This is a genomic window from Bacillus sp. SRB_331, assembly GCF_003264175.1.
GTDB classification, from domain to species: domain Bacteria; phylum Bacillota; class Bacilli; order Bacillales; family Bacillaceae_G; genus Bacillus_A; species Bacillus_A mycoides.
The window spans coordinates 1-44,441 of record NZ_NADV01000017.1 but is presented as its reverse complement, the minus strand read 5'-3'; the positions used below and the strand labels follow the sequence as shown (position 1 = coordinate 44,441).

At 32.9% G+C, this 44,441-nt stretch carries 36 protein-coding genes and 8 pseudogenes; 28 read left to right on the top strand and 16 right to left on the bottom strand.

What is annotated here, in order from left to right:
• Nucleotides 1–164: pseudogene (locus B5P42_RS12830) on the top strand (saccharopine dehydrogenase); the annotation flags it as partial.
• 165 nt (nucleotides 165–329) lie between these two features.
• Here B5P42_RS12830 and B5P42_RS12825 read toward each other — a convergent pair.
• Both B5P42_RS12825 and B5P42_RS12820 read right to left on the bottom strand, forming a co-directional pair.
• Nucleotides 330–1,766, bottom strand: a pseudogene (locus tag B5P42_RS12825) (IS4 family transposase).
• A 56-nt stretch (nucleotides 1,767–1,822) separates the two neighbouring features.
• Nucleotides 1,823–2,041: pseudogene (locus tag B5P42_RS12820) on the bottom strand (DUF4158 domain-containing protein); the annotation flags it as partial.
• A 286-nt stretch (nucleotides 2,042–2,327) separates the two neighbouring features.
• Here B5P42_RS12820 and B5P42_RS32620 point away from each other — a divergent pair.
• Entirely contained in the window at nucleotides 2,328–2,459 is a 132-nt protein-coding gene (locus B5P42_RS32620; RefSeq protein ID WP_258397491.1) for a hypothetical protein, read from the top strand.
• A 408-nt stretch (nucleotides 2,460–2,867) separates the two neighbouring features.
• Here the strand turns inward: B5P42_RS32620 and B5P42_RS12815 are convergent, their stop codons facing one another.
• Both B5P42_RS12815 and fosB read right to left on the bottom strand, forming a co-directional pair.
• Complete coding sequence (locus B5P42_RS12815; protein ID WP_113734337.1) at nucleotides 2,868–3,704, bottom strand: HAD-IIB family hydrolase; 837 nt, start codon at nucleotides 3,702–3,704, stop codon at nucleotides 2,868–2,870.
• A 181-nt stretch (nucleotides 3,705–3,885) separates the two neighbouring features.
• The gene (gene fosB / locus B5P42_RS12810) at nucleotides 3,886–4,302 is read right to left on the bottom strand and encodes a FosB family fosfomycin resistance bacillithiol transferase (RefSeq protein ID WP_078204197.1); all 417 of its coding nucleotides are present in this window, start codon (nucleotides 4,300–4,302) and stop codon (nucleotides 3,886–3,888) included.
• A 1,022-nt stretch (nucleotides 4,303–5,324) separates the two neighbouring features.
• Here fosB and B5P42_RS12805 point away from each other — a divergent pair.
• On the top strand, nucleotides 5,325–7,139 hold the full coding sequence (locus tag B5P42_RS12805; RefSeq protein WP_113734336.1) for a M3 family oligoendopeptidase: 1,815 nt from the start codon (nucleotides 5,325–5,327) through the stop codon (nucleotides 7,137–7,139).
• A 164-nt stretch (nucleotides 7,140–7,303) separates the two neighbouring features.
• Here the strand turns inward: B5P42_RS12805 and B5P42_RS12800 are convergent, their stop codons facing one another.
• Nucleotides 7,304–7,924: a flavin reductase family protein gene (locus B5P42_RS12800; RefSeq protein WP_113734335.1), complete on the bottom strand. Its 621-nt coding sequence runs from the start codon at nucleotides 7,922–7,924 to the stop codon at nucleotides 7,304–7,306.
• A gap of 100 nt (nucleotides 7,925–8,024) precedes the next feature.
• Here B5P42_RS12800 and B5P42_RS12795 point away from each other — a divergent pair, with 100 nt between their 5' ends.
• The 3 genes and pseudogenes from B5P42_RS12795 to B5P42_RS12785 form a co-directional block, all read left to right on the top strand.
• Complete coding sequence (locus B5P42_RS12795; protein ID WP_113734334.1) at nucleotides 8,025–8,720, top strand: ArsR/SmtB family transcription factor; 696 nt, start codon at nucleotides 8,025–8,027, stop codon at nucleotides 8,718–8,720.
• Between the two features lie 158 nt (nucleotides 8,721–8,878).
• The gene (locus B5P42_RS12790) at nucleotides 8,879–9,355 is read left to right on the top strand and encodes a DUF5680 domain-containing protein (protein ID WP_113734333.1); all 477 of its coding nucleotides are present in this window, start codon (nucleotides 8,879–8,881) and stop codon (nucleotides 9,353–9,355) included.
• Nucleotides 9,356–9,665: 310 nt separating this feature from the next.
• A pseudogene (locus tag B5P42_RS12785) lies at nucleotides 9,666–9,959 on the top strand (MFS transporter); the annotation flags it as partial.
• Between the two features lie 181 nt (nucleotides 9,960–10,140).
• Here B5P42_RS12785 and B5P42_RS12780 read toward each other — a convergent pair.
• Nucleotides 10,141–11,049: an Rpn family recombination-promoting nuclease/putative transposase gene (locus B5P42_RS12780; protein ID WP_002192079.1), complete on the bottom strand. Its 909-nt coding sequence runs from the start codon at nucleotides 11,047–11,049 to the stop codon at nucleotides 10,141–10,143.
• Between the two features lie 147 nt (nucleotides 11,050–11,196).
• Nucleotides 11,197–11,883: an IS6 family transposase gene (locus B5P42_RS12770; protein ID WP_113734332.1), complete on the bottom strand. Its 687-nt coding sequence runs from the start codon at nucleotides 11,881–11,883 to the stop codon at nucleotides 11,197–11,199.
• A 64-nt stretch (nucleotides 11,884–11,947) separates the two neighbouring features.
• Here B5P42_RS12770 and B5P42_RS12765 point away from each other — a divergent pair, with 64 nt between their 5' ends.
• Nucleotides 11,948–12,607, top strand: coding sequence for an IS6 family transposase (locus B5P42_RS12765; protein ID WP_113734331.1), 660 nt, complete (start codon nucleotides 11,948–11,950; stop codon nucleotides 12,605–12,607).
• Between the two features lie 37 nt (nucleotides 12,608–12,644).
• On the opposite strand, the gene B5P42_RS12760 is transcribed toward B5P42_RS12765, so the two are convergent.
• The 3 genes and pseudogenes from B5P42_RS12760 to B5P42_RS12750 form a co-directional block, all read right to left on the bottom strand.
• Nucleotides 12,645–14,045 (bottom strand): alpha/beta hydrolase, encoded by a 1,401-nt coding sequence (locus tag B5P42_RS12760; RefSeq protein ID WP_113734330.1) that lies wholly within the window; start codon nucleotides 14,043–14,045, stop codon nucleotides 12,645–12,647.
• A gap of 635 nt (nucleotides 14,046–14,680) precedes the next feature.
• The gene (locus B5P42_RS12755) at nucleotides 14,681–15,055 is read right to left on the bottom strand and encodes a hypothetical protein (RefSeq protein WP_000088967.1); all 375 of its coding nucleotides are present in this window, start codon (nucleotides 15,053–15,055) and stop codon (nucleotides 14,681–14,683) included.
• 908 nt (nucleotides 15,056–15,963) lie between these two features.
• Nucleotides 15,964–16,179, bottom strand: a pseudogene (locus B5P42_RS12750) (tetratricopeptide repeat protein); the annotation flags it as partial.
• On the opposite strand from B5P42_RS12750, the pseudogene B5P42_RS12745 reads away from it, so the two are divergent.
• The 17 genes and pseudogenes from B5P42_RS12745 to B5P42_RS32270 all read left to right on the top strand — a co-directional run.
• Nucleotides 16,168–16,437, top strand: a pseudogene (locus B5P42_RS12745) (sensor histidine kinase); the annotation flags it as partial. The pseudogenes B5P42_RS12750 and B5P42_RS12745 sit on opposite strands and share 12 nt — an antisense overlap.
• A gap of 107 nt (nucleotides 16,438–16,544) precedes the next feature.
• On the top strand, nucleotides 16,545–17,294 hold the full coding sequence (locus B5P42_RS12740; protein ID WP_113734329.1) for a M15 family metallopeptidase: 750 nt from the start codon (nucleotides 16,545–16,547) through the stop codon (nucleotides 17,292–17,294).
• 160 nt (nucleotides 17,295–17,454) lie between these two features.
• Nucleotides 17,455–18,136, top strand: a pseudogene (locus B5P42_RS12735) (IS6 family transposase).
• A 622-nt stretch (nucleotides 18,137–18,758) separates the two neighbouring features.
• Nucleotides 18,759–19,793 carry a bis-aminopropyl spermidine synthase family protein gene (locus B5P42_RS12730; RefSeq protein ID WP_113734328.1) on the top strand — a complete coding sequence of 345 codons (1,035 nt, stop codon included), beginning with the start codon at nucleotides 18,759–18,761 and terminating at the stop codon, nucleotides 19,791–19,793.
• A 20-nt stretch (nucleotides 19,794–19,813) separates the two neighbouring features.
• Nucleotides 19,814–21,481, top strand: coding sequence for a carbamoyltransferase family protein (locus tag B5P42_RS12725; protein ID WP_113734327.1), 1,668 nt, complete (start codon nucleotides 19,814–19,816; stop codon nucleotides 21,479–21,481).
• A 13-nt stretch (nucleotides 21,482–21,494) separates the two neighbouring features.
• Entirely contained in the window at nucleotides 21,495–22,253 is a 759-nt protein-coding gene (locus B5P42_RS12720) for a DUF5591 domain-containing protein (RefSeq protein WP_113734326.1), read from the top strand.
• The gene (locus B5P42_RS12715; RefSeq protein ID WP_113734325.1) at nucleotides 22,219–22,998 is read left to right on the top strand and encodes a glycosyltransferase family 2 protein; all 780 of its coding nucleotides are present in this window, start codon (nucleotides 22,219–22,221) and stop codon (nucleotides 22,996–22,998) included. The genes B5P42_RS12720 and B5P42_RS12715 overlap by 35 nt, the downstream gene beginning before the upstream one ends.
• Before the next feature lie 11 nt (nucleotides 22,999–23,009).
• Entirely contained in the window at nucleotides 23,010–23,810 is an 801-nt protein-coding gene (locus B5P42_RS12710; RefSeq protein ID WP_113734324.1) for a class I SAM-dependent methyltransferase, read from the top strand.
• Between the two features lie 469 nt (nucleotides 23,811–24,279).
• Complete coding sequence (locus B5P42_RS12700; RefSeq protein ID WP_113734323.1) at nucleotides 24,280–24,936, top strand: PIG-L deacetylase family protein; 657 nt, start codon at nucleotides 24,280–24,282, stop codon at nucleotides 24,934–24,936.
• A gap of 21 nt (nucleotides 24,937–24,957) precedes the next feature.
• Complete coding sequence (locus tag B5P42_RS12695) at nucleotides 24,958–25,956, top strand: ABC transporter ATP-binding protein (RefSeq protein ID WP_113734322.1); 999 nt, start codon at nucleotides 24,958–24,960, stop codon at nucleotides 25,954–25,956.
• Nucleotides 25,953–26,744, top strand: a complete 792-nt coding sequence (locus tag B5P42_RS12690; protein ID WP_113734321.1) for an ABC transporter permease — start codon at nucleotides 25,953–25,955, stop codon at nucleotides 26,742–26,744. The genes B5P42_RS12695 and B5P42_RS12690 overlap by 4 nt, the downstream gene beginning before the upstream one ends.
• Nucleotides 26,745–26,746: 2 nt before the next feature.
• Nucleotides 26,747–27,535 carry an ABC transporter permease gene (locus tag B5P42_RS12685; RefSeq protein ID WP_002191888.1) on the top strand — a complete coding sequence of 263 codons (789 nt, stop codon included), beginning with the start codon at nucleotides 26,747–26,749 and terminating at the stop codon, nucleotides 27,533–27,535.
• A gap of 12 nt (nucleotides 27,536–27,547) precedes the next feature.
• Nucleotides 27,548–28,213 carry a 7-cyano-7-deazaguanine synthase QueC gene (gene queC, locus B5P42_RS12680; RefSeq protein ID WP_088004559.1) on the top strand — a complete coding sequence of 222 codons (666 nt, stop codon included), beginning with the start codon at nucleotides 27,548–27,550 and terminating at the stop codon, nucleotides 28,211–28,213.
• Nucleotides 28,213–28,704 (top strand): 6-carboxytetrahydropterin synthase QueD, encoded by a 492-nt coding sequence (gene queD / locus B5P42_RS12675; RefSeq protein ID WP_113734320.1) that lies wholly within the window; start codon nucleotides 28,213–28,215, stop codon nucleotides 28,702–28,704. Before queC ends, queD begins: the two co-directional genes overlap by 1 nt.
• Nucleotides 28,697–29,413, top strand: coding sequence for a 7-carboxy-7-deazaguanine synthase QueE (queE, locus tag B5P42_RS12670; protein ID WP_113734319.1), 717 nt, complete (start codon nucleotides 28,697–28,699; stop codon nucleotides 29,411–29,413). The genes queD and queE overlap by 8 nt, the downstream gene beginning before the upstream one ends.
• A gap of 43 nt (nucleotides 29,414–29,456) precedes the next feature.
• On the top strand, nucleotides 29,457–30,044 hold the full coding sequence (gene folE, locus B5P42_RS12665; protein WP_000054143.1) for a GTP cyclohydrolase I FolE: 588 nt from the start codon (nucleotides 29,457–29,459) through the stop codon (nucleotides 30,042–30,044).
• A 277-nt stretch (nucleotides 30,045–30,321) separates the two neighbouring features.
• Nucleotides 30,322–30,489: a hypothetical protein gene (locus tag B5P42_RS32270; RefSeq protein ID WP_000625960.1), complete on the top strand. Its 168-nt coding sequence runs from the start codon at nucleotides 30,322–30,324 to the stop codon at nucleotides 30,487–30,489.
• An 88-nt stretch (nucleotides 30,490–30,577) separates the two neighbouring features.
• Here the strand turns inward: B5P42_RS32270 and B5P42_RS12660 are convergent, their stop codons facing one another.
• Nucleotides 30,578–31,738 carry a tyrosine-type recombinase/integrase gene (locus tag B5P42_RS12660; RefSeq protein ID WP_113734318.1) on the bottom strand — a complete coding sequence of 387 codons (1,161 nt, stop codon included), beginning with the start codon at nucleotides 31,736–31,738 and terminating at the stop codon, nucleotides 30,578–30,580.
• Between the two features lie 358 nt (nucleotides 31,739–32,096).
• Between B5P42_RS12660 and B5P42_RS12655 the strand changes: the two genes are divergently transcribed.
• Nucleotides 32,097–33,080: a DNA-binding protein gene (locus tag B5P42_RS12655; protein WP_113734317.1), complete on the top strand. Its 984-nt coding sequence runs from the start codon at nucleotides 32,097–32,099 to the stop codon at nucleotides 33,078–33,080.
• A gap of 1,060 nt (nucleotides 33,081–34,140) precedes the next feature.
• Here B5P42_RS12655 and B5P42_RS12650 read toward each other — a convergent pair.
• The 5 genes from B5P42_RS12650 to ald all read right to left on the bottom strand — a co-directional run bounded on the left by B5P42_RS12650 (nucleotide 34,141) and on the right by ald (nucleotide 40,715).
• Complete coding sequence (locus tag B5P42_RS12650; RefSeq protein WP_113734316.1) at nucleotides 34,141–34,848, bottom strand: IS6 family transposase; 708 nt, start codon at nucleotides 34,846–34,848, stop codon at nucleotides 34,141–34,143.
• 132 nt (nucleotides 34,849–34,980) lie between these two features.
• Nucleotides 34,981–36,369 carry an MFS transporter gene (locus tag B5P42_RS12645; RefSeq protein ID WP_113734315.1) on the bottom strand — a complete coding sequence of 463 codons (1,389 nt, stop codon included), beginning with the start codon at nucleotides 36,367–36,369 and terminating at the stop codon, nucleotides 34,981–34,983.
• Between the two features lie 751 nt (nucleotides 36,370–37,120).
• Nucleotides 37,121–38,512, bottom strand: a complete 1,392-nt coding sequence (locus tag B5P42_RS12640) for an amino acid permease (protein ID WP_113734314.1) — start codon at nucleotides 38,510–38,512, stop codon at nucleotides 37,121–37,123.
• Between the two features lie 92 nt (nucleotides 38,513–38,604).
• Nucleotides 38,605–39,606, bottom strand: coding sequence for a bifunctional threonine ammonia-lyase/L-serine ammonia-lyase TdcB (gene tdcB / locus B5P42_RS12635; RefSeq protein ID WP_113734313.1), 1,002 nt, complete (start codon nucleotides 39,604–39,606; stop codon nucleotides 38,605–38,607).
• On the bottom strand, nucleotides 39,603–40,715 hold the full coding sequence (gene ald / locus B5P42_RS12630; protein WP_113734312.1) for an alanine dehydrogenase: 1,113 nt from the start codon (nucleotides 40,713–40,715) through the stop codon (nucleotides 39,603–39,605). The genes tdcB and ald overlap by 4 nt, the downstream gene beginning before the upstream one ends.
• A gap of 569 nt (nucleotides 40,716–41,284) precedes the next feature.
• Between ald and B5P42_RS12625 the strand changes: the two genes are divergently transcribed.
• From B5P42_RS12625 to B5P42_RS12610, 3 genes and pseudogenes are all read left to right on the top strand, one after another.
• A complete protein-coding gene (locus tag B5P42_RS12625) occupies nucleotides 41,285–42,631 on the top strand; it encodes an APC family permease (protein WP_113734311.1) in 1,347 nt (448 codons plus the stop codon).
• 564 nt (nucleotides 42,632–43,195) lie between these two features.
• The gene (locus tag B5P42_RS12620) at nucleotides 43,196–43,501 is read left to right on the top strand and encodes a hypothetical protein (protein WP_098786163.1); all 306 of its coding nucleotides are present in this window, start codon (nucleotides 43,196–43,198) and stop codon (nucleotides 43,499–43,501) included.
• Nucleotides 43,502–43,908: 407 nt separating this feature from the next.
• Nucleotides 43,909–44,352 (top strand): annotated as a pseudogene (locus B5P42_RS12610) (IS6 family transposase); the annotation flags it as partial.
• Nucleotides 44,353–44,441 lie beyond the last annotated feature (89 nt).

Sequence of the window (44,441 nt, the reverse complement as noted above, 5' to 3'; positions counted from 1 at the left end):
GAGCAGCTGTCCAAGCAGAGAACATTTTACAAACATCTGATATTATGGTTCCAGATTCTGGAATTTACTTTCCGGAAAATCTATTAGATTTGGGTGTGAATGCATCTGCAATTTTAGATTTTTATAGGGAATATGGGGTTACTATTACGAAAGAAAATATATAAAAGGTACCGTTCTATTCGTGGTAGGGGTCACCATACATGCCCATCAACTTAAGAGCGGAAACAAAATGAACTTTTGTTCATATGAACTCAAAAACTCTTAAAATATTTGATGTCCTTAAAAGTAAGCACACCGAATAAACCCTAACGGGTTTCATTTTTAAAAAATTATGCAACTTTCTTTTGTTTTCTCAATCCACTATACTCATAGACAACACCCATAATATCAAAGACAGTTTTCTTCTCATATCTGTGGGATTTCCGTCCATTCCTCTGTAAAAGGTTGAACAGGCGGGTTAGGATCTTTGTTATCTCTTGGGTGTTTTGCTGTATTGCTCGATACAACAGAAATAGATGATCTTGGATCATCCCAATCGCTTTATATTCGCTTAATTCTCTTTTCTTCTTTTGTAAAAGCAATTGACGCATTTTAAACATAGTAGAGGAACATAGGAAAATAGCGATTAGCTTTCCATATAATTGGCACTCTAATCGTTCCTGTTTTACATTACGATAATGGTCTATCTTGAAGAGTGATTTCCACGTTTTAAAGACAATCTCTATTTGCCAACGTAAAGTATATAATTCATGTACCTGTTCCATCGGAACCCATTCCCAAGGTGTATTCGTCACGTACACGTTTAATCCAGCTACCAATTTACTTTTCTCTGAGTACGCTCTATTTTTAGACTTTTCTTTTTCCGCGATCTTTGCTCGCCGTTTTTGAAGTTGCTTTTCTTTTAATCGATTAAAAATAACACGTGCAAATAGTTGTTGTTTATCACCGATATAAGCATGTTTTAATTCAAATGTTTCTCCAGGCTGTAGTTGGTTTAGAAGCCGTTTCACATCGATCTGTATGTATTCTGATTGCTTCTTAATAGCACCATTTTTAAAGTATTCTGGATCTGGATTTTTCATATATACATTCGTATTTAATTTTAAACGAGACACATAGTATGTACCTCGTTGATCCATTTGGTCTAAGTCTTCCAATGAAAAATAACCTAGATCACGAATACATAAATCTCCTGGTCGTAAGGTATCTAAGCACTCCGTGCCAAATGTTTTGTCATTATTTTTTCCTGGTCCAACTTGAAAGTTAAGAAATTCCCCACTGTGCAGATCATATTCTAATTGAATTTTGATTCCGGCTGTTTGAGCACAGCCTCCAGAGCCTCGATATACATTCTCTAAAGCATTTGGCACCTGAAATACGGTGGCATCTAGGATACGGATTCGTCCAAAATAAGTGAAGAGATGGTTAGGAATTTGCGTTTGTTCACATATTTTTTGTTGTAACAGCAAAGAAAAAATATGTTGTAAAAACAAAACTGCTTTAGCGTTTAAACGTTTATTTAAGCCCTCAGGGCTGAGTAAAGTACCAGTGGCTGCATGAAGCCTACTACATAATCGTACTAGGGGATCACTTGCCACCTGTTGACTGATTCAAATACACATAGTAGCTAAGTCTGAGCCAGAAAACTTACGTTTTCGCTTTATAAGTCCGATTTCCCTTGCAAGTTCTTCTAAAAATACAGGTGTAACATATCGTTGTAATTCTTCCGAAAATGGTTTTAGTTCATCTTGAATCGAGAGATTCATAAAAAGCACGTCACCCTTTCTCATTAACATAAGAGAATAGTAACGTGCTTTTAACTTCAAAAATAGTCTAAATGCTTAAATTGATGGATGTGTATAGTGCCCTCAATATGATGAATAATTGTTTGAGGGATATCCAAAAATTGAGGGAAAAACCCTAATCTTTGTACGAATTTTATTAACACTAACAGCCTTAATTGCTGAACATTTCCCCTTGATTTACGTTCAGCCCATTGTATTTCTGTATGTAGCGGTGTGTAGGATTCATCTAAATCCTGTTCTGATAGGTTCCTCCTTTAAATGGAAAACAATTCAGATGTGGTGGGTTATTCTTTGGATCGTTTCCGTACCCCTTTGGGGGGACATCAAAATGTTAGCTTGATGGGAATGTATGGTAACCCTTATTAGTTCAGCAATGACAAACATTATCCGTCACAAATAACCAGAAATAGACTGTAAATTTACAGAAAAAATTTGATGAAATATATTCTTCTGTTTTTTCGACACGATTAGACAAACCATTCCATCTTAATATGATATTTTATGATATGCGAGGTGGAAAATATGCAAAGTAAAGAAGAAATGATAGAGCTTTCGTTAACGGAAGGATTAATTATACCGGCTGTGATATTATGTGGTGAAGGTCATGAAGAGGAGAAAGGACAGGTTTTTTCTGAACTACCATTTGAATATTAATAGGGAGACTATCCCTATTGCTATCAAACTAACGAAAATATGAAAGTTTTTAACTACATTAAAAAGAGAGTATTTCGGTTCTAAAGCAAGGTTTTTAAACTTAAAGAACTGCATTGACAATGGTCGAATAATATGAAACTATTAATAATTTCTGTAATTCATTGTGCGTTGAAAAAACGAAGTCTTTCCCAAGACTTCGTTTTTCTTTGTATATTCATTCCTTGTATTGCTGTTAATTTAAAATAAAGAACGATAATTTATAAAATAGTGTGAGAACAACGATTTACTAAGTAAGGGTAAATGAAAATCTTCTTTTTCTACAGGTAGTTACTTTGAGAAGTCAGCTCATTTTTTCGTTATGGGGATATTTATTTCCCATAAGTTGATGGGCATGTAAGGTGACCCCTACTACAAAACTAGCTCTTTAATGGTGTTAAGTATCCCTTCTGAATAAGAACCTATGGTTAAACGTCCATGTCCATTTTTTGCCTCACTTGTAGCATTCTCAAGTAAATAACCGAATTTTACAGCCTGTAACATTTTTAAGTCATTACCACTATCACCGAAGGCAATTGCATTTTGTCGGTCTATCTTAAATTTTGCTAATATATATCTCACAATCTCGTCTTTTCCAGTCCCTAAAGGGATAAAATCAATATCATATGCATTCTCTGGGTCTCCAGCCAAAGGATTACATTGATTGATGTTTATACTAATTTTAAAATCACTAGCAACTCGTCTAATATGGTTAAGGTTTAATTGATCGTCCTCTTCATTCTTGCAGAAATAGTAGTAATTACTTTTGTATTTTGATGCACCCATCTGTGATTGGCTATCTAAAGCAATATTTTTAGAAGCTAGCAAATCAACTATCTCTTTTATTTTATCGGGATGGTAATTGCTATTATCAAACCTGCTAAGCCATTCTTCATCAATTTCACCTTGTTTTAACTTGTTGAAATAATGAATTTCTGTTCCCAAATCACTTGCAATAAAATGAGGAAGATACTGAAATCCACCCCTCTTCATTTTTTCAAGAACAGCCTCAATGTCACTACCCGTTACCAAGCCAAAAAGTAAACCAGAAACCCTACTTTTTTCTACGATAGTCTGTTCTAATGCTTGTATTTGACTTTTTCGTTCGGCGGTTAATTGGTGAGGAAAGTACGTTTCATCAAAATCACTAAATACAATGTATTTAGGATTTGGTATTTCTGGTAAAGTTCTAAAAAGATTGTAGTCCATAGAGTAACCTCCATAAATTCTTCTCTCATTCACCTCCATCTTACCATAAATATCCAATTACTTGTATAACTAAACTGCCAGTTAATTGAACAAGAAACAATGAATATCCTATACATGCTCGGTTAACATAACGTCTCATTATCAGAAGTGCGAAAAGCTAGTATTTTACTAGATTTTTTAATCAGTAAAAAGTCATATGCTTTTTATCTTCTTTATAATATTGTAAACGATCTTGTAAAGTACCAGTATGAAACTCAAACTTGTGACCATCTGGATCTGTAAAATAAATAGACCGTTTATCTCGGTCATCTCTTTCTCGTCCAGGTAAGATATTAACATGATTTTGAATTAATATTTCTTTTAAAGAATCAAACTCATTATTTGTTACAGTGAAAGCTATATGTGTGTAAGAGCACTGAATTTCGTTTCTTGGTATACTTTCTTCCACATTTAGAGCAATCCATAAACCATTTAAATCAAAATAAGCTAACTTTCTACCTTTTACTAATAATTTCGCTTGAAGTATAGTTTGATAAAAATCAATAGCTTTCTCTAGATTTGCAACTGAAAAACAAATGTGGTTAATACTTTGTATCATGTTCCATTCTCCTTGTTAATTGATTAAGTTATATATCCCATTATAAGTAAAAAGACGTTTTTCTACTAGGAGTACAGACCTATCACCAGCTAGCTAGGGAAAGCAAATACTCCAAGACGAGAAGATTAACATCCCAAGATTAAGATGTACATTTTTTTGTTTTGGGGCATTATAAAATTCTTAAGTTGATGGGCATAGCCTCATCATACCATTTCGGGAAAATTGTACGTTTAGACACATTTTAGACACATTTTAAGCATTTCCTGTACGCTAAGAGACATCTGTCCAGAAAACCTTATGTTTATGAACAGAAGATAAAATTCAATAATATCAACGTTTTCTAGCTATAATCATGTTCATAAAGTGTGTAAATAAATCAATGTTCAATTAAACTTATATTTTTATCTTTCCGAACATGTAGTTATCTCCAAAAAAGGCTGTAACATCAAGGGGTGGTAGCCTTAGCGTACAATTTCCCCAGAATGATATGGTGACCCCACATCCATCAACTTAAGAAAAGTAAACACCCCAAAAACAAAAAAATGAGCTGACTTCTCAAAATAACTAACTGTAGAGAAAGAAAAATTTCATTTAGTGGGTACTTCAAAACCTTAGCTTGATGGCGATGGGGTCACGCCAACAAAACGCGAATTTCGTACGCTAAGAAATTATTTATTTGAAAAACTTGGTTTTTCCGTACGTTAAGAAGGTTACATAAACGGTATTTGATTTTTATTATGATACTTTGTTTTTGGCAATGAGTTTTGGAACTGGTTTTTAAATGTATTTCAGTCAGCTTTGATAAACATAAATAAAGTTCCTTAAACGGTCGTTTTTGGGACTATTAATAGTGTTTAGTACATAATCAATATGGATATTTATGGTACGGTGATAGGAAGAGTGAAAAGGAATTTACTTAAAGTATTTGAGTAAAATAATTAAACAACACTCTACGATATGATAAAGTTAAGAATGTACGTTCGATTTTTATGGGGTTATTCTAATTTAAGGGGGAGAAACAATTGAAAGAAACAAAATATCAACAAGTTTGGAACTTAGATAATCTATTCTCAGGTGGAAGTGAATCATCTCAATTAAGTGAACATATAAAAGATTTAGATGTTAAGGTCAATAAATTTGAAGGCAAATTAAATTTTTTTAATACCCCGCGAAACATAAATGAATCAGAAAAAGTTGCAGATTTACTTGATTACATAGGAGACATTCAAATTTATATATCACAAGCTAATTCTTTTATAACCTGTCTTCTTGCTCAAAATCCCAAGGATCAACATGCTATAACATTAAAAGGAAAAATAACAACAATACATACTCGTTTTGAATCTGCATTGAAAAAAGTGAAAAATACTTTAGCAAAAACGAATCAATACTTGTGGGCGGACCTACTTAATAGTGATGTTTTAGCAAATTACAACTTTATACTAAATGAATGGCGTAAAGATACTAAAATGAAACTTTCAGATGAAGAACAAGATTTAGTGTCAGACCTTATGGTAGATGGGTATCATGCTTGGGGGCAATTTTATAATTCGTTTATGAGCAATATTAGAATTAAAGTTCAAATAAATGGTCAACAAAACGAATTATCAGTGGGGCAAGCTATAAATTTACGTTCACATCCTAACGAAGAAGTACGTAAAGAATCTCATACTGCTTTAGAAAATAAGTGGAGAGAAAACGAAGAATTATTTGCGAAAATATTAAATCATATTGCAGGATTTCGATTACAAGTTTACAAAAATTGCGGCTTAGATAATGTAATAGAAAAACCCTTAATGAAAAATCGTATAAAAAAGGAAACGCTAAATGCAATGTGGTCTGCGATTAATAAATTCAAAACCCCCTTCACTAACTACTTAAATCAAAAAGCAAAAATGAATGGTCATGAAAAAATGAAATCATTTAACTTTTGGGCACCTGTTACAAAGAGTAATCAAAAAATAGAATACGAAGATGCGGTTGATTTTATTTTGGAGCATTTTAGTCAGTTTGGAACTGAATTAGAGGATTTCGCTAAACAGGCTTTCAATAAAGGTTGGATAGAATCAGAAAATCGCTCTAATAAGTCAGCTGTTGCTTTTTGTGCTGGGTTTCCACTTTCGCAGGAATCAAGAGTTTTTATGACATATGACGGTACGTTTACAAATCTATTAACACTAGTTCATGAGTTAGGTCATGCCTTTCATAACCATGCAATGAAACCTATTAATGGAATGAATAAACAATATCCAATGAGTGTTGCCGAAACCGCTTCAACATTTTCTGAGATGATTATTTTAGATGCTGCAATGAAAAGAGCGGGATCTAATAATGAAAAATTGTTTTTACTTGATGAAAAATTAAAGCGTAGCGTCATGAATTTTATGAATATTCATTCTAGATTTTTGTTTGAAAAGAAATTTTATGAGGAACGTAAAAAGGGAATTGTTTCATCATCACACTTAAATGAAATAATGCAAGAAGCAATAGATATAGGGTATGCTGGTTCCCTTGATAATGCTTCACTCCATTCATGGATATGGACACCACATTATTATATTACACAATCTCCTTTTTATAATTTCCCATATACATTTGGATATTTATTTGCATTAAGTATATTTGCAAAGGCAAAAGAAAAAGGTAAAGAATTTGAAAAAGACTATTTAAAATTGCTTCGTGATTCAGGAAGTATGTCTACAGAAGATTTAGTAATGAAACACTTAGGAGAAGATATTACATCAGAAACCTTTTGGGAAAAGGGGATAAAATTATGTGTTAAAGATGTTGAAGAGTTTATGAAATTAACTACTTCACAAGATAAAGTGTTGCAATAGTTATAAAGTTCGGGAAGAAATTGAATGGATCAAAATACCACTTCTTAACAAAAGAAAAAATAATAAAGAAACCGAATTCCTTAAGCGGTGGAATTCGGTTTCTTACTACAATATTTAACTTCAATTAGGAAAGGATTGTCCACTTTAAAAGGTAATATATTTATTTATATTTCGGATCGAAAGGTTTTACCTAACTGGTTACCAAGACCAAAATAATGACGGAAATTATATATAAGTGGGCTCCATTTATTTGGATCAATATGATTTTCTTCAATAATGATTTCCTTATGAGCATGTACATGTATAGCTTGTGTCTCAACAATTGCAAAATTAGGAGAATAATCAGGGATTCGAATGTGTTTCACCCTTGCTTCAATTTGAATTGGACACTCCATAATTCGAGTAGGTTTTACCGACTTAGACTCAGTAGGTGTTAATCTACTAATATCATATTTTTCTTTTTCATATGTAAATCCATTCTTTTTCTTGTAATCCGGAACGGGATTTTTCCCTGTGTAGGGGGCTAATTGTTCAACATTCTCCCATAATGAAGGACTCGGGACATTGATTACACATTCAGGATGCCGTTCTAAATTTTCAATAGCTTTCCCACCGAGTCCAATCCCCAATATAATACAATCTCCTAGTGCCCATGATGATGACATAGGGCTGATGTTTACTGTTCCATCTTCATTTAGCGAATTTAGTAAAATCACAGGAGTGCCGTAGTATAGAATTTTAGGTTTAATAATTTCTGTGTTTGAGAGCTGAGCCATTTTTTTCATTTTTATTTCTCCTCCTATTCATATGTTCTTCCTTATTTATTGTAGAATATAAACATTTCAATTATCATCGAAATATGGATTACATTAGGGAGGGGTTAAAATGAACGCAAATCCAAATGTAGCAATGATTGCTACTCTTGTGAGTGAAGCTTCTCGTGCAGCAATATTAACGGTCTTATTAGATGGTAGATTCCATCCTGCAAGCGAATTAGCATATATGGCAGGAATCACACCACAAACTGCGAGTTTCCATTTGACAAAAATGGTCGATGCGAATGTAGTTACAGTTGAAAAGCAGGGGAGACATCGATATTATGGAATTCGAAATCTGGAAGTTGCTCAAGTTATGGAGTCATTTTTATCAATAGCTCCACCAATTGAAATTAAATCATTAAAACAGGCTTCGGAAGATAAAGCGATGCGTTTTGCAAGAACATGCTATGATCATCTTGCGGGGAATTTTGGAGTGCAATTAACAGATTCTTTAATTAAAATAGGTGTTATTTATGAAGAAAAGGATGGATTTACTGTGACTGAAAAAGGAGAGGCATTCTTTACAAATTTTCAAATTGATCTTGAAAAGGTTAAGAAAAAGCGTCGTTCATTCACACACAAATGTTTAGATTGGAGTGAAAGACGTCACCACCTTGCAGGGGCATTAGGAAATGCCCTTCTAGATAGATTATTAGAATTAAATTGGGTTCAACGTTTACCTAAAACAAGAGCAATAAAAATCACTCCTGACGGAAAAAAGGGAATAAAAGAAACATTTTCTTTTGATATTACAAACAACTAAGTTTAAGGAAGTATTTGTAAGTACGAGATTGTGTGAACAACATATGAAGAATAAACAAATTCGTCTCTCATCTTTAACCATATAAAAAGTTTTATAATCTTGTAAAAAACACCATTTTTTCACAAGCTATCAGAATTACATCGTAATGGAGGATTATTATGCCAATTAGTCATGAAATGCTCGCCAAATTTCTAGTAGAAGCCAAAAGAAAGACATATGCATCCCAAGGAGATGATGCATCGGTTCAGCCGTTATTAAACGGTTCAAAACAACTGGAATACTGTAGTGGTGATTATTTTTATCGGGATATTTATTATGGTTCAGCATTTTTTATCGGACAAGAAACAGTGGAGTTTGAAAATTGTCCAATTTGGTCAATGGTCTATTCAGGTGGTGTCACCATTCCAAACGCAGATTGGGATATCATGGGTCCAATTTATAACTTCCTTCGCCAAGCATTAAGGTTAGTTGATACAAATTCTATCTATCGTGGTCCAAATTACTACAAGTCAGGTACATATATTTTTAAGAATGAGTATGAAGGAACTCTTGATTGTTTTCATGGTAAAGAAATCATTCTCATGGGTAATGAAAAGGTATATGAATTGAAATACAACGGTGGAATAGTGCGATAATTACTCCAATTTAATAATAATATAAAAAGAGCCAAAGAAAAAACCACCTAATAGTTTTGGTGGTTTTTTAGATATCGTTTATCAACAATTTATTTTAACAGAGCCACAATTTAAAGAACATCTATAAAAATCAATTTTTGCTTAGCGTACGAAATTCGCGTTTTGTTGGCGAGACCCCATATAGCAGTACCAACAGATGGTACTGTTTTTTTATTCGCTTATCTCACTACTTTTGGGCAATAAGAACCCAATTGATGCGAACTTTCCATTCTCAACTTAATTGAACAATAGAAAGAAGGATTACATTACAATGGAACGTTTATGGACAAAAAACTATATAATGCTGACAATTACAGCATTATTACTATTTAGTGGTTTTTATTTACTAATGCCAACACTACCTATGTTTATTAAACAGTTAGGTGGAAGTGAATCTCAAGTTGGATTTATTATTGGAGTGTTTACAATATCGGCAGTAATTCTTCGTCCTATTGTGGGAGGATTAATGGATCGATATGGCAGGCGCGTATTTATAATAAGCGGACTACTATTTTTTGCAATGACAATGTATTTTTATTGTTTTCTGACAGAATACTCCTTCCTCAAGCGTGTGAAGGGCGATAGCTCAACGGTAGGTGGGAGACGAAAGGTTACTTTCGTCGCGGAACTGAGAAGCTCCCACTTCAAGCTTTGCTAAGTGGCGAGTAGTTCACTTGTTGCTACCCCTAGTTGACAAATAGCTCAAAAAAAGAACCCAATTAATAGGTTCTTTTTTTTGTTGCTGATTATTTTTGTTCTAAAATACGTTCAATCTCATCTATGCCTAATTTACTGGCTTTAGCAATCGTTTCAAGTGGTACACCAAGTTCATGCATACCTTTAATCATCTGTATTTTCCCTTGCTGAACCCCTTGCTGAACCCCTTCTTGAATTCCTTCCTTTTTCCCCTCATTACGAGCATGAGCAAACTTTGCAGCCTCATCCATTAAGGCCTTTTCTCTTGCTTCATATGCTTGACGGAAAGAGGAATCTTGACTCATACGTTCCCACTTATTCATTGCTTTTTGTAAAATCGGATCTTGGTTCATGGCAATGTCCTCCAATGTTTGTGTGAGATACTCATCTTCATTCGCTGGTAATAATAATAACCAACGAACAAACGAATCTTCCCACGGATTAACTTTCTCTTCGCGCCATTGCTGTAGTAACTTTGGAATCTCTACAATATGAACTTCTATATCGTCACTTAATAACTTTTGTTGTTGCTGATTCCAAAGGATTCCTGTTGTATGAAACGCTTCATATTCTGGAAACATCACAAAGTTTAACAAGTTAATGGTAATCGTTTTATGAAGTGAGCTATAAGGCATTCCTTTTTGCAGTTGAGAGGTGTATAACCTTCCCCAATAATACAAGCTTCGTTTGATCATATCGTGATTGTTATTCAATTGTATTTCTACATTTACCTTTGTTCCTGTATTTAATGTAGCAGAAATATCTAAAATCGATAATTTATCTTCTTCATATTCTCGATGCAAATGTGGATCTTCTAATTGTAGGGAAACAATAGGTGATTCTAAAGAATCTTTTAATATAGCATTTAAAAAGGCAACTAAAATATCTTCATTCCCATTTGTTCCAAATAACTGCTTAAATGCAAAATCGATACGTAAATTTACTAATGAATTGGACATGTTTTTCCTCTTCCTGTTTCAGACTATATCTTTACCTTTATTGTACCTAAAACCAAAGTCAACATGCAAACAATCCCCTATGATTTATATGGTTCCGTTGCAAAGTTTGAAAAAAGCATAAACAGGTTGGTAAATGAGGAACAAGGTTTAGGAAGTAGCTAGTAATTGTTGAAGTTCATTGTACGTTGAAAAGGCAGAGTCTCTTTGCAGACTTCGCCTTTGTTTATATAGGGCATGAATGGTCTCGATACCTTTTATAGTACGTGAAGCATGACGAAGATTTTGGAATCCAGAAGATTTGACAAAGCGCCGTTTTACATGTCGATAATCCTGTTCAATCAGGTTATTGAGATGCTTGATGGTACAATGTTTCGTACGCGCATAAAAGCCGTTCTTTTTCAGTTTTTTGAACGCACAAAGCAAGGCTGGAGCCTTGTCTGTAGTAAGAACCGTTGGTTCTCCAAAAGCTTTGACAAGTCGCTTCATGAACATATAGGCTGCTTGATGATCACGTGTTTTTCGAATTTGGAAATCAAGCGTATGTCCATCGCTATCAATGGCACGATATAGATAGCACCACTCACCTTTTACCTTGATGTAAGTCTCATCTAATTGCCAAGCATGGTGGGGAGTTGTGTTTTTCTCTTTCCAGACTTGATAGATCAGACTTCCATATTCATGAACCCAACGCATGATTGTCGTAGGGTGAACGGAAATTCCTCGTTCTTGTAGAATCTCAGATACATCGCGATAGCTTAAAGAAAAACGACAGTAATAGCCAACGGCTACTAAAATAATATCTTTCTTGAACTGTTTCCCTTTAAAATATCGCACTTGTGATTCTCCTCATTCTTTTTTCTAGAGTGTAGCTTCATTTAGAAAACTTTGCAACAGAACCATCTTATTAACGGTAAGATGGTACCTACGGTACAATCTAAGTTTTCGTGATTTGGTAGAAATGATGGAGGAACGAGGTTTGTCTATTGCTCACACCACCATTATGCGTTGGGTGCATCAATATGGACCTGAATTAGAAGAAAGAGTACGACGTCATCTTAAGACGACAAATGATTCCTGGAGAGTCGATGAAACGTATGTAAAAGTAAAAGGTCAATGGATGTATTTATATCGCGCTGTCGATTCAGAAGGGAATACCATTGATTTTTATCTAAGTGAATCAAGAGATAAACAAGCAGCCAAGCGTTTTTTCAAGAAAGCCTTGGCTGCTTCTCATATCTGTAAACCTCGTGTTATAACAGTAGACAAAAACTCAGCCTATCCCGTAGTGATTCAAGAGTTAAAAGAAGAGAAACGTATGCCTGAAGGCATACAAATAAGGCAAGTTAAGTATCTCAATAATATAGTGGAACAGGATCACCGTTTCATTAAGAAACGTGTACGTTCTATGTTAGGATTCAAGTCGTATGAAACAGCCACTTTTATATTGAGTGGCGTTGAAGCCATGCATATGATGAAAAAAGGACAACTTCACCCACAGGTGAAGTCTGCCCAAAATGAAGTCGGATTCATACATAAGTTGTTTGGAATTGGATCATAATCTGTCATTGAACAATCCATGTAGGTTCTATGTTCTATCAAATGGTTTTTGCACCAGAACCCTTTGTGTCATTGACCCATGTAACAATGTCCTGGATGACGTACGCGGGAACATTGGCAGGGATTTCGTATTCACTAGGATTACTTAAACCTCCGTCTCCCTCCGTGAAAAAGTGATTCAATTTCGGATATTCTTTGAACTGAACATTACTGCGGTTTGAAAGCCCTTCTTGCCATCTTGTAAACTCATCTTTTACTGTTACTTGATAATCCCGTGCCCCTTGCAGAATCAGTAAAGGTTCTTTTCTTGATTTTGCCTCCTCAACTGGACGCCACCTAGAAACATCATACATAAAATGAGGAGACGGAAAATTGTAGCCAGCTGGCGGATGGTCAGGGTTGAAAGTAGGATCCTGGATAAAAGCGAATTGTTTTTTTAGTTCATCGATTACTTCCTTTGGTGCTCCAAGGTATTGATACTGATCAATGAGAATATCGGTCAAAGGGCGTGCAGGTGGTGCGAGTAAGATACTTCCTCGGACAAGTGATGAAGGTGCTTTACTTAGTATACGTGGCATTGTGCCAGCTCCTTGGCTATGTCCGAGAATGAAAATATTATTTGGATCAATGCCTTCCTGCTGTGCTGCTGATTTTACTGCATATATGGCATCATCTGTAGTGTCACGATCTAATGTAGCAGGTTCTGCGCTCATTTTAAAACTGTGTTCTAAGGAACGTTTCTCATAACGTAACACTGCGATTCCGTTAGAAGAAAGACCAGCCGCAAGGTCTCTTAATATTTTTGTTCCCATATATGTACTATCACGATCACTCATACCAGAACCATGTACAAGAACAACTACGGGTACCTTTTCACCAGGATTATGTTTCGGAACCGTTAATGTGGCCGGCAACGGATATGTAGAATTTCCAATGACGATTTCACGTTCTTGATAGGAATCAGGTTGGTCGTAGCTAGGATCAGGGCTGGTATAAGATTTCTGGGGCGGTCTTACCCCAACTTCATCTACTTTCCCGCCAGGTGTGAATTTAAGGAGTAATGGAATGGTAGTTCCTTCGATAGCTCCTGGAATTTCCACCGTCTGATGAACCAAGTTTCGTTCTTTTATTAAAGGTGTTCCCATGCTTTTAATCCCGCTCCCACCACTTTGTATCCACCAGTTTTGTAATGTGTTTACTGTAAACTTGGATTGAAAAGCAGCAGACGTTAACTGGAGTGCCTCTGCATATTTACCTTGCTGGAGGTATTCAAAAAATAATGATGTACGCTCCGTTAAAGATACTAGTTTCTTTTCTCTAGATTGTTTCAATTGTGTATCCGCATGAATAGCTGTTGAAATCGGGGAAGATGAAATTCCTAATGAAAAGAGTAGGGCAAAGGAAAGTGCTGATTTTTGTATGTTCCGTTTTTTTGTCATGTTTTAACCTCCAAAATGTAATAGCAAGAAAATAATTGGTAAATAGTGGATTGTTATCCTCTTGGAGTTTCGGTGCAGGAGAGAGAGAATCCTGCATGTGTATAAAGAAAAACGTGATTGTAAAATCAGAGATGAAAATATTCGTATAGATTAAAAAGAGTCACACTATCGCTAAGAAATGAACATTTTTTCAAAAAAATAGTCCAGTCTCTTTATAATGTAGGATAAGAAAACCAATAAAAGAGGAAGGAAAAAGATGAAGAAGCTTTTGTGGGGGATTTTTACAGAATGTATCGCTTTTACATTGCTAAAAGGGCAGTGGATTGATGAATATCAATATTCAATATTAAAGTCTGAATGGAAGGGCTCTACATAATTATCAAATTTAGAAAAAAGTAAGTTGGGTGTAAATAAAAATACTATAAAAAAGACACTACAAGAGTGTCTTTTTTTGGAAAATACTCTATAATTAACTTTGGGGAAGGTAATGTTAGAATATTCGTTTAGCATTATCTTTATATTTGATAAACCATGAAATTGAGAGATTTTGTGGTTTATTTTTTGAGCAATAGATATACAGTATTGGCAGTGCGCTATTGATCATTATAAGCATTTGGAGATGTAGGATTAAAAGTCTAACATCGAATAACGGTTCCGGAATATAGCGTTATGAAATGATCTCCCATATCCCAAACAGTATTTGCCTGTATATAGCCCTTAAAGCCTTCTGAAGAATAATAAATTTCTGTTGGTATACTTTCTTTAGATTGGAAATGTGATTTAGAGTACTTTACATAATGATTTTTAATAATTTTTGATTCAGGAACAATAGTGTTTTTTCGTTCCAGTGATTGTGAAGCGCTAGAATATGGTACAAATTTTACAGTGTTTTGGTAATTATTATCTAAGGTGTCAGCTTGTACACTGTGTGAGGAAATAAAGACGCTTAAACTACTTCCCGCAATTAATGTTGCAAATACTAACTTTGAGAATTTTGTTAATCTACTCATTTTATAATCTCCTTTTCATTATTTTGTAAGGTATCCCCTTACACCTCACAGTCTATATCCACTACATAAGAGTGTACATACATATTGATAGACAAAATTCTACAAAATACCTCATGTTTTTGGGTTTGTGTATAATAATTCAATGTTTAATAATATATGAGAAGTAAAAAGGTAGGTCTTATATAAATGAAAATGAATAATTTATGCAGAGCTTGTATATAAAATCATTGTTTAAATATTCTAAAATGAGTTGATAAAGATATTGGGATTTTTTTGGGAAGCAAATAATTTGACAGGTTAAAATTAGAAAAAATATTCTCTTTTTGAGTTTAAATATAAGGGCATTCATATTCGTGGATTTAAAATGTAAAATAACTAAAGAATTAAGTACAAGCACACATTTTAAATAAAAAAGAGAGAAAAATGATAAACATTTTTCTCTCTTTCATCAATTAGGGTGGCATATACATAAATATGCGTTTAAGAGGATTTTCGGATGAAAAATCCACATGCATAGTATAACAAAATATTTAAGGCTTTTCGCATGTAATATTGCATATGAAGAGTTGGTAGATATAATAGTTAGCTTATTTCTATTATTATTTAACGGATTTTTCGAAAGAATTTACCTTCATTAAGTAAGTGCAGGGCGATAGGTGGGAGAGGAACTTTGGCTTAGCCAAAAAGCACAGTTCATATTTCGGCATAAAAAACCTTCCATTTGGAGGCCCTTTTTATACACTTACATTAAATTTGTTGTGGTGCACCACCATAATCGCCAACACTATATGAAGGAGCAGGGTAATGTCCATGAGTAGCAAGCTAATCTGTTTTATAATACTGAGAAATGCCCACCGTTAACACCCCAATAAAAGCACTACTAGATAATAATAAGCTAATTTTTTTCATTATTTTAACACTCCTTTTTCGGTTGATTTTCGTCTTGCTTGGTAACAAATATGGAAATAGTCACGTACCTTTTTGTAATTCTCTAATTGTCTACATTTTGTAGCAAATAATTCAGCGTATTCGACAACATATTCCCATAACTCTTCTTTCTCAAAGTATAAGATACCTTCTTGAATGATGTTTTCTAATTCTTCCAATGGATTGTTTTCGCGAAGCAAGTTTTAAATTTTCAAGCTGATTGGATAACCAACAAAGTAAAGTTTGAGGATAGTAGTTGGACACAAAAAGAGATAGAAATCAATGGGATACAATATATTCAAACGATAAAACCAGTTATGAAAAACGGTCAAGTAGAAGAGATGGTATATACATTATCGTCTTTACAACCACTTTCAAAAGCAAGCGATTTAATGAGTGATTATTATATATACATTGTTGTATTTGTATTAGTCCTATCGCTTATTGTGTCTTTTTTAAGAAATACTGTATGAAGAAAAGTTCACGTCAAATTAATATGAATTTAATATGGTTCTAGTAGGATGAACGAGAAACAGAAAGAGTGGCAGGAAGGAAATGAATAATGAGAATTAAATTAGTAGGGATTTTCACTTGTATGATTGTAATACTAGGTATCTTTATCATTTACACAAATCAATCTATTGGTAAAGAACCAGAAAAGACAAATCATGAGACTCATGAAAATCCCATAAATAAAGAGAATAATAGTAAGCAAAATGGGACTTCAAATAAGATAGCAAGTTCTTTTGCTAGTATTCAGGCTGTTGTAAATAAGGAATATGGATTGCCCGAAGACTATAAACCTAAAGATTTAGTTGTACCAAATGTACCGTTCTCATTTAGTGGAACGGTAGAAAAGAGTCATCTTCGCAAAGAAGCAGCAGAAGCGTTAGAAAAGTTATTCTCTTTAGCTAAGCGAGAAGGAATCCAGTTGAATGCTGTTTCAGGATTTCGTTCCTATGAATATCAAAAAAACCTGTATGCCAACAATGTTAAAAAGAAAGGGCAAGAGCATACGGATCGCTTCTCGGCAAAGCCAGGACATAGTGAACATCAAACAGGATTAACGATGGATGTTTCTTCTAAAAGTGCAAATAATGAACTGGAGCTAGCCTTTGCGAATACGAAGGAAGGCAAATGGCTGAAAGAAAATGCGCATCGTGCAGGCTTTATCATTCGCTACCCAAAAGGTAAGGAGAGTATTACTGGATACGCATATGAACCTTGGCACATTCGATACGTAGGAGATATTGCTGAAAGTATATATGAAGAAAAACTAACTTTAGAAGAATATATGAATCAGAGAAAATAGAAATGAAGAATTGATGTAGGTAGCATTATTCTTGAGAATGTTAAAAGATAGGATATACAAAATAAAAGGGTTCTGGTGCAAAAACTTAAGGACAATTGCAATGAATCTATAAATCTTGGACATACTGATAGTATGACTCTAAAAAAGGTGCGTGATCAGTATGGAAAAAGAAAATTTGTTTAAATGGAAGCATTATCAGCCTGAACTAATCTTATTAACAGTAAGGTGGTACCTACGGTACAATTTGAGCTTCCGTAACCTGGTGGAAATGATGGAGGAAAGAGGATTATCAATGGCTCACACAGCCATTATGCGCTGGGTTCATCATTATGGGCCTCAATTAGAAGAGAAAGTACGACATCATCTTAAATCAACAAATGATTCGTGGAGAGTCGATGAAACCTATATTAAAGTAAAAGGTCAATGGATGTACGTATATCGTGCAGTTGATTCAGAGGNNATCAAGAGATAAACAAGCAGCCAAGCGCTTTTTCAAGAAAGCCTTGGCTTTTTCGTATGTTTCTAAACCTCGCGTGATAACAGTAGATAAAAACCCTGCCTATCCTGTAGCGATTCAAGAGTTGAAAGAAGAGAAACATATGCCTGAAGGCATACAACTAAGACAAGTTAAATATCTCAATAATATAGTGGAACAAGACCACCGTTTTATTAAAAGACGAGTTCGTTCTATGTTAGGATTAAAGTCATTTAAAAAAGCAATCTCTATATTGAGTGGTGTTAAAGCCATGCATATGATGAAAAAGGGGCAACTTGTTTTACCGGAAAAGTCTGTCCAAAACCAGAAAGAATTTATTCATAAATTGTTTGGCTTAGCTTCATAAGATAGAAATGAAGAGAAAATTGCTACTCTATGTTTCTAACTAATATTTTTGCACCAGAACCCAAAAAGCTACCTAATGAAATAACCTGTCTAATTTATGGGAGGCACTTCAAATTGCCGTGCCCTTACAAAATAGACCTCCCCCAATAGCCCCCGAAAATAAGCATTTTTCGGAAAATTTATAAAAAGGAAAATCGACAAAAATCTCTAAAAAAAGGCTCTATACTAGTTTTTTTGAAAATCCTAATATAAAAATTAAAATAATATAAATACCCGTAATTATTCCTAGTATTGTTTTATCAGGAAAAATTCACTTAATTTTCTGAATAAATTTTATCTACAAATATAATTTATTTATTAATCGGAAAATTCTACTTTTATGCTAATATTGGTGGTGCAGCTCTGTTGCAAATATTTGAATTACACAATTATCTATATAAGGGGGAATGTGAAATGGAAAAGGAATATATTCATGAAGAAATGCTAGAGCTTGAAGATCTTGAATTAGATGAAGAGGATTTACTAATTCGTGCAGGCAAGACATTAGGTTAAGTTTTAAAATAAGGAGGTTACATATGCAGTTTAACTGTATATGTAACTTTTTTTAAGGTAGGGTATACAGTATGAAAGAAAATAAGATTATTTTATTATATCAAAGATTTATTGAATTAGACTATGAAGAAGAGTTAGATAAAGTACCAAAATTAAAAAACAGAGGGGTACTTTTGAATTTTTGGAAAAAATGGTATGAAATTAGTGAGAAACAATTCGAATTTATAATTTGGAAGTCCATTAATACTGTAGATACTTTAGATGATCTAGTCAAAATAACTGGGACTTTAAGTTTGGCTTTAAGATTATTAAAAGTATTAAGAGAAAGAAATTTAGTTGAAATTATAGAAAATAAAATAAGGTTTTCACAAGAATTAACAAGTGGTATTTCATATGAACCAACCCCTTTTCCTAATACAGGATATGAGAATAAAATAAACAAAAAAAAATATGCTCAATTTAAAGCTACTTGGGATAGTTCGTTGAGGAGAGCTGAAATAATAAATCAAGAGTTATCATCTAATAAAAATATCTTTTTTTGCGGAGATGATGATTATACAAGTTTGGCCCTTAAACAATATAAAAACAGAGAAATAGGTGTAGGAGATATTGACGAAGAACTGATTGAATATTTTAAACATGCAAACAATGATATTGAGTTTTATAATTTTGATGTTAGAAATGAAGTTATGGAAGATTTAAGGAATAAGTATGATGCAATACATTGTGATCCTATAGATGATGGTAGAGGGTTAGATTTGTGGTTAAATAGAGCTAATGAATTATTAAAAGGTCAAAAGGGCGATTTAATTTTTTTAAATATAAGTGTTAAAAGATTAGGTAATAGGGCGGTTTATTTGCAGAATTTCTTGACATCTTTAGGTTTTTATTTAAAAGAAATTATTCACGATTTAAGTTCTTATAAAGTGGCTGAAGAGCCTTACATTGATGAAGAATTAATAAAAAAGGACTTAGATGGCATTGGTTTTTCTAAAGATACATTTAATAATTTGTATATTCAGACAGATATGTTAGTTTTTGTACGATTAATAGATAAACCAACCCTTTTTCCGCAAGAATATTATGAGATTAGAAGAAAAATATAAAATAACTGCGAGGTAAAATAATGTATGTTTTAGGAGTCAATGGGTGGGACTTTGATGTTCATGATGCAAGTGCGTGTTTATTTTATAATGGTAAATTAATAGCTGCAGCTGAAGAAGAAAGATTTATTCGTCAAAAAAAGGCATTAGATAAAATTCCATATAATTCAATAGCTTATTGTTTAAAGGAAGCTGAAATTACTCCAAATGAAGTAGATCATATTGTTATGGGCTGGGATGTAGAACAATTATATTTTGAGAAGTATTCAAAGAAGCTTAACAAAGATGAATGTCTTGAAAAGGTTTTTCCGAAGAGAATTTTTAAGAGAGATAAAGATCCTCAAATTCATATGTGTTCTCATCATTTGGCACATGCTTCTGGTGCGTTCTTTAGTTCGGGATTTAACGAAGCTACCATAATAGTTATTGATGGAAGTGGAGAAGAAGAGTCAATAACGATAGCAAAAGGAAAAGGTAATGTAATAGAAGTACTAGAAAAATACCCGTTGGAACATTCTTTAGGTATTTTTTATGAAGCATTAACTGTATTTTCAGGTTTAGGGAGGCATAATGAAGGGAAGTTAATGGGCCTATCTTCATATGGGGAAGAAATATTTGAATTTCCTGATATACTGGAAAACCCTTTGAAACCAAATGAAAATACAGTTAGTATGAATGGTAAATATTTTTCGGTATTAAAAGATTGGATAAAAGTTATTAAGAGTATAACAAAGATAGCTCCTAATTATATTAAATATGAATATAATCCAATAGATTCAATACTATTAATGAATTCATCAGTAATGGAATATAAAAATATTGCAGCCTCAGGTCAGGCAGCCTTGGAAAGAGCAATTGTTAAGCTTGTAAAAAAAGCTATTAATCTAACTGGAATAGATAATTTGTGTCTTTCGGGAGGAGTAGCATTAAATTGTATAGCGAATAGAATTATAGCTGATTTACCAGAAGTGGATAGTTTGTACATTCAACCAGGTGCTTCAGATAGTGGGGTAAGTATTGGAGCAGCTACATGGTTTCTTGCCGAAAATGGTATAACGCCTATGTTCACTGAAGATCATGTATATTCTGGTCCGGAATTTCCTGATTCTAGTATCTTAAATATATTAAAAAAATATAATCTATCATATATAGAATTAGGTTCTAATAAATATGATAAATGCTCCGAGTTATTAATTCAGAATAAGATAATAGGAAGATTTTCTGGAAAGATGGAATTCGGTCCTAGAGCTTTAGGAAATAGAAGCATAATAGCTAACCCTCAGAGTAGGGATATGTTAAATAAAATAAATACCATTAAGAAAAGAGAGCAATGGAGACCATTGGCTCCTAGCATCATAGATGAAAACGCTTCTGTAGTATTAGAAGAAAAAATAAATAACCCTTATATGCTGTTAAATTCTACTGTTAAAAAAGAGGTACATCATTTAGTTCCAGCAATAGTTCATGTTGATGGATCAACAAGGGCTCAAGTAGTTACGAGGGATATGAATTCTGATTATTATGAAACAATCTATAACTTTTACCAGAAAACAGGAATTCCTGCAGTTATGAATACATCGTTTAATGTAGGAAAAGAACCAATTATATGTAACCCAAGTGATGCTATTAGGTCATTTTATGGATCAGAGATGGATGCCCTTTTATTAGGTTCATTTTTGATTCTTAAATAAAGGAGGAGAGATTTTGAGAAATAGAAATTATTCTAATCTACAGGATGAAAGGATAAAGGATTTGGTACTTAATAAAAAAAGTTATCCTTACTACCCAGAATATATACTATTAGATTTAATAAAAGAGGAAACAGCTTTTAAACGAGGAGCTTGCTCAAAGTATATTCATCATGAAGAGTTCAATACATGGCAGGACTATTTTTGTGGGGATTATTACGAAAAGCCTCAGGGGAAAAGAATTGCTTTTTTACAAGTTTGTTCTTGGGCTAAACCATATGACTTTTCATATATTGGTAAAAAAATTAGAGAAGTTACAAATAAATACCCAATGGTTCATCCAATTATTTTATCAAATGCGGGAATTATACCATATGAATACCAAATGAATCCTACTTTTTGTGCGTACGATTGGATGGAAGATATTGAGGATCCAGTAATTTATGAAGAATTAATGAAAGAATATAGGGATAAGTTGATACAAAGAATTAGGAGATACCTAGAATCAAATTCATACGATGTAGTAGTACAATATGGTATACCGGTAAAAAAATATTCAATGGCTCCTGCAATTAAAGATATTTGTAAGGATCTAGGAATTGCTTTTCTTTTAACCCCAGATATAGAAACATATAGAAATAATAAAGGTAAATTAGTCGAGTTAAAGGATTCAGGAGAATTTTATTGTTTAGATGAAGTTTTGAGTAGTATGGATAATTCTTTAAATAAGGTGAGTAGATATGTTGAATCTATCAATTGTAATACCAGCTTATAACGATATCAGATTGGAAAAGTGTTTAAAAAGTATTGATGAAAATGTAGAGGTTGTCGTTGTCTTAAATGGTGCAACAGAAGAAGTAAAAAAAATCGCCTATTCTAGCAATGCAGTAATTGGGGAATTACCTACACCTAATTTAGCAAAAGCTTATAATTATGGAATTGAAATTTCTAGTAAAGATAATGTGTTAATTATGGATTCAGATTGTGTTTTTATGCCAGGTACCATCAATAAAATATTCAAATTATTAGATGCAGGATCTTTGGCTAAAGGAAGGGTGATGTTTTCCTTTAACAGCAAAATTGGAAAAATCATTGCACGTGCAAGACATATACATACTTGCAAAAAAAATGCATATTCACCTCCATTGGCATTTAATAAAGGAATCTTAGCGAAGGTAAATGGATATTATTTTGATGAGAATTTATCTTGGACAGAGGATTATGATTTTGATATTAGAGTTCAATCTGCAAGTCTTAAGATTTTATATGATGATAATGCAAGAATTATTCATCCAGAGTTAAGCATTAAGCAAGATTTGAAAAGTTCATTTAATTATGGGGTAGGTCATGCACGTGGGGTTTTACACAAAAAAAATGGTTATTATGAACCTAAAAATAAAACGAGGTCGATTATTAACTCATATAAGTATATCAAAAAAAAATACGGTTATTTAACTGCTATCTATCTCATATTTTGGCAGATTGCCTTTTATAGGGGATATAAAAAAGAAATACATTAAGGAGGAAAACAATGCAGCAACAATACGATGAAATTTCTGAATTATACGACATTATCATCCCAGAACCTGATGGTATTTTTGATTTTTACAGTGGTTTGGTTAAACCAAATGATGAAGTTTTAGATTTGGGGTGCGGTACTGGTAGATTATCTTTTATTCTTGCTGAAAAAGGCGCTAATGTAACCAGTGTTGATATATCAGCAGGAATGATTGAAAAAGCCAGTAAGAAGTTAGATGAGATGCCAAATATTAAGGATAAAATAGAATTTAAGGTTTCTTCTGCTACAGATTTTAAGTCTGAAAGAAAATTTGATTTTATATTTATGTCTGGTGGTGTATTTGAATATTTACTTACATCGTCACAACAAAAGTTAGCTCTTAGAAATATTAAATTACTATTAAAAGAAGGCGGGATTTTTGTTTTCGATATTATTACACCTCCAACTATTCTTCCTTATTCTAAGAGAGTGAGTGATGGAGGAAATAGTCCTATTAAAGGGGAGAATTTTAAAAATTATAAAGTTAAATCATGGGATGTCGTAAAAGCAGATCATTATAAGCAAATAGTTGAAACCACTTGTTATTTTGAGGTTTATGACATAGCAGATAATTTTTTAAGTGAAAAAAAATTTAGATTTCTTGCAAAATATACTTTACCATCCGAAATGCAGTATCTCTTAGAAATAGAAGGATTCAATATAAAAAATTTTTATGGTGATTACAATAAAAATCCTTTTGGGAGGAATAGTGAATTTATGGTGTACGAATGTAGGAAGCAAGGGGGAAATTTTAATAATATACAGTGTGAATAGACGCTTGTGAACTACTCGCCACTTAGCTAAGCTTGAAGTGGGAGCTTCTCAGTTCCATGACGAAAGTAACCTTTCGTCTCCCTGAGCGTTACTTCGGGGTGTTCCCCCCCTAGATGTCCAACGCTTGGATGCTCTTTTGGTACGGTTGATATTTTACGCAGGAACCGAATGGCTTGGTTTTCGCACTCTATTTTCTTCCTGCAACCTCATATATCAAGTTATCAAAGAATTTCATATAGCTAGTTTATCAAAAGTTTTTGGCTATGCCAAACCGAAATTCATCTCCCACCTACCGTTGGGCTATCGCCCTTCACACGCTTGAGGGAGGAGAATTCTTTCGGTAAATTCGTTAAAAAAGTATATTTTTCTAGTGGAAATAAAATGTATCCAGTTAGTATACTCCAGAGTAAATAATTTTTAATTAAAATAATAGGTAAATGATTTACCTGTTCAATAAAGGTGATGCTGAATGAAGGATATAGTAAAAAAACATTTAGTTATAGCGCCACACCATGACGATGAAGTCATTGGCTGTGGTGGAACAATTGCTCAAGCTATTAGTAAGGGTGAACATATAAAAGTAATAATAATTACAAAAGGAGATTTATCTGGAGGTGTAGGGGATTTAAATGAAATTATTTCAAATAGAGAGAACGAGTGTATAAATGCTTGTAATACATTAGGGATAGAAAAAGGAAATGTTAAATTTTTAAAGAAACCAGACAGATCACTTGTGTATTCTTTAGATTTTGTGAAAGAAATTATTCACGAAATCTCAAAATATAAGCCTAATTTTATTTATTTCCCCCATGATATGGAAAGTGATAGGGATCATCGAATAGTAAATGAAGTTGTATCAGAAGCAATATTCCTGTGTCAATCAGGGTTCTTAAAAGAGAATTGTGCTCCGATGTGTTTACAGTATGAAGTATGGACTCCCATGAAAAACTATCAGGTTGTAAAGGATATTACCAGGTTTATTGAATTGAAAAAAGCATCAATTAAAAAATATGAATCCCAACTTAAAACATTAAATTTGGTTGATGGAGTTTTGGGGCTAAATTCTTATAGGGGTATGCAGGCAGGAGTGCAATTTGCAGAAGTTTTTAGAGTGGTAAGTAAGTAAGTAGTAAAAAGGAGAGAGAAGATGGATATCATTGAAATTGAAAATGTATCAAGAACTTTTGAAAGAGTAAAAATTGAAGAAGGATTAATAAACTCCTTCAAGAGTTTATTTAAAAGAGAAAAGGTCAAGGTTACTGCTTTAAGTGATGTGTCATTCAAAATAAAAGAAGGTAAAATAATAGGGCTTATTGGCGCGAATGGTGCTGGTAAGTCTACCTTAATGAAAGCAATGGTTGGGTTAATTAAACCAACTTCCGGGAGAATTTTGGTAAATGGATTTAACCCCCATGATAAGAAGAAAGATTTTTTAAAGTCAATTGGCGTTGTTTTAGGACAAAAAAATCAGCTATGGTGGGATCTTTCCCCTTACGAAACATTTTTATTACATAAAGAAATATACGAACTGTCTGATACAGAGTTTAGAAAGAATGTAGATGAATTAGCTAAAAATCTTGGGGTATCAGAAATTCTTAAATCGCCAGTAAGGAATCTATCGTTAGGAGAGAGAATGAAATGTGAATTAATTGCTTCAATCTTACACTCACCTAAGATATTATTTTTAGATGAACCGACTATTGGATTGGATTTTCTTGCTCAAAAGAATATTAGAAATTTTCTCAAGAATTATTGCAAAGAAAGAAATACAACAGTTGTAATAACTAGCCATTATTTCCCGGATATATATGAGTTATGTGAAGAATTAATAATATTAAAGAATGGAGAAGTTGTTTTTAATAACAATTTCAAAAAAATAAAAGAAGAAATTAAGAGTTATAAATATATATATCTTAGCTTTGAAAATGAAATAAATTCTCAAGATCTTAAGAAATATGGAGAAGTTAAAGAGTCGGATAAATTTAGTGTAACAATAAAAGTTCAAGATAAGTTAGTGAACGAGACCATATCTAGCATATTAAAAGAATTCAATGTTATTGACTACAATTTGACTGAAATGTCATCACAAGACCTCATTGAAGATATTTATTCAATGGAATCGACTGGAGTGAAAATAACAGTATGAAGAAGTATTTAAAACCAATGATGCTTTCATTTCAAGCGGTTTTTCAGTATCGTATGAATGTTGTATTATATATGATTTTTGGTTTAATACCGCTTGTGGCTTTAATACTATTGTGGCATTCTCTCTTTGAAACACAAAGCAATATTCAAGGTTATACTCTTGAAATGATGATTACTTATGTAATAATTGCTAAGTTAATTGAACTTTTACTAATTCCTGAAATGCACTGGTCGATAAATGAGGAAATACAATCCGGTGAATTATCAAAATATCTTATAAAACCATTTTCATATTTTGGATATTGGTTTAGTCATAATTTAGGTAACAAAATTATTCATTTACTGATGTCAGTGATACCGATAATACCGATAATATTCCTGAACAGGGATTATTTTCTTTTGCCTACTTTAAAATATACTTTCCTGTTCATTCTTTCAATAGTAGGAGCTTCAATACTATATTATATGATTTATTATTTGATATCACTCTTCTCATTTTACTTTGTAGAGATATCATCCTTTTTCTTTACTGTAGATATAGTATTAGAATTATTATCTGGATCGCTTATTCCGCTTGAATTTTTACCAGCTCCGTTAAATACAATAACTCAGTTTTTACCTTTTTCATACTTAATTCACTTTCCGGTAAATGTATATTTAGGAAAATTAAGTGGCACTGAAATCGTAAATGGATTAATTTCACAAGTAATATGGTCTTTAGTTTTCTATGTCCTTATTAGAGTACTTTGGAAGAAGGGGTTAAATAAATATGAATCTGTTGGTGCATAAATATGATTAGATATTTAAAAATGTTAAAAGCAATTCTTAAAATTAATTTAAGTAATATTATGATGTATAGAGTTAACTTTTTTTTAAATATATTAGATAGCGTTGTTTGGTTCATTGTTACATTAGTATTTTTTAATAGTATATTTGATAGTTTTGGTAATATTAATGGTTGGAATACAAATGATATTTATTTGTTAATTGGAACAAGTGAGTTGATAAAATCTTTGATGTTTACTCTTTTTATTAATAATCTACCGTATATACCGAGTTTAGTTAACCAAGGAAGTTTAGATCAGATACTGTTTAAACCTATTAATAGTCAGTTTCTAGTTTCATTAAGAAAGCTTGATTTAGGGAATTTAGGGAACTGTTTACCAGCCGTGCTGTTAATTAGTTATGCATTATTACAAAAGGGAGAGAGTGTTAGTATTGTAAATGGATTTTCTTTCTTGGGTCTATTGTTTTTAGGGATTATACTCTCGTATTCTCTGTGGTTTATTTTAATGACTTTATCTATATGGTTAACCAAAGTTGAAGGTATGCATGAGTTATTTCTTGGTACTATGACATTACTTAGATACCCATCTTCCTTATATAAAGGAATAAGTCGATTTGTTTTTTTATTTGTTTTTCCTATTGTTATTGTTAGTAATATTCCAACTTATGCTTTAATTGGTCGATTAGAACTAAACGATGTATTCGCGTTAATGGGTTATTCTATTGGATTTTTTATTATTTCAATTTATTTTTGGAAGTTTGCCTTAAGATATTATAACAGTGCAAGTAGTTAAGGGGAGAATAAAATGTACTCTAATGATAAAGCAATAGTTGTTTTTAGTGGTGGACAAGATAGCACAACATGTTTATTTTGGGCAATGCAACAGTTTGCGGAGGTGGAAGCTGTAACATTTAACTACAATCAACGTCATAAGTTCGAAATTGATTGTGCAGCGGAAATTGCGAACGAGCTTGGCATTAAACATACAGTGATAGATATGAGCCTACTAAATCAGCTAGCTCCAAATGCGTTAACAAGAAAAGATATGGAGATTACACACGAAGAGGGTGAATTACCATCGACATTTGTAGATGGGCGGAATTTACTATTCTTATCATTTGCTGCTGTATTAGCAAAACAAGTTGGAGCACGTCATATTGTAACGGGTGTATGTGAAACTGATTTTAGTGGTTATCCAGATTGCCGTGACGTGTTTGTAAAATCGTTAAACGTTACATTAAATTTATCCATGGATTATCCGTTTGTCATTCACACACCACTTATGTGGATTGATAAAGCAGAGACGTGGAAATTATCTGATGAACTTGGAGCATTCGAGTTTGTTAGAGAAAAAACATTAACTTGTTATAACGGAATCATTGGTGATGGTTGCGATGAATGTCCAGCATGTCAACTTCGTAAAACAGGATTAGATACGTACCTACAAGAACGCGAAGGAGGGAATGAATAATGGAAAATTTTTTCGGATTTCGCATTGTAGAAAATTTGCAAAAAATGGACAAGGATATTCAGCGTGAGCAATTAAAATACCATAATAAAAGAGTAATGGTCAGCAAGGAATTTACATTTGATGCAGCACACCATTTGCACTGTTATGAAGGGAAATGCAAAAATTTACATGGTCATACATACAAAGTTGTATTTGGTATTAGTGGATATGTAAATGACATTGGACTTGCAATTGACTTTGGAGATATAAAAGAAATTTGGAAAAACGAAATAGAGATTTATTTGGATCATCGCTATTTAAATGAGACATTACCAGTGATGAATACGACTGCGGAAAATATGGTTGTTTGGATTTATGAAAAGATGGCGGAGGCATTAACAAAAGGGAATCGAGCAGAAGAATATAAAGGAGCTCGTGCCGAATTCGTACGTCTCTTTGAAACACCAACGAGTTATGCAGAAGTAAGACGGGAGTGGATACTCGATGAGTAAGATTCCTGTGTTGGAGATATTTGGCCCAACCATTCAAGGAGAAGGAATGGTTATCGGACAAAAAACGATGTTCATTCGCACAGCAGGTTGTGACTATAGCTGCTCTTGGTGCGATTCAGCCTTTACATGGGATGGCTCAGCAAAAGAACAAGTTAGACAAATGGCGCCAGAAGAAATTTGGAATGAACTTGTTGAAATTGGTGGAGAAAATTTTTCTCACGTTACAATTTCAGGTGGGAATCCCGTTTTGCTGAAAAATATTCAGTTTCTTCTTACTGTATTAAAAGAGAATGGAATTCGTACAGCGATTGAGACGCAAGGGAGTAAGTGGCAAGAATGGTTACTTCAAATTGAAGAAGTGACAATTTCGCCTAAACCACCAAGTTCGAAGATGAAAACAGATTTTACGATGCTAGATTCTATTATTCATAAATTAGAAAGAAAAGATTTTAGTTTAAAAGTAGTTGTATTTGAAGATTACGATTTTGAATATGCAGTAAAGGTGCACAAGCGATATCCGCAAGTACCATTTTTCTTACAAGTTGGGAACGATGATACGAAAACGGTGGATGATGCAGTGCTTATTGAAAACTTATTACAGAAATATGAACGGTTGATTGAAAAAGCTGTACAGTGTAAAGAAATGAATGATGCAAAAGTATTACCTCAACTTCATGCTTTAGTATGGGGAAATAAACGAGGCGTATAAATAAGAGCATTTTATGAATAAATTGATAAGGTGGAAATAATATATGAGCTTAAAAACAATCCAAAGTGTAGAAATAGATACTGACAAAATTGAAGTAGCAGTAAAAATGATTCTTGAAGCAATTGGAGAAGATATTAATAGGGAAGGGATTTTGGAAACCCCAAAGCGAGTAGCAAAAATGTATAAGGAAGTTTTTCAAGGTTTAGGTCAAAACCCTTCTGAACATTTGTTAAAAATATTTAATGAAAATCATGAAGAATTGGTATTAGTTAAAGAAATTCCGTTCTATTCTATGTGTGAACATCATTTGGTACCTTTTTTTGGAAGAGCCCACATAGGTTATATTCCTAATAATGGAAAAGTAACTGGGTTAAGCAAATTAGCTAGAGCTTTAGAAACCATATGCAAAAGGCCACAGTTGCAGGAAAGAATAACCAATGAATTAGCAAATGTAATTTTTGAAACTTTAGAGCCAAAAGGAGTAATTGTAGTAATTGAAGCTGAGCATATGTGTATGACAATGAGAGGTGTGAAAAAACCTGGTTCAATGACTATAACTTCGTCATATAAAGGAATATTTAAAGATAATAGTACACTTCGAAGTGAAACTTTAAATTTAATAGAGAGATAGAATTATATCGATATTATGCTAAAAAAGAACATACAAAACCTATGTTAAATACAAACTTGTATTCTATTCATGAGCAAACGTATAGAAGAAAGTAGACGCTCATTATCCTAGTACGTCTAATCGAAAGGCATTGCTGAAGACTTTGGCAGTGCTTTTTCTAAATCAACTTTTTGATATTTTTCATTCTGCTCACAATATCACTTTACATTTTTTGAGAATATATCCACACCTATCGGCATATATCTTAAACACAATAGATATATGAAAGGGTGAGAGTATGATTTCATCATATTCAGTAAGATACATTTTAATAACAGGTAATACTTTTATAAAAAAAGTGATTACTGTATATGCATCTTCAGCTTTCTTTGCGATTGAAAAAATCAAAAAAGAATTAGAACGCCGCTTTTCTAATCCTACAAAAATTGAAGTCTATGCAGTATAAATATTTATAACAATTCAAACGGACAAGGTGAAACGGGATATTTGTTTAACCTTGTCCTATTTCGAATTTATTATATGTTAATTACATATTAAAATTCATCATCACCAATTAAATTTCCTACATCATTATCCTTTGTAAGTCTTTGCTTCAAGTAATTTTCTTTTGTAGTTCTATCATTTTTATGGCCAACTGCAGCTGCTATGACATGAGGTGCTAGCCCCTTATAATCATATAAGTACTGTACATAAAAATGTCTAAAGAAGTGAGGGGTAATTCGTATATTCTCTGTAAAAAGTAACTTGGTATCCTTAATAATTTTAGAAATATATTGTGACAAGTAATTCTCTCTATAAGCAGTATGGTTCTTTGTTTGAAATATAGTCCCACCATTTTTAGTCCCAATGTTTACAGGTAACCTTCTCCGGATTCGAAATGCAACAATACGATTAAAAATGTCCTTATTAATAGAAACAATCCGTTCATTATCTCCCTTTGTATCAACTGTTAAATAGTAACGTCCACGTATAGCGTCATACTCAAGATCTTCCCATTTGGCATGAGCGACTTCTGCAACACGTAATCCCGTAGTAGCCAGGACCGATAATAAAGCGTAATTGATTTCATTGTCCTTATAGTAATGAAGCAGATGCTTCACTTCCTCATATGATAACTCGCGTTTTGGTTTATGTTGTTTATTAACGGTCGTACTTAGAATCTCTACATGAAGAGGTTCCTGGATATATTGAATTTCATACAACCATTTCAAGTAAGAGCGGATTACACCAAGTTTTCTACTAATCGTAGATGCTTTGTACTTTTCTTTTGATTGATAGGAGATTGCCTCCTGGGATAACCACTTTTGGTAGTTTCGGATATGTCGTTTTCTTAAGTTCCTCCAAACTTGGCCAATTACATAATCTTTAACATCTTGCTGCAGAAATTCTGTGCTTTGTTTGATGAAAAAATAGAACTGGCTTAGATCACGTGCATATAGAGTCCTGGATGCATCCTTTATACGTTTTTCTTGGTCAAAATGTGTTTGCCGATTTAAGTAGTAGTACAATATTTCTTCATCTGAAAATCCCACATATGTATATGAATCTTCTCTTTCGTTATTTTCCTTTTTAAATTCAGCTTCATTTATATAATCACGATTCCATAATGCAATTATGTTTGCGAAATTTTGTTTTTGTTTCTCAATATTTTCTAAAGAAGTTTCACTATGAATTGTAATCAATTCAAATTTCATTGTCATTCAACTCCTTATTAATTTCTTCTGCATCTATTATTATAACTGAATTACATTCAAAATTATTTACATATCAAAATTAAATTTTATAAAAATGAAAGTGTTATATAACCATAGAAAAACTCACATTTTCTATGGTTATTATCTATTTATTTTTTTAAATTACCTTTTATATAATTTCTAATTATATAAAAGGTAATTTAATTAGATATTGAATTTTAATTTTATATATATTTAGAAATAAATTAAGTATTGATTGTGTTATAATTAATTTGCACTATATATTTTAGAAATTTAACTTTACATAATAAAATTATTGATTTCAGATAACAGAAGTTTACACATAGGAGGAAAAGATATGTTTGAAAGACAAGAAATGAATATGAATACGAATGAAGTAAAAGCTTATTTAGGAATTAGTAGCTTCATTTTTACTACTCTTATGAGACAAGAACAATTAAATCCAATTAATCGAGAGACCTGGCGTTTAGATGGTAGCTTTTTATTTAAGCGAGAAGACATAGAAAAGTTGAAAGAAGATCGTGAGACAGAAGGAATTACCTTATATCAGGCAGCCAAAGATTATAATGTGAGCATGTATCAACTTGAAAAGTGGATAGAACAAGGGGATTTGACTTGTTCTATACAGAAACATCGTAATCGTGAGACTAAATTTGTACATGAGGAAGAAATCAATGGATTGGTACAGCAATTGGATCAGACCAATACTCTATATACATTCTCACAAAAGTATAATGTAGTATTGTTCCAAAAATTTATGGAAGGTAATAAATTAGCACGCATTATATCTATTCCGAAGCGCGGGGATATTGTGCTTATTGATGAGTTTGGAAACAAGATGACACTAGAAGATGCACTAAAAAGGGGGTATGAACCTTCATATGTTCTATCCGATAAACCAAGAAGCCATCATCAAAGGTTTGTCAAATTTCGTTTTCCTAAATCAGATCAATTACGTAGTAATGTTTTTCAAATAATTGATTTGGTACTACAGTATGTATCACCACGAAATATAAAGGTTTCTGAAGAAGATGAATTCTGGTATTTTGATGTTCGTCAATCTATTATTCAATTACCAATGCAAATGCAGGTAGAATGGATTGATTGTTTAAGCCCGTATATAATAGAAGGAAAATTAACAAGACGTGTTAATAATAGCGTGTATTTAGATAGCAGCAGTGTGACTAAGTCAGTAACGATTACAAACAATGAATACCATACAATCACAAAGATTGTAAATGAAACGAACAGTTCTATTGAAGAATTTATTGCAAGCGCAATCCGAGATAAAATTAATCAACATATGTTGTATAAAAGCTAAAATCTTTATCACATTAAGAAGATAACATTTCAAAGAGAACTACTGTACTTCTAGTGGTTCTCTTTTTGTTGCAATAATCTACAAATGTCTTAAAAGTAGAAGTACATTTTATTAATCAGGTAAATCTGATGATTACATTCTAGCATGATTCCAATTATCTGAAATGCATGAGCAAAAATACATTTTCATACGAGATTTTTATTGTAATTACAAAATACTCATCAGAATTGATTGTAAGCAATGATAATTATCGTTGGTATAATTGTATTGTTATTATGCTTAAGAATGTTTAAAGGTGAATCTGATAATTGATTTTTTGTGATGTACAGAAAAAATCAATTATCACATCCTTTTATTTTCACAATAGAACCTAAAAAGAGGTTCTATTACAAAGTTTCTTAATAGAAAAAGTTATGTTGCAAAAAGAATTGGGCCTATTAATTATATGAAGAGAGGCATGTATTGTGTTGCTAGACAAAAATACTTGATACACCAATGTTTACTGTAACTTACTTTAAATTAGTTTACATAAGATATATTATAGGTAGTTGAAAATTTCATTAAATCTTTATCTCAAAATGAATAGTATTCTTATGTCATTGAGATGAAAAAGGGAACTTTCTTGTTTTTCAGATCTGTGTTATGGATAACGTCATGAATTAAACCGATCTAGGATGGGCACTGAATCTTTTACTAAAAAAGATTTATATTACGGGATTAATATTTTGATAGATAGCAAGTTTTAATTCTAAGCTAAAAATGTTTCATATCTCAAAAGAAAGAGTATTCTTGATTTTTGAGATATGAGAGAAAAAAATGCCAGTTTATGCAACCTTCCTTTGTATTTAATTCAAAAAAACATCCAAATCCACTCTATATTTTTTGCTTTATAAAATATAAAAAACATATATGGTGGTTTTGGTGCGAAAATAGCCTAATAGGAATATAGAACAGTAATTTCCTGTTAACTGTGAGACCAAACGACTAATCCAAATATCGGTTCTGGTGCAAAAACTATTTGATAGAGACATAGAACCTACATGGACTGTTCAATTACAGTTTATGATGCAATTCCAAACAATTTATGTATGAATCTAACTTCATTTTGGGCAGACTTCACCTGTGGGTGAAGTTGTCCTTTTTTCAGCATATGCATGGCTTCAACACCACTCAATATAGAAATGGCTGTTTCATACGACTTGAATCCTAACATAGAACGCACACGTTTCTTAATGAAACGGTGATCCTGTTCCACTATATTATTGAGATATTTAACTTGCCTTATTTGTATGCCTTCAGGCATACGTTTCTCTTCCTTTAACTCTTGAATCGCTACGGGATAGGCTGGATTCTTGTCTACTGTTATAACACGAGGTTTACAAATATGAGAAGCAGCCAAGGCTTTCTTAAAAAAGTGCTTGGCTGCTTGTTTATCTCTTGATTCACTTAGATAAAAATCAATGATATTCCCTTCTGAATCGACTGCGCGATATAAATACATCCATTGACCTTTTACTTTCACATACGTTTCATCGACTCTCCAGGAATCATTTGTTGTCTTAAGATGACGTCGTACTCTTTCGTCTAATTTAGGTCCATATTGATGCACCCAGCGCATAATCGTTGTGTGAGCAATAGACAAACCTCGTTCCTCCATCATTTCCACCAAATCACGAAAACTGAGGTTGTACCGCAGGTACCATCTTACCGTTAATAAGATAACATCAGGCTGATAGTGCTTCCATTTGAATAAATTTTCCTTGTCCATACCGATTACACCCCTTTTTTAGAGTAATAGTATCAGTATGTCCAAGATTTAAAGATTACTTGCAATTGCCCTGGAGTTTTTGCACCAGAACCGGTTCTAACATAAAATAATCATTTTAAGGTTTTTATAAATCTATTTTGTCGCTTTTCGTCCTACTAATACCCAGTACAGAGATAAACTAAAAAGGGTAATGAGTACGAGAATGAATAGGATATTACTAAACATGGAAGCATCCGGATTGCTTATAATCCCTAGGAAATTTTTTCTCATTGCGGAATGGTCCATCATTGCGGCTGTATAGGCAATTCCGATTGACATAGCGACATTAAGTGTTAAATTATAAAATCCGATTGCCGTTCCTGTTTTTTCTTTCTCAATCGTACAAATGCAAGAATCAAGTAATGGTGCGTACATGAATGCAAATGAACTAGAGAATAACATCATGGATATTACGAATACAACAACAGAAGTTTTTACAAAGAATCCGCCTAATAGTAAGCTGACCATAATGCTAGACATAGCGATTGTAATACATTGCTTGCTTCCCATAACCTTCGCAAATTTTCCAGAAAGAGCCCCGATTATAGTAGCTGCTATATAGCCTGGAATCAATAATAGTGAAATGGTATCTAGCTTCAAACCATAAATCTTTTCAAGTAAGAATGGAAATAAGAAAATATATGCTAACTGTACAGAGTATATTATAAAAGCAACTCCAAGCAATGAGATAAACTGTTTATTTTGAAAGAATGATATTCCGATAAAAGCTTTTGAGTTCTTGTTGATATAAGTAAGGAACAAGGTAATTGCAACAATAAACAAGAGAAGGTAAATCCAATTAAAATCGGTAATATATAGTAGTAGTGATGCTGAAATGGCTCCAACTAGAAATAATCCTAATACATCTACACTACTGTTTTTCGCTTCTTCCTTAGGAAGATACTTTAAAATAAAAGGAAGGGTAAAAAGTGTTACTAAAGAAAGTAAAAACAGAGTTGTCCAATGGAAATATGTTGAAACATAACCCCCAGTTAGTGCACCTATAAGCTGTGAAAGAGCAAAACTGCTTGTACTTAATCCTAAAAACTTCTTTTGTTCATTTGCAGGTAAATGTTTTGTTACAAATATCACATATAAGGTTTCAGCTGATGCTAAACCGGCAGTCTGGATAATTCGTGAGATAACAACTAGTAAAAACGAGTGTTGAAAAATATATCCCATGACTGAACCGACACATATTAAAATAATACCAATGCTAAAAAGTTTTCTGATACTAACGGAATCTGCTAAAGCAGCGTAAACTACTGCCCCAATTCCAATTACAAGGCCAGCTAGGGTTGCTTGCCAGCTAACAGTTGTCACTGAAATGTCAAAATCCTTTGCCATATCAACAGAAATAATCTTAAACGAATTGTCAATTACCAAACATAATAGAAATAACAATAAGGTAATGGGTACTGCTTTCTTAACACTATATTCCTGAGCTTTCTTCATGCTCACATCTTCATTTATTGTAGACATAGCTATATTCCTCTTTTCTTGTTATTCAGGAAATTTTCTTCCTGAGTCATGATTGTCTGGCCTTTAATTACCAATTGATCCTTTTGTAAAAGGATGGTTTCAGTAATTACTACACCTTTTGTTTCAAATGCGAGGCTTCCTTGTGCACAGCTGTACCCATCTTTGTTCGTTCCTTCTTATGGTGTTCGGAAAGGAAACGTTTTCATATACAACCAAAAACATCGTATCTTTTGATTGCACTTTCATGATGATGCTTAATAACTCCTTGAGCTATATAATATTGTCCGGTTATTTAAAAACTTGTATGCACCTGAATATTGAAAAGGATATCATACCGTTCCTTCTTATGATGTTTACAAGGAAGCATTTTCATGAACAACAAAAAATACCTTACCTTTTGATTGCGCTTTCATGATAATGCATGATGACTCTTTCAGATATAGGGGTATGTGTAGCAATGTAACAGGATAACGCAACAAGCATTAGCGGACATTAGAAATGATAAAATTATCACTTTTTATATGAAAACAGCTTAATTTTAGATACTTTTTCATTCTTCTGAAACAGAAAAATTCGATTTTGTAAAAAGATCAAGAACATATTCCACTGATAATGTCCGATAAGTATCATTAGCGGACATCACAATACACAAAATGGGTATTTCATGTTCACTAACATATGAAATAGCCCGTAAAATGAATGTCCGTTAATACTTAACGTAAGTTTTGGTTCCATTGCTACACACACCCCACTATGAGGTTTCTTCTTTTGTTAGGTGACTATGTTTTTTCGAATAAACAAAGTATACAGCTACTCCAATTGCTAACCAAATACCAAAGTATACCCATGTTGTTAACGGTAAATTTAGCATTAAGAATAAACAACACACAATTGAAATAATCGGTAAAGTTGGTACAAGTGGTACCATAAATCCACGTTGTAATTTCGGATGTGTTTTACGAAGAATGATGACTGATACACCAACCATAGCAAATGTTAATAACGCTCCAATATTTGCTAAATTTGATAATTCTTTTAAATCGATAAAGCCAGCAATTAAAGCACTACCAATTCCTGTTAACCAAGTTGTAAATGTCGGCGCTTCTGTCTTTTGGTTAATTTCCGCAAAATATCCTGGCAATAATCCGTCACGACTCATCGCAAAGAATACACGTGTTGCTGCATAGATATAGGCAAATATTACAGCCATAATACCAATTACAGCTCCAAATGCAATTACTCCTGCTACTTTATCTTGTCCAGCAACTTCTAATACATAAGCCATTGCTTCTGGTACATCTAATTCTTTATAAGAAACCATACCAGTCATAACAAGACAAACTACAACATAAATGATTGTACAAATAACTAACGAAGCAATAATACCAATCGGTAAATCACGTTGCGGATTTTTTACTTCTTCTGCTGAAGTTGCTAATGCATCAAAACCTAAGAAAGCAAAGAATACCGCTGCTCCCCCCGTGAAAACTCCACTTAAACCGTACGGTGCAAATGGTATCCAGTTTTCTGGTTTCACGTAGAATACACCAACAGCAATGAATAAAACAACAATACCAATTTTAATTAATACCATTATATTATTCACACGCTTACTTTCTTTCGTACCTCGTGATAATAACCAAGTTATAACTAACGTAACGAAAACTGCTGGTAAATTCACCATACCACCTTGCGACGGAATCGTTAACAGCGCTTTTGGAATTTCAAGTCCCAATCCACTTACTAAGTTGTGGAAGTAACCAGTCCATCCGCCAGCTACTGCGGCAGTCGTTACAACGTATACTGACAATAATGTCCATCCCATTAAATGAGCTACAAACTCACCAATCGTTACATATGAATATGTGTACACACTACCTGAAACAGGAAGTGTAGATGCAACCTCTGCATAACATAAAGCTGCAAATCCACAAACAATTGCTGCAATCATAAATGAAAAAATAACTGCTGGACCAGCATCTCTTGCTGCCACTAATCCAGTTAATACTAGAACTCCTGTACCAATTATCGCACCAATTCCTAGCATTGTTAGGTCAAATGCCCCTAGTGTTTTTGTCAAAGTCTTACTTTGGCTTTCTCCCAACAATTTCGAAACAGATTTTTTTCGTAATAAGTTGGCCAAAATACATGCCTCCTTTTATGAAAGAAGAGCTAAGATATCCTTCCTAGCTCTTCTTTCATAAAATCAATCTATGTTATAGGTTATCTAAACCTTTATTTCACTTCATTTGCAACAAAGAAATGCTCGCATACACTGGAAATGCGTTTTAAGTCTACATTTCCACCTGAAATAACTGCTACTACCTTTTTACCTTTTATATATTGATCAACTTTTCCTGCAAGAAGTGCAGCTGTAGCTAATGCGCCTGCCCCTTCTACAACAGCTTTGCCACGTTGTAGTAAATCTTTCATGGCTACCTCTAGTTCATCTTCTGATACCGTTACAATATCATCTACTAATTCTTTTACAATTTCAAAGGTTAAATTTCCTGGTATTTTAACCGCACATCCATCTGCTATTGTAGGTGCTTCATAGTGTGATACAATTTTTCCAACATCATAAGAAGCTTTCATTCCATGGACATTAGCAGCTTGAATACCAATAATATTAATTGACGGATTAAAGGATTTCAGTGCAACTGCAATTCCTGAAATTATACCACCACCACCAATAGGTACAATTACAGTATCAACATCCCACATATCATCAAGAATATCTAAACCAATTGTTCCTTGACCCGCCATTACCTCTACATCGTCATATGGATGTAAATATGTTTCACCTGTTTGCTGTATTATTTCTTCACATTTAGCCTTAGCATCATCAAAAGTGTCTCCATGTAAAATAACTTCAGAACCATATCCTTTAGTAGCGTCAACTTTAGCTTGTGGTGCAGAAGTTGGCATAACAATTTTACTTTTAATTCCAAGCAAATGAGAAGATAATGCAACACCTTGTGCATGATTCCCAGCTGAACAAGCAATTACACCGTTTGTTTTTTCTTCGTCTGTTAGATTTGAAATTTTATTAAATGCACCACGAAATTTAAATGATCCAGTTAACTGCATATTTTCCAACTTTAAATATATTTCTCCACCGGTTTTACTTGTCAAATAGAAAGATTTAACAAGCGGAGTCTTACGAGCTTTTCCAAAAAGAATTTGTTGAGCTTTTTTTATATCACCAATGTTAAGTGGTAAAGCTTTGTTAATCATATTAACACTTCTTTCAATGGTTTATAATCTAACTCTAATGTTGATCCTAAATTTTCATAGGTAATCGTACCTTTATAAATGTTTATACCAGATGCCAAAGCTGGTTTGTTGATAATTGCATTCTCTAATCCATCTTTAGCAATTGCTAATAAGTATTCAATATTACCATTTGCTAAAGCCATGGTCGAAGTACGTGGGGTAGCACCAGGCATATTTGGTACAGCATAATGAATTACATCATGCTTAATAAATACAGGGTTATCATGTGTTGTATAGTGATCAACTGTTTCAACTGTTCCACCCTGATCAATTGCAATATCAACAATAACACTACCAGGTTTCATAGATTGAACCATATATTCTTTTACAATTTTCGGTGGTCTAGCTCCTGGTATTAAGATAGTCGAAATAAATACGTCTGCCTCTTTTATATGTTTTTCTAAGTTTTCAGTATTAGATTCAATAACTTGCACAGAATCATTCGCATATTTTTCTTTTAAATAAGCAATTTGTGTGTTGTTTAGTTCTAAAATTGTTACATGACAACCAATTCCAATTGCCATATCACATGCATTAATAGCTGCATTTCCTCCACCTAAAATGACAACATTTCCAGCAGGAATTCCCTCAATTCCTGATAATAAAATTCCTTCTCCTTGATGTTGTTTTTCTAGATAATAAGCTCCCATAAAGACTGCGCGACGACCAGCAATCGCACTCATTGGTTTTAATAGTGCTAAAACACCATCTTCACTAATTGTCTCTCCAGCAATTGCAGTAGTTCCTGCTTGTCTCATTGCTTCCACACATTCTTTAGAAGCTGCTAGATGTAAAAACCCCCATACAATAAGGTCTTTTTTAAAGTAATGATATTCTGCAGGTAATGGTTCTTTTACTTTTACTACCATATCAACATCCCAAGCTTCTTCTTGCGTTACTAAACTTGCACCTGCATTTGTATATTCATCATTTGTATATCCAGAACCTAAACCAGCATCTTTCTGCACTAAAACTTGATGACCTTCTTTAACTAACTTTCTAACATTTTCAGGAGTCATCCCTACACGAGCTTCTCCTTTTTTTATCTCTTTTACTATTCCAATTTTCATTACTAACACGTCCTTTCAAAACGAGTTTATTTCTCAAACAATACCAGCGATTACGAGTGAGTAATATTAAACACAATATATTTATTGTGCGATATATGGTATTTTTTATCGCCTGATTGCCACTATACGATAGCAACATTCAAATTGTTATGTCAATTGATTGTGAAATAGTTCACAAAATATCTTTAATTTATAGGTTAAAAAAACCTATTGCAAAATAATGATTGAATCCTATTTTTTTGTATGCTAGACTTTGTCACGAATAGCATCTCTTCTGAATTTAAAGAAATTTTGGTTATACACTACAAGCTGGAAATTATATAAATTTATGTTGGATATAGATGTTCTTATCTGAATGTTTTATTAAAGATATAATTGCAGATAAACATGTGAAATGTTTCACAAAATTATCTACAATTGTTCATTTTGCTATGTTATTTAATTTTCTATAATAAAGTTCAAAATTTCACTAGCAAAAATATTTTATAAACAAATAGGGAAGAATATTTAAACAAAAATTTAAATTCATTAGAGAGTGTATCTATTCTTATAAAAGAGGAGTGATCACTTTGTCACAACAACTAAAAAAAGACATCGGTTTCTTTGCTGCTTTAACTACTGTAATTGGTACTGTTATAGGAGCTGGTGTTTTCTTCAAACCAACTGCTGTATATGGTGCAACTGGCACGGCAAGCTTAGGATTGCTTGCATGGATAATAGGTGGAATTTTAACTATATGTGCTGGATTAACTGCTGCTGAATTATCAGCAGCTATCCCAGAAACAGGTGGCATGATGGCCTATTTAAAACGTACTTATGGAAATCTAACAGCATTTCTATTAGGTTGGGCACAAACAGTCATTTACTTTCCAGCAAATATTGCAGCGCTTGCTATTATTTTTGGGACTCAAACTGTTAACCTGTTTGGACTAAATCCTAATGAAAATCAAATGCTTATAGTTGGAATTGCTATTATTACTGCAACTTTTGTAACCTTAATGAACTTTTTAGGTGCAAAAGCTGCTGGTGGAATTCAGATGGCTTCTACCATATGCAAATTACTCCCTTTAGGACTTCTTATTATTTTCGGGTTACTACATCAAGGCGATGTAACGTTTCAATTATTCCCAATTGAAGCTGGATCCGATAAGTCTTTTATTTCTGCACTTGGTTCTGCTTTATTAGCAACAATGTTTGCATATGATGGATGGATACATGTTGGGAATATTGCTGGAGAAATGAAAAATCCTAAAAAAGATTTACCTAAAGCTATTATTTTAGGTTTAACAATTGTTATGATTGTATATTTACTAATTAACATTGCATTTCTACTGGTCATGTCTGCAACTGCGCTCGCAGGTACTGATACACCAGCATCTGAAATAGCAACAATTCTCTTTGGTACAATGGGTGGTAAATTAGTTAGTATCGGTATCTTAATTTCTGTGTTTGGAACAATTAATGGATATATTATGACTGGAATGCGAATTCCCTATGCAATGGCCTTAGAGAATAAACTGCCTTTTAGTAAATGGTTTGCTACATTATCTAATAAAAGCAGAATTCCTTATAATTCTGGCATATTTATCTTATTAATTTCTGTAATTATGATGCTTGTTGGTGGGTTTAATACTTTAACAGATATGTTAGTGTTTGTTATATGGATATTCTATACAATGACATTTTTAGCTGTTTTCATTTTACGTAAGAGAGAGCCAGAGCTTATACGTCCTTATAAAGTACCATTATATCCAGTTATACCAATAATCTCTTTATTTGGTGGGGCATTTATTGTGTTAAATACATTATTTACACAACCATTACTAGCATTATGTGGAATAGGGTTAACTGGTTTAGGTCTCCCAATATATTTTAAAATGCGCCATAAACATACTAATGTTAAAGTGGAGAATTAGTGGGTTAGTTGCACCTGAAATAAAATCAATTATTATTAAGTGAATGTAAGGTTATTATTAGTGTTCATAAAACTTTGGAAGAAGAAGAAAAATATAAATTTACAGTCGTTTTGGAAATTAGATAAGATTTAAATAAAAATTTAATTGGAATATTCGTAAATCTATTTTGTAATTGGTAGAAAGTACACATTGGATTTTCAACTTCTTAAAAATTGAGGTTATCAGGTTACATATGTTTTTATGAAAAATTTAATGAGAGCATTTGAATAATGTCATGGAGCAAGAGCATAGATGTGTAAAGCAATGTTTTGCCAATTTAGAAGGAATTCAAAAATCTTTGTCATATACTGCATGTTCCTTCAAAGAAATCCAAATAATCTATAACAAAAACGCAGTTTGTAATCAAACTGCGTTTTTTCAACATACAATGAATTATAGCAATGACTTGAAATGCTTTTGTAATTAGCCAAATTATGTATCTATTAAAAAAATTTATAAAATCCAATTTAACTTATTTTTATAAAATTTCTTCTTTAATTTATAAACATAAAAGGAGAGTTATCAATGATGCTAAAAAATATAACACCGATTGGGATAAATGACGAAGTGAGTAAAACGGTAATTAATCAAATAGGAAATATATATTCAACATTTTTATTTATAAGTCCATCTGGTGATGTCCTTATAAACGAATATTTAAATGAAAATATATGTATTCATACTATTTGCGGGGGAATAATAGCTATAATTGACAATCAAATCCAAATAATAAAGCACCATCAGGTATTGTATCTCAACTTTAAAAAAAATCTTGAATTAAGAAATAATACAACTGAAAATGTAGTTATTTACATTGGATTATGTCAATAAGTACTTAGAAATTGAACTAAATAAGTATCACCAATCCTACTGACATTCATTTTCCTAAGTATTTCATATCTTTGCACTAAGAGGAAAGATATTTTCATCGGAGAGCAATAAAAAACCTATAAATACTTCCTTATATTTTAAGCAAGCTACATCTAACATAAAATTTCCATATCTAGAAAGGAGAGAATATGACAGCATACATCGCAGAAGTATTTGCCACTGCTTTACTTGTAATATTAGGAAATGGTGTTGTTGCAAATGTTCACCTAAGGTGAGCAAAAGGCCACAAAACAGGTTGGATGGTGATAGCTACCGGTTGGGGATTTGCAGTTGGGATTCCGCTGTTATCTTCGGTGGGATTAGTGGAAATCATATTAATCCTGCTTTTACTATTGGTCTAGCGCTTAATGGAAAGTGAGTGGTGCTATCTATATCGTGCCATTGATAGCGATGGACATCCGCTTGATTTCCAACTTCGAAAAACACGTGATCATCAAGCAGCTTGTATGTTCATGAAGCGACTTGTCAAAGCTTTTGGAGAACCAACGGTTCTTACTACAGACAAGGCTCCAGCCTTGCTTTGTGCGTTCAAAAAACTGAAAAAGAACGGCTTTTATGCGCGTACGAAACATTGTACCATCAAGCATCTCAATAAACTGATTGAACAGGATCATCGACATGTAAAACGGCGCTTTGTCAAATCTTCTGGATTCCAAAATTTCCGTCATGCTTCACGTACTATAAAAGGTATCGAGACCATTCATGCCCTATATAAACAAAGGCGATGTTTGCAAAGAGACTCCGCCTTTTCAACGTACAATGAACTTCAACAATTACTAGCTACTTCCTAAACCTTGTTCCTCATTTACCAACCTGTTTATGCTTTTTTCAAACTTTGCAACAGAACCCCTTCTAGGGTTTTGGTGCGAAAATAGCTTAA

Excerpts from the sequence above, each read along its gene's own strand:
- B5P42_RS12815 (WP_113734337.1), bottom strand. The coding sequence starts at position 3,704 with ATGGACTACAATCTTTTTAGAACTTTACCAGAAATACCAAATCCTAAA.
- fosB (WP_078204197.1), bottom strand. The coding sequence starts at position 4,302 with ATGATACAAAGTATTAACCACATTTGTTTTTCAGTTGCAAATCTAGAG.
- B5P42_RS12710 (WP_113734324.1), top strand. The coding sequence starts at position 23,010 with ATGCAGCAACAATACGATGAAATTTCTGAATTATACGACATTATCATC.
- B5P42_RS12760 (WP_113734330.1), bottom strand. The coding sequence starts at position 14,045 with ATGACAAAAAAACGGAACATACAAAAATCAGCACTTTCCTTTGCCCTA.
- B5P42_RS12800 (WP_113734335.1), bottom strand. The coding sequence starts at position 7,924 with ATGAAAAAAATGGCTCAGCTCTCAAACACAGAAATTATTAAACCTAAA.
- B5P42_RS12795 (WP_113734334.1), top strand. The coding sequence starts at position 8,025 with ATGAACGCAAATCCAAATGTAGCAATGATTGCTACTCTTGTGAGTGAA.
- B5P42_RS12715 (WP_113734325.1), top strand. The coding sequence starts at position 22,219 with ATGTTGAATCTATCAATTGTAATACCAGCTTATAACGATATCAGATTG.
- B5P42_RS12780 (WP_002192079.1), bottom strand. The coding sequence starts at position 11,049 with ATGTCCAATTCATTAGTAAATTTACGTATCGATTTTGCATTTAAGCAG.
- B5P42_RS12730 (WP_113734328.1), top strand. The coding sequence starts at position 18,759 with ATGAAAGAAAATAAGATTATTTTATTATATCAAAGATTTATTGAATTA.
- B5P42_RS12755 (WP_000088967.1), bottom strand. The coding sequence starts at position 15,055 with ATGAGTAGATTAACAAAATTCTCAAAGTTAGTATTTGCAACATTAATT.
- B5P42_RS32270 (WP_000625960.1), top strand. The coding sequence starts at position 30,322 with ATGATTTCATCATATTCAGTAAGATACATTTTAATAACAGGTAATACT.
- B5P42_RS12650 (WP_113734316.1), bottom strand. The coding sequence starts at position 34,848 with ATGGACAAGGAAAATTTATTCAAATGGAAGCACTATCAGCCTGATGTT.
- B5P42_RS12660 (WP_113734318.1), bottom strand. The coding sequence starts at position 31,738 with ATGAAATTTGAATTGATTACAATTCATAGTGAAACTTCTTTAGAAAAT.
- B5P42_RS12700 (WP_113734323.1), top strand. The coding sequence starts at position 24,280 with ATGAAGGATATAGTAAAAAAACATTTAGTTATAGCGCCACACCATGAC.
- queE (WP_113734319.1), top strand. The coding sequence starts at position 28,697 with ATGAGTAAGATTCCTGTGTTGGAGATATTTGGCCCAACCATTCAAGGA.
- queD (WP_113734320.1), top strand. The coding sequence starts at position 28,213 with ATGGAAAATTTTTTCGGATTTCGCATTGTAGAAAATTTGCAAAAAATG.
- tdcB (WP_113734313.1), bottom strand. The coding sequence starts at position 39,606 with ATGATTAACAAAGCTTTACCACTTAACATTGGTGATATAAAAAAAGCT.
- B5P42_RS12685 (WP_002191888.1), top strand. The coding sequence starts at position 26,747 with ATGATTAGATATTTAAAAATGTTAAAAGCAATTCTTAAAATTAATTTA.
- B5P42_RS12690 (WP_113734321.1), top strand. The coding sequence starts at position 25,953 with ATGAAGAAGTATTTAAAACCAATGATGCTTTCATTTCAAGCGGTTTTT.
- B5P42_RS12620 (WP_098786163.1), top strand. The coding sequence starts at position 43,196 with ATGATGCTAAAAAATATAACACCGATTGGGATAAATGACGAAGTGAGT.
- ald (WP_113734312.1), bottom strand. The coding sequence starts at position 40,715 with ATGAAAATTGGAATAGTAAAAGAGATAAAAAAAGGAGAAGCTCGTGTA.
- queC (WP_088004559.1), top strand. The coding sequence starts at position 27,548 with ATGTACTCTAATGATAAAGCAATAGTTGTTTTTAGTGGTGGACAAGAT.
- B5P42_RS12695 (WP_113734322.1), top strand. The coding sequence starts at position 24,958 with ATGGATATCATTGAAATTGAAAATGTATCAAGAACTTTTGAAAGAGTA.
- folE (WP_000054143.1), top strand. The coding sequence starts at position 29,457 with ATGAGCTTAAAAACAATCCAAAGTGTAGAAATAGATACTGACAAAATT.
- B5P42_RS12740 (WP_113734329.1), top strand. The coding sequence starts at position 16,545 with ATGAGAATTAAATTAGTAGGGATTTTCACTTGTATGATTGTAATACTA.
- B5P42_RS12790 (WP_113734333.1), top strand. The coding sequence starts at position 8,879 with ATGCCAATTAGTCATGAAATGCTCGCCAAATTTCTAGTAGAAGCCAAA.
- B5P42_RS12725 (WP_113734327.1), top strand. The coding sequence starts at position 19,814 with ATGTATGTTTTAGGAGTCAATGGGTGGGACTTTGATGTTCATGATGCA.
- B5P42_RS32620 (WP_258397491.1), top strand. The coding sequence starts at position 2,328 with ATGCAAAGTAAAGAAGAAATGATAGAGCTTTCGTTAACGGAAGGATTA.
- B5P42_RS12655 (WP_113734317.1), top strand. The coding sequence starts at position 32,097 with ATGTTTGAAAGACAAGAAATGAATATGAATACGAATGAAGTAAAAGCT.
- B5P42_RS12645 (WP_113734315.1), bottom strand. The coding sequence starts at position 36,369 with ATGTCTACAATAAATGAAGATGTGAGCATGAAGAAAGCTCAGGAATAT.